At 66.7% G+C, this 53,883-nt stretch carries 55 protein-coding genes (2 of these 55 running past the window's edge); 21 read left to right on the top strand and 34 right to left on the bottom strand.

Features of this window, described 5'->3' with window-relative positions; translation table 11 throughout:
- From kynA to kynB, 3 genes are all read right to left on the bottom strand, one after another.
- Positions 1–935: the 5' portion of a tryptophan 2,3-dioxygenase gene (kynA, locus tag DVS29_RS06825; protein WP_240655493.1), read on the bottom strand. Its footprint begins 1 nt before the window's first position; 935 of the gene's 936 nt are visible here — the first part of the coding sequence; its start codon is at positions 933–935; its stop codon straddles the left edge of the window (only 2 of its three bases are visible, at positions 1–2).
- A 10-nt stretch (positions 936–945) separates the two neighbouring features.
- Entirely contained in the window at positions 946–2,196 is a 1,251-nt protein-coding gene (gene kynU / locus DVS29_RS06820) for a kynureninase (RefSeq protein WP_118179648.1), read from the bottom strand.
- 71 nt (positions 2,197–2,267) lie between these two features.
- Complete coding sequence (gene kynB, locus DVS29_RS06815) at positions 2,268–2,912, bottom strand: arylformamidase (protein ID WP_118179647.1); 645 nt, start codon at positions 2,910–2,912, stop codon at positions 2,268–2,270.
- A 167-nt stretch (positions 2,913–3,079) separates the two neighbouring features.
- On the opposite strand from kynB, the gene DVS29_RS06810 reads away from it, so the two are divergent.
- Positions 3,080–3,592: an Lrp/AsnC family transcriptional regulator gene (locus DVS29_RS06810; protein WP_118179646.1), complete on the top strand. Its 513-nt coding sequence runs from the start codon at positions 3,080–3,082 to the stop codon at positions 3,590–3,592.
- A 46-nt stretch (positions 3,593–3,638) separates the two neighbouring features.
- On the opposite strand, the gene DVS29_RS06805 is transcribed toward DVS29_RS06810, so the two are convergent.
- Positions 3,639–4,148 carry a flavin reductase family protein gene (locus DVS29_RS06805; RefSeq protein ID WP_118179645.1) on the bottom strand — a complete coding sequence of 170 codons (510 nt, stop codon included), beginning with the start codon at positions 4,146–4,148 and terminating at the stop codon, positions 3,639–3,641.
- A gap of 207 nt (positions 4,149–4,355) precedes the next feature.
- Here DVS29_RS06805 and msrA point away from each other — a divergent pair, with 207 nt between their 5' ends.
- Complete coding sequence (gene msrA / locus DVS29_RS06800) at positions 4,356–4,907, top strand: peptide-methionine (S)-S-oxide reductase MsrA (protein WP_118179644.1); 552 nt, start codon at positions 4,356–4,358, stop codon at positions 4,905–4,907.
- Positions 4,908–4,911: 4 nt separating this feature from the next.
- Here msrA and DVS29_RS06795 read toward each other — a convergent pair whose 3' ends face one another.
- The 3 genes from DVS29_RS06795 to pdxH form a co-directional block, all read right to left on the bottom strand.
- Complete coding sequence (locus DVS29_RS06795) at positions 4,912–6,147, bottom strand: DUF72 domain-containing protein (RefSeq protein WP_118179643.1); 1,236 nt, start codon at positions 6,145–6,147, stop codon at positions 4,912–4,914.
- Between the two features lie 79 nt (positions 6,148–6,226).
- The gene (locus tag DVS29_RS06790; RefSeq protein ID WP_118179642.1) at positions 6,227–7,438 is read right to left on the bottom strand and encodes an SAM-dependent methyltransferase; all 1,212 of its coding nucleotides are present in this window, start codon (positions 7,436–7,438) and stop codon (positions 6,227–6,229) included.
- Between the two features lie 167 nt (positions 7,439–7,605).
- Positions 7,606–8,247, bottom strand: a complete 642-nt coding sequence (gene pdxH, locus DVS29_RS06785; RefSeq protein WP_118179641.1) for a pyridoxamine 5'-phosphate oxidase — start codon at positions 8,245–8,247, stop codon at positions 7,606–7,608.
- Positions 8,248–8,374: 127 nt separating this feature from the next.
- On the opposite strand from pdxH, the gene tcdA reads away from it, so the two are divergent.
- On the top strand, positions 8,375–9,295 hold the full coding sequence (gene tcdA / locus DVS29_RS06780; RefSeq protein ID WP_240655492.1) for a tRNA cyclic N6-threonylcarbamoyladenosine(37) synthase TcdA: 921 nt from the start codon (positions 8,375–8,377) through the stop codon (positions 9,293–9,295).
- Between the two features lie 46 nt (positions 9,296–9,341).
- Here the strand turns inward: tcdA and trxA are convergent, their stop codons facing one another.
- Positions 9,342–10,190 (bottom strand): thioredoxin, encoded by an 849-nt coding sequence (trxA, locus tag DVS29_RS06775; RefSeq protein ID WP_118179639.1) that lies wholly within the window; start codon positions 10,188–10,190, stop codon positions 9,342–9,344.
- Between the two features lie 75 nt (positions 10,191–10,265).
- Positions 10,266–11,147 carry a pirin family protein gene (locus DVS29_RS06770; RefSeq protein WP_118179638.1) on the bottom strand — a complete coding sequence of 294 codons (882 nt, stop codon included), beginning with the start codon at positions 11,145–11,147 and terminating at the stop codon, positions 10,266–10,268.
- A 229-nt stretch (positions 11,148–11,376) separates the two neighbouring features.
- Between DVS29_RS06770 and DVS29_RS06765 the strand changes: the two genes are divergently transcribed.
- Positions 11,377–12,261 (top strand): EamA family transporter, encoded by an 885-nt coding sequence (locus DVS29_RS06765; RefSeq protein WP_118179637.1) that lies wholly within the window; start codon positions 11,377–11,379, stop codon positions 12,259–12,261.
- A gap of 45 nt (positions 12,262–12,306) precedes the next feature.
- Here the strand turns inward: DVS29_RS06765 and DVS29_RS06760 are convergent, their stop codons facing one another.
- Complete coding sequence (locus DVS29_RS06760) at positions 12,307–13,863, bottom strand: N-acetylmuramoyl-L-alanine amidase (RefSeq protein WP_118179636.1); 1,557 nt, start codon at positions 13,861–13,863, stop codon at positions 12,307–12,309.
- A complete protein-coding gene (tsaE, locus tag DVS29_RS06755; protein ID WP_118179635.1) occupies positions 13,845–14,396 on the bottom strand; it encodes a tRNA (adenosine(37)-N6)-threonylcarbamoyltransferase complex ATPase subunit type 1 TsaE in 552 nt (183 codons plus the stop codon). The genes DVS29_RS06760 and tsaE overlap by 19 nt, the downstream gene beginning before the upstream one ends.
- 17 nt (positions 14,397–14,413) lie before the next feature.
- Here tsaE and queG point away from each other — a divergent pair, with 17 nt between their 5' ends.
- The 3 genes from queG (at position 14,414) to xerD (ending at position 17,273) form a co-directional block, all read left to right on the top strand.
- Entirely contained in the window at positions 14,414–15,751 is a 1,338-nt protein-coding gene (queG, locus tag DVS29_RS06750) for a tRNA epoxyqueuosine(34) reductase QueG (protein ID WP_118179634.1), read from the top strand.
- 107 nt (positions 15,752–15,858) lie between these two features.
- On the top strand, positions 15,859–16,329 hold the full coding sequence (locus DVS29_RS06745; RefSeq protein ID WP_118179633.1) for a methylated-DNA--[protein]-cysteine S-methyltransferase: 471 nt from the start codon (positions 15,859–15,861) through the stop codon (positions 16,327–16,329).
- Positions 16,326–17,273 (top strand): site-specific tyrosine recombinase XerD, encoded by a 948-nt coding sequence (xerD, locus tag DVS29_RS06740; RefSeq protein ID WP_118179632.1) that lies wholly within the window; start codon positions 16,326–16,328, stop codon positions 17,271–17,273. Before DVS29_RS06745 ends, xerD begins: the two co-directional genes overlap by 4 nt.
- 33 nt (positions 17,274–17,306) lie before the next feature.
- On the opposite strand, the gene DVS29_RS06735 is transcribed toward xerD, so the two are convergent.
- Entirely contained in the window at positions 17,307–18,932 is a 1,626-nt protein-coding gene (locus DVS29_RS06735) for a class I adenylate-forming enzyme family protein (RefSeq protein WP_118179631.1), read from the bottom strand.
- 155 nt (positions 18,933–19,087) lie between these two features.
- Here DVS29_RS06735 and ybaK point away from each other — a divergent pair, with 155 nt between their 5' ends.
- Together ybaK and plsY are read left to right on the top strand one after the other, a co-directional pair.
- Positions 19,088–19,579, top strand: coding sequence for a Cys-tRNA(Pro) deacylase (gene ybaK / locus DVS29_RS06730; RefSeq protein WP_118179630.1), 492 nt, complete (start codon positions 19,088–19,090; stop codon positions 19,577–19,579).
- 209 nt (positions 19,580–19,788) lie between these two features.
- Entirely contained in the window at positions 19,789–20,436 is a 648-nt protein-coding gene (gene plsY, locus DVS29_RS06725) for a glycerol-3-phosphate 1-O-acyltransferase PlsY (protein ID WP_118179629.1), read from the top strand.
- Between the two features lie 96 nt (positions 20,437–20,532).
- Here plsY and DVS29_RS06720 read toward each other — a convergent pair whose 3' ends face one another.
- Positions 20,533–21,018, bottom strand: a complete 486-nt coding sequence (locus DVS29_RS06720) for a YajQ family cyclic di-GMP-binding protein (protein WP_118179628.1) — start codon at positions 21,016–21,018, stop codon at positions 20,533–20,535.
- Positions 21,019–21,173: 155 nt separating this feature from the next.
- Between DVS29_RS06720 and murB the strand changes: the two genes are divergently transcribed.
- A complete protein-coding gene (gene murB, locus DVS29_RS06715) occupies positions 21,174–22,250 on the top strand; it encodes a UDP-N-acetylmuramate dehydrogenase (protein WP_118179627.1) in 1,077 nt (358 codons plus the stop codon).
- A 24-nt stretch (positions 22,251–22,274) separates the two neighbouring features.
- On the opposite strand, the gene argF is transcribed toward murB, so the two are convergent.
- The gene (argF, locus tag DVS29_RS06710; RefSeq protein ID WP_118179626.1) at positions 22,275–23,204 is read right to left on the bottom strand and encodes an ornithine carbamoyltransferase; all 930 of its coding nucleotides are present in this window, start codon (positions 23,202–23,204) and stop codon (positions 22,275–22,277) included.
- 466 nt (positions 23,205–23,670) lie between these two features.
- On the opposite strand from argF, the gene DVS29_RS06705 reads away from it, so the two are divergent.
- Positions 23,671–24,012, top strand: a complete 342-nt coding sequence (locus tag DVS29_RS06705; RefSeq protein WP_118179625.1) for a DUF3579 domain-containing protein — start codon at positions 23,671–23,673, stop codon at positions 24,010–24,012.
- Positions 24,013–24,177: 165 nt separating this feature from the next.
- Here DVS29_RS06705 and rpsT read toward each other — a convergent pair whose 3' ends face one another.
- On the bottom strand, positions 24,178–24,456 hold the full coding sequence (gene rpsT, locus DVS29_RS06700) for a 30S ribosomal protein S20 (protein WP_118179624.1): 279 nt from the start codon (positions 24,454–24,456) through the stop codon (positions 24,178–24,180).
- 471 nt (positions 24,457–24,927) lie between these two features.
- Between rpsT and murJ the strand changes: the two genes are divergently transcribed.
- Together murJ and DVS29_RS06690 are read left to right on the top strand one after the other, a co-directional pair.
- Positions 24,928–26,478, top strand: coding sequence for a murein biosynthesis integral membrane protein MurJ (gene murJ, locus DVS29_RS06695; RefSeq protein ID WP_118179623.1), 1,551 nt, complete (start codon positions 24,928–24,930; stop codon positions 26,476–26,478).
- A 4-nt stretch (positions 26,479–26,482) separates the two neighbouring features.
- Complete coding sequence (locus DVS29_RS06690; protein WP_118179622.1) at positions 26,483–27,325, top strand: SirB1 family protein; 843 nt, start codon at positions 26,483–26,485, stop codon at positions 27,323–27,325.
- Positions 27,326–27,434: 109 nt separating this feature from the next.
- Here DVS29_RS06690 and DVS29_RS06685 read toward each other — a convergent pair whose 3' ends face one another.
- The 5 genes from DVS29_RS06685 to lpxK form a co-directional block, all read right to left on the bottom strand.
- Entirely contained in the window at positions 27,435–28,193 is a 759-nt protein-coding gene (locus DVS29_RS06685; protein ID WP_118179621.1) for a 3-hydroxyacyl-CoA dehydrogenase, read from the bottom strand.
- A gap of 221 nt (positions 28,194–28,414) precedes the next feature.
- Positions 28,415–29,077, bottom strand: coding sequence for an adenylate kinase (gene adk / locus DVS29_RS06680; RefSeq protein ID WP_118179620.1), 663 nt, complete (start codon positions 29,075–29,077; stop codon positions 28,415–28,417).
- A gap of 313 nt (positions 29,078–29,390) precedes the next feature.
- Positions 29,391–30,200, bottom strand: coding sequence for a 3-deoxy-manno-octulosonate cytidylyltransferase (kdsB, locus tag DVS29_RS06675; protein WP_118179619.1), 810 nt, complete (start codon positions 30,198–30,200; stop codon positions 29,391–29,393).
- Between the two features lie 110 nt (positions 30,201–30,310).
- On the bottom strand, positions 30,311–30,514 hold the full coding sequence (locus DVS29_RS06670; protein ID WP_118179618.1) for a Trm112 family protein: 204 nt from the start codon (positions 30,512–30,514) through the stop codon (positions 30,311–30,313).
- The gene (lpxK, locus tag DVS29_RS06665) at positions 30,495–31,511 is read right to left on the bottom strand and encodes a tetraacyldisaccharide 4'-kinase (protein ID WP_118179704.1); all 1,017 of its coding nucleotides are present in this window, start codon (positions 31,509–31,511) and stop codon (positions 30,495–30,497) included. The genes DVS29_RS06670 and lpxK overlap by 20 nt, the downstream gene beginning before the upstream one ends.
- Positions 31,512–32,006: 495 nt before the next feature.
- Here lpxK and xseA point away from each other — a divergent pair, with 495 nt between their 5' ends.
- Together xseA and sodB are read left to right on the top strand one after the other, a co-directional pair.
- The gene (gene xseA / locus DVS29_RS06660) at positions 32,007–33,386 is read left to right on the top strand and encodes an exodeoxyribonuclease VII large subunit (RefSeq protein WP_118179617.1); all 1,380 of its coding nucleotides are present in this window, start codon (positions 32,007–32,009) and stop codon (positions 33,384–33,386) included.
- 240 nt (positions 33,387–33,626) lie between these two features.
- Positions 33,627–34,205, top strand: a complete 579-nt coding sequence (gene sodB / locus DVS29_RS06655) for a superoxide dismutase [Fe] (protein WP_118179616.1) — start codon at positions 33,627–33,629, stop codon at positions 34,203–34,205.
- 146 nt (positions 34,206–34,351) lie between these two features.
- On the opposite strand, the gene DVS29_RS06650 is transcribed toward sodB, so the two are convergent.
- The 5 genes from DVS29_RS06650 to DVS29_RS06630 form a co-directional block, all read right to left on the bottom strand.
- Positions 34,352–34,663 (bottom strand): hypothetical protein, encoded by a 312-nt coding sequence (locus DVS29_RS06650; RefSeq protein ID WP_118179615.1) that lies wholly within the window; start codon positions 34,661–34,663, stop codon positions 34,352–34,354.
- Complete coding sequence (locus tag DVS29_RS06645) at positions 34,660–35,034, bottom strand: phage holin family protein (protein ID WP_118179614.1); 375 nt, start codon at positions 35,032–35,034, stop codon at positions 34,660–34,662. Before DVS29_RS06645 ends, DVS29_RS06650 begins: the two co-directional genes overlap by 4 nt.
- A gap of 60 nt (positions 35,035–35,094) precedes the next feature.
- Positions 35,095–35,352 (bottom strand): CsbD family protein, encoded by a 258-nt coding sequence (locus DVS29_RS06640; RefSeq protein WP_118179613.1) that lies wholly within the window; start codon positions 35,350–35,352, stop codon positions 35,095–35,097.
- Positions 35,353–35,596: 244 nt separating this feature from the next.
- Positions 35,597–36,520: a mechanosensitive ion channel family protein gene (locus tag DVS29_RS06635; RefSeq protein WP_240655491.1), complete on the bottom strand. Its 924-nt coding sequence runs from the start codon at positions 36,518–36,520 to the stop codon at positions 35,597–35,599.
- A gap of 189 nt (positions 36,521–36,709) precedes the next feature.
- Entirely contained in the window at positions 36,710–37,285 is a 576-nt protein-coding gene (locus tag DVS29_RS06630; RefSeq protein WP_118179612.1) for an isochorismatase family protein, read from the bottom strand.
- Positions 37,286–37,338: 53 nt separating this feature from the next.
- On the opposite strand from DVS29_RS06630, the gene DVS29_RS06625 reads away from it, so the two are divergent.
- Positions 37,339–37,947 (top strand): TetR/AcrR family transcriptional regulator, encoded by a 609-nt coding sequence (locus DVS29_RS06625; protein ID WP_240655490.1) that lies wholly within the window; start codon positions 37,339–37,341, stop codon positions 37,945–37,947.
- A gap of 23 nt (positions 37,948–37,970) precedes the next feature.
- Here DVS29_RS06625 and clpP read toward each other — a convergent pair whose 3' ends face one another.
- Positions 37,971–38,657, bottom strand: a complete 687-nt coding sequence (gene clpP, locus DVS29_RS06620; RefSeq protein ID WP_118179610.1) for an ATP-dependent Clp endopeptidase proteolytic subunit ClpP — start codon at positions 38,655–38,657, stop codon at positions 37,971–37,973.
- A gap of 202 nt (positions 38,658–38,859) precedes the next feature.
- Between clpP and DVS29_RS06615 the strand changes: the two genes are divergently transcribed.
- Complete coding sequence (locus tag DVS29_RS06615) at positions 38,860–39,843, top strand: sigma-70 family RNA polymerase sigma factor (RefSeq protein ID WP_118179609.1); 984 nt, start codon at positions 38,860–38,862, stop codon at positions 39,841–39,843.
- Here DVS29_RS06615 and DVS29_RS06610 read toward each other — a convergent pair.
- The 3 genes from DVS29_RS06610 to DVS29_RS06600 form a co-directional block, all read right to left on the bottom strand.
- The gene (locus DVS29_RS06610; RefSeq protein WP_118179608.1) at positions 39,802–41,076 is read right to left on the bottom strand and encodes an EAL domain-containing protein; all 1,275 of its coding nucleotides are present in this window, start codon (positions 41,074–41,076) and stop codon (positions 39,802–39,804) included. The genes DVS29_RS06615 and DVS29_RS06610 overlap by 42 nt on opposite strands.
- A gap of 238 nt (positions 41,077–41,314) precedes the next feature.
- Positions 41,315–42,700: a multidrug transporter subunit MdtD gene (gene mdtD / locus DVS29_RS06605; protein ID WP_420816075.1), complete on the bottom strand. Its 1,386-nt coding sequence runs from the start codon at positions 42,698–42,700 to the stop codon at positions 41,315–41,317.
- Positions 42,701–42,886: 186 nt separating this feature from the next.
- Positions 42,887–44,299, bottom strand: a complete 1,413-nt coding sequence (locus tag DVS29_RS06600) for an aminotransferase-like domain-containing protein (protein WP_118179606.1) — start codon at positions 44,297–44,299, stop codon at positions 42,887–42,889.
- Positions 44,300–44,489: 190 nt separating this feature from the next.
- On the opposite strand from DVS29_RS06600, the gene DVS29_RS06595 reads away from it, so the two are divergent.
- Positions 44,490–44,807 (top strand): DUF2917 domain-containing protein, encoded by a 318-nt coding sequence (locus tag DVS29_RS06595; protein ID WP_118179605.1) that lies wholly within the window; start codon positions 44,490–44,492, stop codon positions 44,805–44,807.
- Between the two features lie 52 nt (positions 44,808–44,859).
- Here DVS29_RS06595 and DVS29_RS06590 read toward each other — a convergent pair whose 3' ends face one another.
- Positions 44,860–46,095 (bottom strand): citrate synthase family protein, encoded by a 1,236-nt coding sequence (locus DVS29_RS06590; protein WP_118179604.1) that lies wholly within the window; start codon positions 46,093–46,095, stop codon positions 44,860–44,862.
- A 204-nt stretch (positions 46,096–46,299) separates the two neighbouring features.
- On the opposite strand from DVS29_RS06590, the gene DVS29_RS06585 reads away from it, so the two are divergent.
- On the top strand, positions 46,300–47,712 hold the full coding sequence (locus DVS29_RS06585; protein WP_118179603.1) for a CoA transferase: 1,413 nt from the start codon (positions 46,300–46,302) through the stop codon (positions 47,710–47,712).
- Here the strand turns inward: DVS29_RS06585 and DVS29_RS06580 are convergent, their stop codons facing one another.
- On the bottom strand, positions 47,713–48,459 hold the full coding sequence (locus DVS29_RS06580) for a GntR family transcriptional regulator (protein WP_118179602.1): 747 nt from the start codon (positions 48,457–48,459) through the stop codon (positions 47,713–47,715).
- 148 nt (positions 48,460–48,607) lie between these two features.
- On the opposite strand from DVS29_RS06580, the gene DVS29_RS06575 reads away from it, so the two are divergent.
- Positions 48,608–49,453 carry an aldo/keto reductase gene (locus DVS29_RS06575; protein WP_118179702.1) on the top strand — a complete coding sequence of 282 codons (846 nt, stop codon included), beginning with the start codon at positions 48,608–48,610 and terminating at the stop codon, positions 49,451–49,453.
- 36 nt (positions 49,454–49,489) lie between these two features.
- Here DVS29_RS06575 and DVS29_RS06570 read toward each other — a convergent pair whose 3' ends face one another.
- The gene (locus DVS29_RS06570) at positions 49,490–49,927 is read right to left on the bottom strand and encodes a hypothetical protein (RefSeq protein WP_118179601.1); all 438 of its coding nucleotides are present in this window, start codon (positions 49,925–49,927) and stop codon (positions 49,490–49,492) included.
- 339 nt (positions 49,928–50,266) lie between these two features.
- Here DVS29_RS06570 and DVS29_RS37225 point away from each other — a divergent pair, with 339 nt between their 5' ends.
- A complete protein-coding gene (locus tag DVS29_RS37225) occupies positions 50,267–50,641 on the top strand; it encodes a hypothetical protein (protein ID WP_164707856.1) in 375 nt (124 codons plus the stop codon).
- 1,019 nt (positions 50,642–51,660) lie between these two features.
- Here the strand turns inward: DVS29_RS37225 and DVS29_RS06560 are convergent.
- Positions 51,661–53,787, bottom strand: a complete 2,127-nt coding sequence (locus tag DVS29_RS06560; protein ID WP_118179599.1) for an ABC transporter ATP-binding protein — start codon at positions 53,785–53,787, stop codon at positions 51,661–51,663.
- A protein-coding gene (locus DVS29_RS06555; RefSeq protein WP_420816074.1) for an ABC transporter permease crosses the window boundary here: on the bottom strand, positions 53,784–53,883 show its final stretch. It continues 791 nt past the right edge of the window; the window shows 100 of its 891 coding nt (coding positions 792–891); its start codon lies off the right edge, out of view; the stop codon is at positions 53,784–53,786. Before DVS29_RS06555 ends, DVS29_RS06560 begins: the two co-directional genes overlap by 4 nt.

Raw genomic sequence — 53,883 nt, 5'->3', positions numbered from 1 at the left:
TACAGCACCGTCCTCACGTGCCACAACTCCGGAAACAGCACGACGTCGAGCATCTTGCGCAGATACGGCGCGCCGCTCGTGCCGCCGGTACCCTGCTTGAAACCGATGATGCGTTCGACCGTCGTCACGTGACGGAAGCGCCATTGCCGGAACGCATCTTCGAGATCGACGAGTTCTTCCGCCATCTCGTACAGCTCCCAATGCTGCGACGGATTGCGGTACACCTCGAGCCACGCGGCTTCCACGCTGGCGTCGTGCACGGTCGGCTGGGTCCAGTCGCGATCGAGCCGGTCCGTCGCGATCGGAAAACCGCGGCGTGCAAGCAGCCGGATCACTTCGTCGTAGAACGACGGTGCTTCGAGCGTCGCCTTCACTTCGGCGTACACGTCGGCGCGATGCGCGTGCGGCCTCAGCATCTGCTCGTTCTTGTTGCCGAGCAGGAACTCGATCTGCCGGTACTGGTACGACTGGAATCCCGACGAGCTGCCGAGATACGGCCGCATCGCGGTGTATTCGGACGGCGTCATCGTCGCGAGCACGCTCCACGCCTGCACGAGCTGTTCGAGAATCCGCGACACGCGCGCGAGCATCTTGAACGCGGGCGGCAGTTCGTCGCGATGCACCGCGCCGAGCGCGGCACGCAGCTCGTATAGCGCGAGCTTCATCCACAGCTCGCTCGTCTGATGCTGGATGATGAACAGCATCTCGTTGTGATCCGGCGACAGCGGATGCTGCGCGGACAGGATCGAGCCGAGCGACAGATAGTCGCCATAGCTCATCGATTGCGAGAAATCGAGCTGCGCGTCGTGCCAGCCGGCTTCGTTCTTATCGCCGCCTTGCTGTGCAGGATCGGCGTCCTGCGACTGCGTCGTTTGCGTGTTCGGCTGGCCTGAGCCGTGGCCGAACGGGCAGCCGGAAGCGTTGGGGTTCGTCATCGGCGTGTCCTCAGGTCACCGCGCCGCGCGTCGCGAATTCGGGCGCGCGCCATACCTCGCTCGCGAGCACGTCGCGCAGCGTTTCGACCGCGTCCCACACATCGACGTAGCGCGTGTAGAGCGGCGTGAAGCCGAAGCGCAGCACGTGCGGCTCGCGATAGTCGCCGATCACGCCGCGCGCGATCAGCGCCTGCATCACCTCGTAGCCGTGCGGATGCGCGAAGCTCACGTGCGAGCCGCGCTCCGCGTGCTCGCGCGGCGTCACGAGTTCGAGCGGAAATTCGGCGCAACGTTGTTCGACGAGCGCGATGAACAGATCGGTCAGCGCGAGCGACTTGCGCCGCACCTGCTGCATGTCGGTCTGCAGGAACACGTCGAGCCCGCATTCGACGAGCGCCATCGACACCATCGGCTGCGTGCCGCACAGAAAGCGCGCGATGCCAGCGTCCGGACGATACGACGGCTCCATCGCGAACGGCGCGCGGTGACCCCACCAGCCCGACAGCGGCTGCGAGAACGTGCCCTGATGATGCTTCGGCACCCACACGAACGCCGGCGAACCCGGCCCGCCGTTCAGATACTTGTACGTGCAGCCGACCGCGTAGTCGGCGTCGACGCCGTTCAGGTCGACCGGCACCGCGCCCGCCGAATGCGCGAGGTCCCACAGCGCGAGCGCGCCGGTCGCATGAATGTGCTGCGTCAGCGCCGCCATGTCGTGCATGTAGCCGGTGCGGTAGTTCACGTGCGTGATCATCGCGACCGCCACGTCCTGATCGATCGCGGCCGGCAGCTCCGACGGATCGTCGACGAGGCGCAGCTCGTAGCCGCGGTCGAGCTGCTCGATGAGCCCCTGCGCGATGTACAGGTCGCTCGGGAAATTCGAGCGCTCCGATACGATCACGCGGCGCCCGGGCGCGCGCTCCGCCTGCACGCGCAACGCCGCGGACAGCACCTTGAACAGGTTCACCGAGATCGTGTCGGTGATCACCACTTCGTCTTCGGCCGCACCGATCAGCGACGCGAGCTTGTTGCCGAGGCGCTTCGGCAGCGCGAACCAGCCGGCGGTATTCCAGCTGCGGATCAGGCCTTCGCCCCATTCGGCGCCGATCACCTGCTGCGCGCGGGCGGCGGCGGCCTTCGGCGGCACGCCGAGCGAATTGCCGTCCAGGTACAGCGTGTCGGGCGACAGCGCGAACTGCTCGCGCAGTGCTCGGAGCGGATCGTCACGGTCGAGCGCGAGAGCGTCGTCGCGGGTCTTCATCATGGTTTCGTCAAAAAATGCGTCAGTAGAGGGTTGGAAGCGGCAGCCAGGTGACAAATGCGCGCCGCGGGTCAAAGGTCGTCCGGTGAAGGCAGCGCGCGCAGCACGGCGCGCACCGGGCTCGCATCGAGCGTCGCGAACTTCAGCGGCAGCGCGATCAGCTCGTAGTCGCCGGGCGCGACGGCGTCGAGCACGAGGCCTTCGAGAATCGCCATCCGGTGCGTGCGGATCCGGTGGTGCGCGTCCATCGTCTTCGAGTCCTGCGGATCGAGCGATGGCGTGTCGATGCCGATCAGGCGCGCTCCGTGCTGGGCGAGCAGATCGATGGTTTCGGGCGCGACCGCGCAGAACGCGTTGTCCCAAGCGTCGAGCGGCGCGCGCAGGTAAGTGCGCAGCAGCACGCGCGGCGGCAATGCATCGAGCGCATGCGCGACCTGCCCGGGCGTCACGACGGGCGCGGCGCCGATGCAGTGGATCACGCGGCAGCGGCCCAGGTAGACGTCGAGCGGCACGGCGCCGATCGGCGCGCCGTCGGCGGCGTAATGCAGCGGGGCGTCAGCGTGCGCGCCGGTGTGCGGCGACAGCGTCACGCGTCCGACGTTGACGGGCGAGCCGGCCTCCATGCGCCAGACGCGGTCGATGCCGACCGGCGTGTCGCCGGGCCAGACGGGCGTGGCGGTCGAGATGGGCGGGCTGATATCCCAGAACGTGTCCATGGCGGCGCGGTCAATGCTTTGTCAGCGTGTGGAAAGGGCGTGGAAACAAGCGTGCTTCGTTGCTTCGAATGATAGGCCTGCCATCACGAAATGTGATTGCAAAAAAAGCTCTGTCTTTGCGTACTCCTGGAACATAATTTGAGATAACCGGGAATTGGAGACCGAAAATGAATGCGATCTCACTCGATGCCACCGATTGCCGTATTCTCGCGGTGCTCCAGCAGGAAGGCCGGATCAGCAATCTGGACCTGGCGGAGCGGATCTCGCTGTCGCCTTCCGCGTGTCTCAGGCGGTTGCGGCTGCTGGAGGAAGAGGGGGTGATCGAGCGCTACCGCGCGTGCCTGAACCGCGAGGTGCTCGGGTTCGAACTGGAGGCGTTCGTCCAGGTGTCGATGCGCAACGATCAGGAAAACTGGCACGAGCGTTTCGCGGAAGCGCTGCGCGACTGGCCGGAGGTGGTCGGCGCGTTCGTCGTGACGGGCGAGACGCACTACCTGCTGCGCGTGCTCGCGCACAACCTCAAGCACTACTCGGACTTCGTGCTGCAACGGCTCTACAAGGCGCCGGGCGTGCTGGACATCCGCTCGAACATCGTGCTGCAGACGTTGAAGGAAGATTCGGGCGTGCCGGTCGGGCTGGTGGTGAGCGGACGGAGCGGGGCGGGCAGCACGGTGGGGTGAGGGCGCGGGCGGCCGCGCCCCGCGTTACCCATCACGAGCAATCAGGTCAGATCGGATCGAGGCCGTGGAAGCCGCCGTTCTGGAACACGAGCGGCTGCATGCTGGCCGCATCTTCGTGAATGCCGCAGCGCTCCACTTCGCCGACGAAGATCACGTGATCGCCTTCGTCGTAGCGGCTGCGGTTGTGACATTCGAACCAGGCGATCGCGCCGTCGAGCACCGGCATGCCGGAATCGCCGGCCGCGTGCGACACGCCTTCGAACCGGTCGCCCTTCAGCGTCGCGAAGCGTTTGCACAGATCGAGCTGCGACGCGGCGAGCACATTCACCACATAATGGCTATTGCTGCGGAACACTGGCATCGACGCCGAACGCGTCGCGAGGCTCCACAGCACGAGCGGCGGATTCAGCGACACCGAATTGAACGAACTCGCGGTAATGCCGATCAACTGACCCGACGGCGCGCGCGTGGTGATCACCGTGACGCCGGTCGCGAACTGACCGAGCGCGCGCTTGAACGCGAGTTCCTCGAAGTTGGGTGGGCTAGCGCGCTTCATCAGGCAGCGGCTCCGGCGGCGGGAAGGCATGCCGCGTGCGGCGCCCGAAAGAAAAAAGACGAGTGGGAGGTCATGTAGAAATTGAGCGAATTGCCCCAATTTTAACGGAATCGGACAGCGGCCAGTAAGGCGAGCCCGACGGCGACCGGGCGACGGCCGCGCAGCGTATCTGCGCAGCCGCGCGGCAACCAACAAGGAGCGATCAGCATGAGTCAGGCAAGCGAAACCGCCATCCTCGGCGGCGGGTGTTTCTGGTGTCTCGAAGCGGTCTTTCTGGGCGTCGACGGCGTGACCGCGGTGGAGTCGGGCTACGCCGGCGGCGACGCGCGCTCGCCGACCTACGAGCAGGTGTGCGACGGCAACACAGGGCATGCGGAGGTCGTGAAGGTCGAGTTCGATCCGGCGAAAATCACGTACCGCGAAGTGCTCGACATCTTCTTCGCGATCCACGATCCGACCCAGCTGAACCGCCAGGGCAACGACGTCGGCACGCAGTACCGGTCGGTGATCTTCACGCATTCGGACGCACAGCGCGAAGCGGCGCTGCAGGCGATTCGCGACATCGCTGCCGAAGGCATCTACGACGGCCAGATCGTCACCCAGGTGCTGCCGCTCGACGGCAACTACTGGCCCGCCGAGGCGTATCACCAGAACTACTTCGAGCAGCATCCGAACCAGGGCTACTGCGCGTTCGTCGTCGCGCCGAAGGTCGCGAAGTTCCGGCAGAAGTTCGCGCATCGGTTGAGGGCGGGAGCTTGAGCTGTCAGGCGGGCGGTTGCGGCTCGGTGTTGCCGTCGTCGGCACGGGTGGGTGACGCTGTGTCTTCACCGGCCGCTTCGCGTTCCGCCTTCACGCGTTCCCACGCATCCACGATCGCCGTCGCGAGTCCGGCGCACGTCAGCGGCGCCGAGCCTTCCGCCTTGTTGTTGACCGCGATCAGCACCGGCTGACCCGCGATCGCATAGCGCACCGCCAGCTCGGCCAGCGCTTCGCGCGTGGCCAGGTCCTCGTCGACGATCTGGTTGAACGGCTCGTACTTCGCTTTCGCCTGCTCGTACTTGAAGCCGCTGTGCAGGCTCCAGCGCACGATCAGCGGTCCGGCGGGTTCCCCATCCATCAGCGCGAGCGCGGCCGCCTGGCGCAGCGTGTCGGGCATTCGCGCATGTACGCCGACGCAGTAACGCACGTTCGCCGCGCGCAGCATGCGCACGAAACGTGGCGTCAACAGACAGGCGTCGCGGATCTCGACGGCGTAACAGGTGCCTGCCGGCAGATCCGGCAATGCCGCGAAGAATTCGGCGAGCCGCGCGGCGAAGCCCGCGGGGTCCGCGAGGATCGTATCGGGCAGCGGCGAGAACTGGAATACCAGCGCGCCGGCCTTCGCGCCAAGACCGTCGATGCACGGGCGCACGAATTCTTCGGTTGCGATCTGCGCGTTCAGGAAGCACGGGTTGTCCGCGACGGGTTCGCCGCGCGCGGCCCGCACCGTCGCGTCAGTGACCGACGACGGTCCTTTCACGATGAAGCGGAAATGCGCCGGCACCTGCTGCGCGTAGCGCGCGTAGTCGGCCACCGGGAGCGGCGCGTAGAACGAGCGGTCGATGCTCACCGTGCGCAGCAGCGGGTGTGCGCCGTACGCGGTCAGGCCTTCGCGGGAGAGTTTGCTGTCGCTGTAGTCGTCGCCGTAGACGATGTCGCGCCAGCCTGGAAACGACCACGTCGACGTGCCGACGTGAATCTGCCGCGGCAGCGCGGCCGCGATACGCAGTGTTGCTTCAGAGGGCTGTGCCGGCAGCACGCCACGGCCGCGGCGCCGCGGTGCGGGTTGTGGCGTGGGTTGATTTGCGCCGGGCGCTGCTGACGTGGACGTAGAAGTGGGCTTGGCCCGCGGCTCGGCAACCGGCATACCGAACAGATCGAACTGTTCGGCCTCCGCTTCGCTCGAGCTGTCGAGCGTCTCGTCGGGGTGATCGTTCGGGTTTGCTTCGCCGCCTTCCATCGATTCCGTGCCGTGTCCTTCAATGCGCGCTGGCCCGCCGGCGGCACGCCGGAAGGGCCCGCCAGCTACGTCACCCGCATCACTTTTTATCGTACATATAGCGCCGCGACCAGGGCAGCGTCGTCGCGCTCTGGCCCGCCCTGCGGCAGACCACCTGGAAGATCGACACGTCGTCGTTCTCGAACGCGTACGCGCAGCCCGCCAGGTACACGCGCCAGATCCGGAACTTCTCGTCGTCGACGAGCTTCCGCGCTTCTTCGGCGTGCGCCTCGAAGCGGTCCGCCCAGATGTTGAGCGTGTGCGCATAGTGCCGACGCAGGCTTTCGACGTCAATCGGCTCGAGCCCGCCGCGCTGCATCGATTCGAGCGCGAGGCTGATGTGCGGCAGCTCGCCGTCCGGGAACACGTAGCGGTCGATGAACTCGCCGCCGCCGAGCGCCGTCTCGCCGCTGTCGAAGTCCGACGACGTGATGCCGTGATTCATCGCGATGCCGTGGTCTTCGAGCAGATCGTGCATCTTCTGGAAGTAGCCCGGCAGGTTCTTGCGGCCGACGTGCTCGAACATGCCGACGCTCGTGATGCGATCGAACCGACCGTCGAGGTCGCGGTAATCCTGCAGCCGGATCTCGATCTGGCCTTCCAGGCCCGCGTCCCGCACGCGCTGCGTCGCGAGATCGAACTGGTTCTGCGACAGCGTCACGCCGACGCACTGCGCGCCGAACTTCTGCGCCGCGCGCAGCACGAGCGCGCCCCAGCCGCAGCCGATGTCGAGCAGGCGGTGGCCGGGTTGAACCTGGATCTTCGTGAGGATGTGATCGATCTTCTTCAGCTGCGCGGTGTCGATGTCTTCGTCACCGTCCTCGAAGTACGCGCACGAGTAGACCATGTTCTCGTCGAGCCACAGCTTGTAGAACTCGTTCGAGACGTCGTAGTGATACTGGATGGCCTTTTTGTCCGACGTCTTCGAGTGATTGAAGTAGCGCCGCACCCGCGCCAGCTTGCCCGCGCTCGTCACCGTGTTGCGCGCGAGCGAGTAGCTGATGTTGATGATGTCGGTCAGCTTGCCTTCGATGTCGATCTTGCCCTTGACGTAGGCTTCGCCAAGGTTGTCGAGACTCGGCTCGAGCAGCAGCGGCAGCGCGGCCGCCGTATTGACCTTCAGCGTGACCTGCGGCGTCGCGAACGTGCCGAAGTCGTGCTGCTGTCCGTCCCATAACACGAGGCGGGCCGGCAGGTTCGCCCGCGATTTGACCTCGTCTACCCACTGCGCCAGCTTTTTCTCCCAGAACATGTGATTTCTCCGTGTCCGATGAAATACAAAGCAAAGCCAATGACTACGCACGCGCCACGATGCCGACCGATGTGTACCGGTGTCCTATGGTCCCGCGTTTGGGCTCGCATACGCAATGGGCCGGCACCGTAGTTCGTGCCGGCCTCGCGGGTTGCGAACCCGGTCTGTCAGGGTGCCAGCCGCGCGATCCGCCACGCGCCCGCGTCGTCGTCTTTCGCGTAGCGCAGCCGGTCGTGCAGCCGTGACGGCCGCCCTTGCCAGAACTCGATCGTGTCCGGCACCAGGCGGTAGCCGCCCCAGTGCGGCGGCCGCGGCGGGTGCTCGCCGTACTGAGCGGTGACTTCACGCTCGCGGGCTTCGAGCACTGCGCGATTCGGGATCACCTGGCTCTGGTCGGACGCCCAGGCGCCGATCCGCGAACCGAGCGGGCGCGACTGGAAATACGTGTCGCTCTCTTCCGCGCTGGTCTTCACGACCGTGCCCTCGATGCGCACCTGGCGTTCGAGTTCGATCCAGTGAAACAGCAGGCTGGCGTACGGATTGGCGGCAAGTTCGTGGCCCTTACGGCTTTCGTAGTTGGTGAAAAACACGAACCCGCGCTCGTCTACGCCCTTGATGAGCACAATCCGGGCCGCGGGCCGGCCGTTCGGGTCGACCGTCGCGAGCGTCATCGCGTTCGGTTCGGGGAGCTTCGCGTCGAGCGCCTCGGCGAACCATCGCTGGAATTGTCTGATCGGATCGCGTTCGGCGTCGGACTCGTCGAGTGAGTTCAACGCGTAGTTTCTCCGGAGTTCTGCGAGGGTGGCCATGTTCTTATGCGAACGCTTCAGTTGAACCGAGTATAGCGAAGGAATGATTTTTCTGCGTGCGGCAAGGCGGCACGAACCGGCCCGGGCGCGCCACGCGGCGGCGCGCGTTCGGGCAAAATATCGGTCCATGACCTCGCACCTTGCGCTTGCCCCTATGCAGCAGTCCGATCTTACTACCAGCACCGCCAGTCACGCCGACGCCGCCGCAACGCAGCACGGGCACGACGTACCCGACCGCGCGCGGCGCTTCGGCGGCATCGCGCGGCTGTACGGGCAGCCCGCGCTCGACGCGTTCGAACGCGCGCATGTGGTCGTCATCGGGATCGGCGGCGTGGGGTCGTGGGCGGCGGAAGCGCTCGCGCGCAGCGGGATCGGCGCGCTCACGCTGATCGACCTCGACAACGTGGCGGAGAGCAACACGAACCGCCAGGTGCACGCGCTCGACGGCAACTACGGCAAGCCGAAGGTCGACGCGATGGCCGAGCGGATCCGCCAGATCAATCCGGAGTGCGACGTTCGCTGCGTCGAAGATTTCATCGAGCCCGGCAATTTCGATGCGCTGCTCGGCGGCCCTTACAACTTCGTGGTCGACGCAATCGATAGCGTGCGGACCAAGACCGCGCTGATCGCCTGGTGCGTGGAGCGCGGCCGGCCGCTGATCACGGTGGGCGGCGCGGGCGGCCAGCTGGACCCCACGCGCATCCGCATCGACGACCTCGCGCTGACCATCCAGGACCCGCTGCTGTCGAAAGTGCGCCAGCAGTTGCGCAAGCAACACGGCTTTCCGCGCGGGCCGAAAGCGAAGTTCAAGGTGAGCGCGGTGTATTCGGACGAGCCGCTGATCTACCCGGAAGCGGCCGTGTGCGACATCGACGAGGTGGCCGGGCACGTCGAAACGTCGCCCGGACATGCGGGGCCGGTGGGGTTGAACTGCGCGGGCTTCGGTTCGAGCGTGTGCGTGACCGCGAGCTTCGGATTCGCGGCCACGGCCTTCGTGCTGCGGGCGATTGCGCGGGGCGCGGGGGCGGCGCCGCGGCGCCAGGCGTGAATGCGGCGTTAGCGGCGTGTGATCGGCGCACGCCGCGTCACGTACTTCAGTTCAGCGCCGCGCTGAGCTTGCGTCGCCACCTGGCGACCAGCTCCGGCTGATGCGCGGCCAGATCGAACACCGACAGCATCGTCTTGCGGCCGATATCCTCGCGGAACGTGCGGTCCTGCAGCACGATGGCCAGCAGATGCTCCAGCGCGCCGTCGTACTTGCGGCGGGCGATCAGCGCGCTCGCCAGATCGAAACGCGCTTCGAGGTCCTGCGGATCCGCGGCGACTTTCGATTCGAGCGCATCCGTGGGCGGCAGGTCCGCGGCGGCGTCGAGCGCATCGAGCCGTGTCTTGATCGCGTTGAAGCGGGCGTCGATACCTTGCGTGGTTTTCGGCGATAGCAGGTCGACCTCGTTGCGCGCTTCGTCGATCCGGTTGTCCACCAGCAGCAGCTCGATCAGGTCGAGGCGCGCGTCGTCGTAGCCGGGGTCGTAGGCCAGCGCTTCTCTCAGGTGGTTGTACGCTTCCTCGCGGCGGCCTTCGGCGATCGCGGCCTGCGCGGCAATACGCGCGGAATCCGCGCCGTCCGGCACGAGCCGGTCGAGGAACGCGCGCAACTGGCCTTCCGGCAGCACGCCGATGAACTGGTCCACCGGCCGGCCGTCCGCGAACGCGACCACGTGCGGGATGCTGCGCACCTGGAAGTGCGCGGCCAGCTCCTGGTTTTCGTCCACATTGACCTTCACGAGCTTCCACTTGCCCGCGTAATCGGCCTCCAGCTTTTCGAGCAGCGGGCCGAGCGTCTTGCAGGGGCCGCACCACGGCGCCCAGAAGTCGACCAGCACCGGCGCGAGCGTCGAAGCGACGATCACGTCCTGTTCGAAAGTGGCGAGAGTCGTATCCATTGCAGTCCTCGTGAGAAATCCGTGTCAGATAGATGGGGGCGAGCGGCGCGGGTTCAACGCACCGGGAGCGCGCGTTCAGCGAGGCTTGTGCTCGGGCAGCGGAATCCATTCCGTTTCGCCTGGCACCTTACCCATTTCCTGGTTCGCCCAGGCGGTTTTGGCGGTCTCGATGCGTTCGCGCGAACTCGACACGAAATTCCATTCGATGAAGCGCTCGCCATCCAGCCGTTCGCCGCCGACCAGCATCACCGTCGCGCCCTGCGTGCTTTCGAGCGTGACCGTCTCGCTCTCGGCGAGCACCGCCATCTGCCCGGCTTCGAGCGGCTGGCCGTCGATCGCGAGATCGCCGTCCACCAGATACACGCCGCGTTCCTCGTGCTCGGGTTCGAGCGCGAACGCGCTGCCCGGCGAGAAATGCGCCGCGACGTACAGCGTGCCCGAGAACGTCGTGACCGGCGATTCGACGCCGAACGCGGTGCCCGCGATCACCCGCAGCGTGACGCCGTTGCGTTCCACCTCGGGCAGCGTCGCGGCCGCGTGATGTTCGAACGCCGGTTCCACTTCCTCGTGATCGAGCGGCAGCGCGACCCAGGTCTGGATGCCGTGCATCGTGATGCCCGCCGCGCGCTCCGCGTCCGGCGTGCGTTCCGAGTGCACGATGCCGCGGCCCGCGGTCATCCAGTTCACGTCGCCGGGAACGATCTTCTGCTCGGAGCCGAGGCTGTCGCGATGCATCATCGCGCCGTCGAACAGATAGGTGACGGTGGCGAGCCCGATATGCGGATGCGGACGCACATCGAGCCCGGTGCCCGGCGCGAAGGTAGCCGGCCCCATGTGGTCGAAGAAGATGAACGGCCCGACGAGCCGTGCGGCCAGCGCCGGCAATACGCGCCGCACGGTCAGATTGCCGATGTCGCGCAGATGGGGCTTCAAGGTCGTCTTGATCGGGGATGTCATGGGTGGCCTGGCGGTCCGTGCGGGTCAAGCGGTCATTCTACTGGCTGCACAGGAGGGGCGCAGAACATGCGGCGGGGCACGACGACGCGCGCCGATTGTCCGGCCTTGCGGTTTTCCGGGTTGCGGCGCCGTGTCTACGAGCTGCGCGCGGCCAGCGCGATGAAGTCTCCGCTACACTCCTGCGGACACATCGAACCGTGGATGTGGATGCGTATCGAGGAGATCGGGGATGTCGCCGAAGGACCTGTTGCTCGCGCTCGTCGTCGTGGTGGCGTGGGGCGTGAATTTCGTCGTGATCAAGGTGGGTCTGCACGGCGTGCCGCCGATGCTGCTCGGCGCGCTGCGGTTCCTGCTCGCCGCGTTCCCGGCGGTGTTCTTCGTCCGGCGTCCGAAACTGCCGCTGCGTCTGCTGTTCGCGTACGGCGCGACCATTTCGTTCGGCCAGTTCGCGTTCCTGTTCTCGGCGATGTACGTCGGCATGCCGGCGGGCCTGGCTTCGCTGGTGCTGCAGGCGCAGGCGTTCTTCACGCTGATCTTCGCGGCGATGTTCCTGCACGAGCGGTTTCGCGCGCAGAACGTCGTGGGCCTGCTGATCGCGGCGGCCGGGCTCGCGGTGATCGGCCTGCAGGGCGGCCATTCGATGACGCTCGCGGGCTTCCTGCTGACGCTGTGTGCGGCCGTTTCGTGGGCGCTCGGCAATATCGTCACGAAGAAGGTCGGCAAGGTCGACCTGGTGGCGCTCGTCGTGTGGGGCAGCCTGATTCCGCCGGTGCCGTTCCTGCTGCTGTCGTACTGGTTTGAAGGACCGCAGCGTATCGTGACCGCGCTGTCGGGCATCGGCGCGATGTCGGTATTCGCGGTGGTCTATCTGGCGTTCGTCGCGACGCTGCTCGGCTACATCTTGTGGAGCCGGCTGCTGTCGCGCTATCCGGCCAGCCAGGTGGCGCCGTTTTCGCTGCTGGTGCCGATCGTCGGGCTTGCGTCGGCATCGCTGCTGCTCGGCGAGCAGCTGTCGGCCGCCCAGGTGGGCGGCGCGGTGCTGGTGATGGCGGGGCTCGTCGTGAACGTGTTCGGCGGCTGGGTGCGCGAGCGGTTCGGCGCCCAGCGCGCTTAACACACGTAGTGCGCCTCGCGCGCGTGGCACGCGTAGCGCGTTACCTCACACTGTGCGGTTTTTCGCGAGCGGCGGGTTCGCAGCGAAATACCGCTTGATGCCCTTCAGGATCGCGTCGGCCATCTGGTCGCGATACGTATCGTCGTTCAGGCGCTTTTCTTCGTCGGGGTTGCTGATGAACGCGGTCTCGACGAGGATCGACGGAATGTCCGGCGCCTTCAGCACCGCGAAGCCGGCCTGTTCGACCGAGCCCTTGTGCAGGTGATTGATACCGCCGATCTCCTTCAGCACGAAGTTGCCGTAGCGCATCGAGTCGCGGATCTGCGCGGTCGTGGACATGTCCCACAGCGCGCGGTTCACCGATGCATCGGCGGACTTGATGTTGATCCCGCCGATCTCGTCCGACGAGTTCTCCTTGTTCGCCATCCATGCCGCGGCCGCGCTCGACGCGCCGTGCTCGGACAGCGCGAACACCGACGAACCGTGCGCAAGCGGCGTGGTGAACGCGTCCGCGTGCACCGACACGAACAGGTCCGCGCCGACGCGGCGCGCCTTCTGCACGCGCACGTTGAGCGGCACGAAGAAGTCGTCGTCGCGCGTCATCATCGCGCGCATGTTCGGCTGCGCGTCGATCTTCGAGCGCAGACGCTTTGCGATATCCAGCGCGACGTGCTTCTCGTACGTGCCCGCGCTGCCGATCGCGCCCGGATCTTCACCGCCGTGGCCTGGGTCGACCGCGACCGTGAGCAGGCGCACCGTACCGTTGCCCTTGCCGCGCGGCGTGGTGAACTTGTACGCGTCGGGCGATTGATCGTCGTCGTGGTCCTCGTTGTGCGCGAGTTCGGTGGGCGGAGCGGACGGTTTCGTGCCCGGCGCGTGCGTTGGTGCGCCCGCGATCGGCGGCAGCGCGTGCTGTGCGGCGGTGGGCGGATGCGGCACGGTGTCGGTGGGCGACGACGTGTCGTTCTGCGCGTAGTGCTGGAAAAACGCTTCGCTGTTGTCGCCGGTGGCGGGCGGCGTGGTGGGGCCCGCCAGCGTGGCCGGCGGCGAGTTGCTTTCGTTGAGCTTCTGTTCCTTGCGCTCGGTCTGCGCGAGCAGGTCCATCAGCGGATCGGGCGCGACGGCCGGATACAGGTCGAACACGAGCCGGTAGCGATAGGAGCCGACCGGTTCGAGCGTGAACACCTGCGGCTTCACTGAGCCCTTCAGGTCGAACACCATCCGCACCACGTGCGGCTGATACTGGCCGACGCGTACCGCGCGGATCTGCGGATCGTTCGGCGTGATCTTCGACACGAGGTCTTTCAGTTCGTCGTCGAGATCGAGGCCGTTCAGGTCGACCACCAGCCGGTCCGGTCCCTGCAGCATCTGCTGCGTGGTCTGCAGCGGCTGATCGGATTCGATCGTGACGCGCGTGTAGTCGCGCGCGGGCCACACGCGCACGCCGAGCACCGACGACGCCCACGCGAGCCGCGGGGCCACTAGGCCGAGTATCAGCGTCGACGCGCCGGCCCGCAGGATCTGCCGGCGGCGCCAGTTGTGCGTCGCCGTGGCCGCCGATTCGATCGAGCGGAACGGTTTGATCAACATCTTTCGAGACATGCCTTTCCTGATTCGCTGAACGCCCGGGCCGCGAGCTGACGGCCGTCGCCGTCGACCTCGAGCGCAAACACCAGATCCGGCACACCGAGCAGACCGCCAGCCTGTTGCGGCCATTCGACGAGGCATACCGCGCCGCTGTCGAAGTACTCGCGAAAGCCGGCGTCCGCCCATTCGGCGGGATCGCTGAAACGGTAAAGATCGAAGTGATAGAGCTGGAGTTCCCCGCCGGGCCGCTCGATGGCGTACGGCTCGACGAGTGTGTAGGTGGGACTGCGCACGCGTCCGGTATGGCCGAGACCGCGCAGCGTGGCACGCACGAGCGTGGTTTTGCCCGCGCCGAGATCGCCGGTCAACTGCACCTGCAGGCCGGCAAAATGAGCCTGCGTGCCTCGCACCGCATCGCGCACGGCTTCGATCGCGGCGGCGAAGCGCGCGCCGAACGCCGCGGTCTCGCCCTCGTCCGCGAGCGCGAAGCGGCGCTCCAGCAGAACGGGTGCGGAGAAATCGAGCGGCAGTTCGGACGTGGCGGGCATTCTCGTAAAATGGCGTGATGAACCGATGTCAGCAGCAGCCCGTATCCGGCACGTCCGAGCCGGTGGAATCCGTCGAAACGCACGATTCCGCCGGTTCGGCTCATGGCGCGCGTGATTCGCGTACGGACCGCGATGTCGATCGTCTCGACGATGCGGCGCTGGAGGCACTCGCGCGCGACATCCGGAGGTGGGGTCGCGAGCTGGGTTTCGGTGCAGTCGGTATCAGCGACACCGAGCTCTCGCATGCCGAGGCAGGACTCGCCGCGTGGCTCGAAGCGGGCTGCCATGGCGAGATGGATTATATGGCCAAACATGGGATGAAACGCGCAAGACCGGCCGAGCTTGTGGCCGGAACGCGACGCGTGATCACTGCGCGCATGGCCTATTTACCCGTTGCGGCGTCCTCTTCCGAGCTCGTTTCGACAAGTGCCGGAAAGGCTCGCGAAAGCAGCGCGGAAGCGGGTTCGGCACCCGCGCATGCATCGACGCATACGTCGACGTGGCGCGCGAACGAGTGGTCCCGCCTCGCCGATCCGACGGCCGCGGTCGTGTCGATCTACGCGCGCGGACGGGACTATCACAAGGTGATGCGTCAGCGTCTACAGCAGCTCGCGGACCGCATCGAGGCGCGTATCGGCGCATACGGCTACCGTGTTTTCACCGATTCGGCGCCGGTGCTCGAGGTCGAACTCGCGCAGAAAGCAGGGATCGGCTGGCGCGGCAAGCACACGTTGCTGCTGCAACGTGACGCGGGTTCGCTGTTTTTTCTCGGCGAAATCTACGTCGATCTGCCGTTGCCCACGGATGCGGAAAGCTCGCCCGACACCGCGCCCGAAACGCCCGGTGCGCATTGCGGCAACTGCTCGCGCTGCCTTGGCGCATGCCCGACGGGCGCGATCACCGAGCCGTATCGCGTCGACGCGCGGCGCTGCATTTCGTACCTGACGATCGAGCTGAAAGGCAGTATTCCCCAGGATTTACGGCCGCTGATCGGTAATCGTGTGTATGGCTGCGACGACTGCCAGCTCGTGTGTCCGTGGAACAAGTTCGCGCAGGCTGCACCCGTCGACGATTTCGATGTGCGTCATGGACTCGATCGCGCGACGCTCGTCGACCTGTTCGGCTGGACCGCCGACGAGTTCGATACGCGCATGCAGGGCAGCGCGATCCGCCGGATCGGCTACGAGTGCTGGCTGCGCAATCTCGCGGTGGGGATGGGCAACGCGCTGCGCGCCGATGCGGACACGCTGCCGGTCGGCGCGCGCGATGCGATCGTCGCGGCGCTGCGCGCGCGTGCGGACGATCCGTCGCCGCTCGTGCGCGAACATGTGCAGTGGGCGCTCGAAGCCGCCTAGCGTTGCAAACGCGGTGACAAACGCATTACCCGACGCGGTGGCATACTCGCTTGCAGAATCGTCAGGTTGGAGCGACGCCTGAAATGCGTCGGCAGAAGGAGGCAATCATGTTCAACGCCGTGATCGATGCGCCGTTCGGTAAGGTCGGCATTCGCACGGATGGGGTCGCGCTGCGCGAGGTCATCTACCTGCCGCAGATCACGCGCGCGGTCGCGCCGGATTCGCCGTTTGCCGCGCGGGTCGTCGAGCAGATCGTGCGCTATTTCGACGAGCCGGCCGCAAGCTTCGACCTGCCGCTCGCGGAGGTAGGCACGCCATTTCAGCGCCGCGTGTGGCGCGGCATCAGCGAAATTCCGCCGGGCATCGTGTGGACCTACGGCCAGCTGGCCGCGCATATTGGCAGCGTACCGCGCGCAGTGGGGCAGGCGTGCGGCTCGAACCGCTTTCCGCTCGTGATTCCATGCCATCGCGTGGTGGCGACGAACGGCATCGGCGGCTTCGCGCACACCGGCGGCGACGGCTTCTTTCGCGACGTCAAACGCTGGCTGCTCGCGCACGAGGGCGCCACCTACGCATGAGCACCGTACTCGACACGGACGAACGACAGCAGGCACTGGCCGCGTCTCCGCTGTATCTCGCGAGCGGCGCATCGATCGATGCGTTCTGCGACGCGCTGTGGCTCGAACATGGGCTGTCGCGCAACACGCTCGACGCATACCGGCGCGACCTGCGCCTCTTCGCCGAATGGCTCGCGAGCGAGCGCAACGGCTCGCTCGATACCGCGAGCGAAGCCGACCTGAACGCCTACGCGGCCGTGCGCGCGAAAGATCGCGCGACCTCGGCGAACCGGCGGCTCTCGGTATTCCGGCGCTACTACGCGTGGGCCGTGCGCGAGCATCGCACGAGCACCGACCCGACCGTGCGCATCCGCTCGGCGAAGCAGCCGCCGCGCTTTCCAAAGACGCTGACCGAAGCCCAGGTCGAGGCGCTGCTCGGCGCGCCGGATGTCGACACGCCGCTTGGTCTGCGCGACCGCACGATGCTCGAACTGATGTACGCGAGCGGGCTGCGCGTCACCGAACTCGTCACGTTGAAGACGGTCGAGGTAGGCCTGAACGAAGGTGTGGTGCGCGTGCTCGGCAAGGGTTCGAAAGAGCGGCTGATTCCGTTCGGCGAGGAAGCGCACAGCTGGATCGAGCGCTATCTGCGCAACGCGCGGCCCGCGCTGATCGGCGCACGCGCCAGCGACGCGCTGTTCGTGACGAATCGCGCCGAAGGCATGACGCGCCAGCAGTTCTGGAACATCATCAAGCGTCACGCGCTGGCGGCCGAAATTCGCGCGCCGCTCTCGCCGCATACGCTGCGGCATGCGTTCGCGACGCACCTGCTGAACCACGGCGCCGATCTGCGCGTCGTGCAGCTGCTGCTCGGCCATACCGACATCTCGACGACGCAGATCTACACGCACGTGGCGCGCGAACGTCTGAAGTCGCTGCACGCTGTGCATCATCCGCGCGGTTAGGTTTTGAGTGGCCTTGGGTCCACGCAGGTTCGCTCAGATCATCGCGCGCAGCTGGTGCTTGAGGATCTTGCCGGTGGACGCGGCCGGCAGCGCCGCAAGCGCGCGAATCTGAGCCGGCTGTTTGTACGGCGCGAGCCGCTCGCGGCACCACGCGTGCAGCGCGTCGATGCTGGCCTCACTTGCTTTCGTCGAGTCGCGCGCAGCACCCGCAAGCTCGACGAATGCGATCACTTCCTCGTTGCCTTCCACTTCGCGACCGATCACCGCCGATTGAACGACGTCCGGGTGCGCGTTCAGCACCTGCTCGACTTCGGCCGGATACACGTTGAAGCCCGAGCGGATGATCAGCTCCTTGCTGCGCCCGACGATATGCAGTGCGCCGTCCGCGTCGCGGCGCCCGAGATCGCCGGTCTTGAGCCAGCCGTCCGCGGTGACGGTGGCGTGGGTCTGCGCCGGGTTCCGGTAGTAGCCGAGCATCACGTTCGGCCCGCGCACCCATAGCTCGCCGACCTCGCCGTCGGGCACGTCGGCTGCGTCGATGCCATCGCCATAGCCCGGCGCCACGAAGCGCACCTCGATGCCCGGAATCGCCTGGCCGACCGAACAGTCGGCGCGAGGCGCGTCGAGCATCGTCTGCGCGATCGTCGGACTGCTTTCGGTCATGCCGTAGCCGTTGTGCAGCACGACGCCATAGGCCTGTTCGACGCGCGCTTTCAGCGCGGCATCGAGCGGCGAGCCGCCCGAATAGGCAAAGCGCAGATGCGGCGCGGACCACGCGAGCGCCTTCGTGTGCAGGTGGTCGAGCAGCTTCGCGTGCATCGCGGGCACGCCCTGGAAGATCGACACGCGTTCGTCGGCGAGCGCGCGCCGCACCGCCTCGGGCGCGAAGCGCGGCGCGAGCCGCAAGGTTGCGCCGGCATACAGGCTGCCAAGACAGACCGACGCGAGGCCATACACGTGCGAGATCGGCAGCACCGCATAGACGACGTCGTTGCTGCTCACTTGTCGCAGCGTGCTCGACACGGCCGCGATAAACAGCAGGTTGCGGTGCGACAGCATCACGCCTTTCGGCGCGCCCGTCGTGCCCGTCGTGTAGATCAGCGCCGCGCATTGCCGGGCGCCGTCCGCTTCGACGGGTTCGACCGCGACCGTTTCGTCGGGCAGCGATGACCATGCGCCGATGTCGATGTCCTCCGCGAGGTTGGGCGCGGGATGTGCGCCCAGTCGTGCCGCATGCTGCGCGGCATCCGGCGACGCTTCGGTCGTAAACGCAACCACGCGCGGCTGCGCGTGCGCGCGGATCGCGTCGAGTTCGGCGGCGGACAGGCGCGCGTTCGACACGAGCGCCCACGCATCGAGCTTTGCCGCGGCGAACAGCAGCACGATCTGCGCGACGCTGTTCTCCGCGACGATCATCACGCGGTCGCCGCCGCGCACGCCCCAGTCGCGCAGACGCGTTGCGGCGGCATCGACCGCCTGCGCGAGTTGCGCGTTGCTGAGGCTGCGCGCGTCTTCGATCAGCGCGACGTGCTGCGGGTCGTGCGCGGCGAGCCGCGCGGGGATGTCGGCGATGCGTGACGGCAAAGCCGCGAGCAACGCGTCGACATCGAGCGCGGCCAATCGACGATCGGCCTCGACAGATGGATTCGATCCGCTCATGAGGTACTGCCTCCTTTGCATCTGGACGCTGGTGGCGCGCTACGACCGCGGCACCGGCACGTGACGTTGCGAACGATCGTGCCATAGCCAGACAGTACGCACAATCGACCGTTCGGCCGATACCCGGCACATTGACCCGCCATTACAATGCGCCGATGAGCAAATCCAGACACGTATCCGAAACCCCGGCGACGCAACTCCTGCGGCGCCATCAGGTGCCGTTCGGCGAGCATCCGTACGATTACGTCGAGCATGGCGGCACTGAGGAATCGGCGCGGCAGCTGGGGGTCGACGAGCATCTCGTCGTCAAGACGCTGGTGATGGAAGACGAGCACGCGAAGCCGTTGATCGTGCTGATGCATGGCGACCGTACCGTCTCCACGAAGAACCTCGCGCGGCAGATCGGCGCGAAGCGCGTCGAACCGTGCAAGCCGGAAGTCGCGAACCGGCATTCCGGGTATCTCGTCGGCGGCACGTCGCCGTTCGGCACGAAGAAGGCGATGCCGGTGTACGTCGAAGCCAGCATCCTCGAACTCGAGACAATCTGGCTGAACGGCGGCCGGCGCGGCTTTCTCGTGAGCCTCGCGCCGCGTGTGCTGACCGAACTGCTCGACGCGAAGCCGGTGCAGTGCGCGAGTGTGGATTGATGTGAGTTTGATGCCAGTTTGATCCGAGCTGCGCCGCGTGCGCTCGCGCGGTGCGTACAAACCTCAGTACGGCCGCGGGCTGTCGGTTCGGTAGAATGTGCGCCGTTCCGCCCGGCGCAGCATGATGCGCGGCGGGTCGCGTCCACTGGCATTGGCCCCGCGGACGTGACGAATATCACTGTCGAAACCCGTACAAGAGTGTGCCCTGCATGGAAAACCTGATCGTCGCGGTCGTTGCCTATCTGATCGGCTCGGTGTCGTTTGCAGTGATCGTGAGCGCCGCGATGGGCCTCGCCGACCCGCGTTCGTATGGCTCGAAAAATCCCGGCGCGACCAACGTGCTGCGCAGCGGCAACAAGGTCGCCGCGATCCTGACGCTGCTCGGCGATGCGTTCAAGGGCTGGCTCGCCGTGTGGCTCACCAGCCATTTCGGTCCGCACTACGGCCTGGGTGACGGCGCGATCGCGCTGGCCGCGATCGCCGTGTTCCTTGGCCACCTGTACCCAATCTTCTTCCGTTTCAAGGGCGGCAAGGGCGTGGCGACAGCGGCCGGCGTGCTGCTCGCGATCAACCCGGTGCTGGGCATCGCGACGGCGCTGACGTGGCTCATCATCGCGTTCTTCTTCCGCTACTCGTCGCTGGCGGCGCTGGTCGCGGCCGTATTCGCGCCGCTGTTCGACGGGTTCCTGTTCGGCGCGAACATCGTCGCGCTGGCCGTGGTTGCGATGAGCGTGCTGCTGATCTGGCGGCACCGCGCAAACATTTCGAAGCTGCTCGCGGGGCAGGAGAGCCGGATCGGCGACAAGAAGAAGGGCGTGGCAGGCACGCCGGCGGCGGGCGGGAAGGCGCAGAAGTAGGCGTGGCGCGCTTATCGGAATGCGCGCGGGAAGCGCGCATGTAAGCGGCGACGCGCGGCATGCAGCCATGCGCGCCGCGCGTGCCAGCTGCCAGAGTCAGTCGCGGAAATTGTTGAAGTCGAGCGGCGTGTCCGTCACGTCCTTGCGCAGCATCGCGATCACGCCTTGCAGATCGTCGCGCTTGGCGCCGGTCACGCGCACCGCGTCGCCCTGAATGCTCGCCTGCACCTTGATCTTGCTGTCCTTCACGAGCTTGACGATCTTCTTCGCCAGGTCGCCGGAAACGCCCTTCTTCACCGTGACCGGCTGCTTCAGCTTGTCGCCGCCGATCTTCTCGATCTTGCCGTAGTCGAGAAAGCGCACGTCCACATTGCGCTTCGCGAGCTTCGACAGCAGCACGTCCTTGACCTGGCCGAGCTTGAAGTCGTCGTCGGCGAACATGGTCAGTTCGCGTTCCTTCTGCTCGACCCGCGCATCGGAGCCCTTGAAGTCGAAGCGCGTCGAGATTTCCTTGTTCGACTGCTCGATCGCGTTCTTGACTTCGATCATGTTGGCTTCGCAGACGACGTCAAACGATGGCATTGCATTCTCCCAATCTGTGCGGCGGTGACGGTGCGGCCGAGATGGCGCGCATTTCGCACTCGCTATAATCACGAACCGGCTGTCATTTTACCGACGCCCCCGCGTTTTGCCCAAGCGCGCCGCCGTCCCGAACCCCGATGTCCCTGATGTCCTCCATGTCTTCTGCGCCCGCTGTGCCTGTTTCGTCCGATCCTGCGCCCATCCGGCTGCTCGAGCGCTATCCGCTGCGCGAACACAACACCTTCGGTTTCGACGTGCACGCGCGGCTCGCCTGCCGGATCGAAAGCGAAGGGCAGCTGCTTGCGGCCATCCGCGATCCGCGGGTGGCGGGGCTCGCGCCGTTCGTGCTGGGCGGCGGCAGCAACGTCGTGCTCACACGCGACGTCGATGCGCTCGTGCTGCTGATCGCGCTGCGCGGCCGGCGCGTCGTGCGCGAGGACGACGACGCGGTCTATGTGGAAGCGGCGGCCGGGGAGAACTGGCATGAGTTCGTCGCGTGGACGCTCGCGCAAGGGCTGCCGGGGCTCGAAAATCTCGCGCTGATTCCGGGCACCGTCGGTGCGGCGCCGATCCAGAACATCGGCGCGTACGGCCTCGAGATGTGCGAGCGCTTCGCGTCGCTGCGCGCGATCGAGCTGGCCACGGGCGAGGCGGTCGAGCTCGACGCCGCCGCCTGCCGCTTCGGCTATCGCGACAGCTTCTTCAAACGGGAAGGGCGCGAGCGCTTCGTGATCACGTCGGTGACGTTCAGGTTGCCGAAAGCCTGGACGCCGCGCGCCAACTATGCGGACATCGCGCGCGAGCTGGCCGCGCGCGGCATCGACAGTGCGTCCGGCGCGGCCGTGCCGGCGCAGGCGATCTTCGATGCGGTCGTGGCGGTGCGGCGCGCGAAGCTGCCGGATCCGCTCGAACTTGGCAACGCGGGCAGCTTCTTCAAGAATCCGGTGATCGACGCAGCGCAGTTCGCGGCGCTGAAAGCCCGCGAGCCGGAGGTCGTGTCGTACCCGCAGGCCGACGGCAGCGCAAAGCTGGCGGCAGGCTGGTTGATCGATCGTTGCGGCTGGAAGGGGCGCGCGCTGGGGGCGGCGGCCGTGCACGAGCGGCAGGCGCTGGTACTTGTGAACCGGGGTGGCGCGAGCGGCGCCGACGTGCTGGAGCTGGCGGATGCGATTCGCGCCGACGTGCTGGCGCGATTCGGCGTGGAACTGGAAGCGGAGCCGGTTTGCCGTTGAGGCGCGCGGCTCCCGCTCAGTCGCTTAGTGATTGAGCCTGCCGAGCAGCAGGAACTCCATCAGTGCCTTCTGCACGTGCAGGCGGTTTTCGGCTTCATCCCACACCACGCTCTGCGGACCGTCGATCACTTCGGCGCTCACTTCCTCGCCGCGGTGCGCGGGCAGGCAGTGCATGAAGAGCGCGTCGGCGTTGGCGCGCGACATCATGTCGGCATCGACGCACCAGTCGGCGAACGCGGCCTTGCGGGCTTCGTTTTCGGCCTCGAAGCCCATGCTCGTCCAGACGTCCGTCGTGACCAGATCCGCGCCCTTGCAGGCTTCGTCCGGATCGTCGAATTCCTCGATGAACGCGCGGCTTTCCGGCGCCACCATCGCGTCGTCGAGCTTGTAGCCCGGCGGCGTGGAGATGCGCAGTTTGAAGTCGAGGATCTGCGCGGCCTCGATCCACGTGTACAGCATGTTGTTCGCGTCGCCGACCCACGCGACTGTCTTGCCGCGGATCGGCCCGCGATGCTCGTAGTACGTGAAGATGTCGGCCAGCACCTGGCACGGGTGATACTCGTTCGTCAGACCGTTGATGACCGGCACGCGCGAGTTCTCCGCGAAGCGCTGCAGGATGTCCTGGCCGAACGTGCGGATCATGATGATGTCGGTCATGCGCGAGATGACCTGCGCCGCGTCTTCGATCGGCTCGCCGCGGCCGAGCTGCGTGTCGCGCGTGTTCATGAACACCGCATGCCCGCCGAGCTGGAAGATACCCGCTTCGAACGACAGGCGCGTACGCGTCGAGTTTTTCTCGAAGATCATCGCGAGCGTGCGATCGTGCAGCGGATGGTACGTCTCGTAGTTCTTGAACTTGCGCTTCAGGATGCGCGCGCGTTCGAGCACGTAGTCGTAGTCGTCCAGCGAGAAGTCCTTGAACTGCAGGTAGTGGCGGATGTTTTTGGCGGTCATAAAACAAAATACGGCGGTCTTACCCGGCCAGGAGGGCCGGCAGCGCCGCCGTCGTTTGTGGTAACTCATCGCAGCATAAAGGATTTCGGCACGTTTGACGAGCGAGCCCGGCGGGCTGGCAGTCCGCTTGCGCCGCTGCTGTCGCGCCACGCGAAGGCACGGCTGGCGGGGCCTCGGGCGGCGGCGGGCGAGGGCGGCGCGGGCTTTGTGTGCAGTGCGGAAAAAGCCCGGTTGCGCTATAATCTTGGAGTTTTCTCAAGCCCGACTGAAGCGCATCAGAACTTGCCTTCCGGTCGCGGCCGGGCGAGGTCCGAGGTCCATGCGGCGGCGTCCATTCGGCGACCGCGCGCCGAAGCGTCATCCGGCAGGTGCATGATGCGCAGACGGACCGCGCGTCGCTCTGGTTCACGCAGGTCTTGCGCACCCGCGCCGGGTTCTTGCCGCGCAGTCACACAGGTATTCCTACATGGCCGAAACTCCTCCAACCGAATACTTCATCCAGGGCATCACGTCAGCCGGCAAGACCTTCCGGCCGAGCGACTGGTCGGAACGGCTGGCAGGCGTCATGTCGAATTTCGGTCCGAAGGCCAAAGGGCCGAACGCGCGGCTGCAGTACTCGATCTACGTGCGTCCCACGCTGATCGGCAACATGCGCTGCGTGATTCTCGATTCCCGGCTGCGCGATATCGAGCCGATGGCTTTCGACTTCGTGATGAACTTCGCGAAGGACAACGACCTCGTAGTGAGCGAAGCGTGCGAACTGGTGATTCACCACCCGCACCTGGCGCAGCAGGAAAAGACCCGCTGATCAGTCCGCCACAGCCATCCGAGCAGCCAATACCCGCCGCGAGCGGGTTTTTTTACGTCCGCGCTCCCCCACAACCCGCCGCGGAAAACAAAAAAGCCCGCCGAAGCGGGCTTTAATGATTGCAGCGGAAACAGGAGGTAGCCCGCCGTGGCGGGCCGACCGGATTTACTGCGCTGCCGGTGCTGCGAGGCCCTTGATGGCCGCAGCGAGGCGGCTCTTATGGCGAGCAGCCTTGTTCTTGTGAACGATTTTCTTGTCGGCGATGATGTCGAGCGTCTTCGCCGATGCCTTGAAGATTTCAGCGGCTTGAGCGTGGTCGCCGGCTTCGATTGCCTTGCGAACTGCCTTGACAGCCGTGCGGTACTTCGAGCGCAGCGCCGAGTTATGCGAGTTCGCCTTGGCGGCCTGACGTGCGCGCTTGCGTGCTTGTGCGGTGTTAGCCATGAAGGTTCCTTATCCTGTTCCTGTTTCCAGAGCCCGACGATAGAAGGGCGGGCGCTGCTTTTTGATCCAGCCGCCGGGAGCGATTGCCCGATGGCGCAAACAATCTGGACTGCCTGAAACTGCCGATGCCGCCTGGTTTTGCTGCTCATTTTGCCAATGAACGGGCATTGAACCAGCGGCGCTCAAGGCTATCCGGAGCTTGAGTGAGCTTCGAAACCGGCGATTATAGCAACAAAATCAGGCACGTGGCAATTGCTATGCGGTTGTGCGCCGCGGGCCGGGCCGGCAAAGCTGTCGGGAAGCGGGCCAGGAAGCGGGCCCGGCCGCGGGCTGAACGGCGGGTCGGGCAGCGGTTCGGAGCCGGCTGAGCGCCGGCGGGAAATTTCGAACGCCGGCGACGGAATCCTGTCCGACACGGGCTTCACCAGTCTGCATTCGCCGGACCTTCGGCACCCGTATAATAAGCGCCCCATGAATCTATTCCGAGCCCTGCTGACGGTCAGCGGCTTCACGCTGCTGTCGCGCGTGACCGGACTGGCCCGCGAGACGCTGATCGCCCGTGCGTTCGGCGCCAGCCAATACACCGACGCGTTCTACGTCGCGTTCCGCATTCCCAACCTGCTGCGCCGCATTTCGGCCGAAGGCGCGTTTTCGCAGGCGTTCGTGCCGATCCTCGCCGAATTCAAGAACCAGCAGGGCCACGACGCCACGAAGGCGCTCGTCGACGCCACCTCCACGGTGCTCGCGTGGGCGCTCGCCGTGCTGTCGCTGCTGGGCATCGCGGGCGCGTCGTGGGTGGTGTGGGTGATCGCCGGCGGGCTGCGTTCCGACGGCCAGGCGTTCCCGCTCGCCGTGCACATGACGCGCATCATGTTCCCGTACATCGTGTTCATCTCGCTGACGTCGCTGGCGTCGGGCGTGCTCAACACGTACAAGAACTTCTCGATGCCCGCGTTCGCGCCGGTGCTGCTGAACGTCGCGTTCATCATCGCGGCGGTGTTCGTCGCGCCGCACGTGAAGCAGCCGGTGCTCGCGCTCGCGTGGGCGGTGATCGCGGGCGGCGTGCTGCAGTTCGCGGTGCAGCTGCCCGCGCTGAAGAAGATCGACATGATTCCGCGCTTCGGTCTCGACCCCGCGCGGGCGCTCGCGCATCGCGGCGTGAAGCGCGTGCTCGCGAAGATGGTGCCGTCGATGTTCGCCGTGTCGGTCGCGCAGATCAGCCTCATCATCAACACCAACATCGCGTCGCACATCGGGCCGGGCGCGGTGTCTTGGATCAACTACGCCGATCGCCTGATGGAATTCCCCACCGCGCTGCTCGGTGTCGCGCTCGGCACGATCCTGCTGCCGAGCCTGTCGCGCGCGCACGTCGACGCGGACCCGCACGAGTATTCGAGCCTGCTCGACTGGGGGCTGCGCGTCACGTTCCTGCTCGCGGCGCCGAGCGCGATCGCGCTGTTCTTCTTCGCCGAGCCGCTCACCGCGACGCTGTTCCACTACGGCCGTTTCACCGGCGAAGCCGTCGTGATGGTGAGCCGCGCGCTCTCCGCGTACGGCGTCGGGCTGATCGGCCTGATCCTGATCAAGATCCTCGCGCCGGGTTTCTACGCGAAGCAGGACATCAAGACGCCGGTGAAGATCGCGGTCGGCGTGCTGATCGTCACGCAGATCTGCAACTATATTTTCGTGCCGATCTTCGCGCATGCGGGCCTCACGCTCAGCATCGGGCTTGGATCGTGCGTCAATGCAAGCTTGCTGTTCGTGATGCTGCGCAAGCGCGGCATCTACATGCCCTCGGCCGGATGGACGAAATTCGTGATCCAGCTCGGCGGCGCGTGCCTCGTGCTCGCAGGTGTGATGCACTGGTTCGCGACGAGCTTTGACTGGATCGGGCTGCACAGCCAGCCGCTCGCGCGCATCGCGCTGCTCGCGGCCTGTCTGGTGCTGTTTGCTGCGCTATATTTCGGTATGCTGTGGCTGATGGGGTTCAAGTACACCTACTTCAAGAGACGGGTGAAGTGACGCGATGACGCGGGTTCTCGACTATTTCAGCGCGCTCGTTGCCGAAGACGACGGCCTGCCGTTGACCGAAACGGCGCTGTCGCTCGCGCAGGACGCCTATCCCGACGTCGATCTGCAGGCAACGCTGGCGGAGATCGACGAACTCGTCGTGCGTCTGAAGCGCCGCATGCCCGAAGAGGTCGACCTGATGCAGAAGGTCGGCATCATGAACCGGTTCTTTTTTCGCGAACTCGGTTTTGCGGGCAACGTGAACGACTACTACGACCCGGACAACAGCCACCTGAACATCGTGCTGAAGCGCCGCCGCGGCATTCCGATTTCGCTCGCGGTGCTGTATCTGGAAATGGCCGAGCAGGTCGGCATTCCGGCGCGCGGCGTGTCGTTTCCGGGGCACTTCCTGCTGCGCGTCACCACGCCCGAAGGCGAGGTGATGCTCGATCCGACCAACGGCAAGTCGCTCTCCGAACCCGAGATGGTCGAGATGCTGGAGCCGTTCGTCACGAGCGCCGGCGACTCGATCAGCCGCGCGCTGCGCATGCTGCTGCAGCCCGCCACCCAGCGCGAGGTCATCGCGCGGATGCTCGGCAACCTGAAGAGCATCTATCTGCAGACCGAACGCTGGCAGCGGCTGCTCGCCGTGCAGGAGCGGCTCGTGATCCTGCTGCCCCAAAGCATCGAGGAAGTACGCGACCGCGGCTTTGCCTATGCGCGGCTCGATTATCTGCGTCCCGCGCTCGAAGACCTCGAGCGGTACCTCGGCGATCGCCCGGATGCGGACGATGCCACCGTCGTCGAATCGCAGCTGCACGAACTGCGGCAACGCACGCAGCACGACGATCGCGACTGAGCGCTCGCTGCAAAGATCAATCGCAAAACACAACGCCCGCAACGCACGATGAGTGCATTGCGGGCGTTGTCTTTCCAGCTGACGTCAGCCGGTGGTCAGCTCGGCACGCTTACTTCGGCTGCATCCGGATCGCGCCATCCAGACGGATCACTTCGCCGTTGAGCATCGGATTCTCGATGATCTGCCGCGCCAGCATCGCGTATTCGGCGGGCTTGCCGAGGCGCGGCGGGAACGGAACCATCGCGCCGAGCGCGTCCTGCACCTCCTGCGGCATGCCGAGCAGCATCGGCGTTTCGAAGATGCCCGGTGCGATCGTCATCACGCGGATCGCGTTGCGCGCGAGGTCGCGCGCGACCGGCAGCGTCATGCCCGCGACGCCCGCCTTCGATGCCGCGTAGGCCGCCTGGCCGATCTGCCCGTCGAACGCGGCGACCGATGCCGTGTTGATCACCACGCCACGTTCGCCGAGCGCGTTCGGCTCGTTCTTCGACATCGCCGCCGCCGCGAGCCGCAGCGTGTTGAACGTGCCGATCAGGTTGATCGCGACGACCTTCGAGAAGGCGTCGAGCGGATGCGGACCGTCCTTGCCGACCGTCTTCACCGCGGGCGCGACGCCCGCACAGTTGATGAGGCCGCGCAGCGTGCCGAGCTTCACCGCGGCATCGACCGCGGCGACGGCGTCGTCTTCGCGCGTGACGTCGCACTTGACGAACACGCCGCCGAGTTCCTTCGCGAGCGCGTTGCCGGCCGCTTCGTTGAGGTCGGCCAGCGCGACCTTGCCGCCGTGTTCGACGATCATGCGCGCGGTCGCGGCGCCGAGGCCGGACGCGCCGCCCGTGATCAGAAAGGCGTTGTCGCGAATCTCCATGTTTTCTCCTTGGCAGAACAGATGTCGATCGTCGATTGTAACGGCTCGATAATCCCCTCGCGCTAAATCGAACGGTCGTGCCGAAGACGGGCGCGGCTAGCGAGGAGGACCGCCAGGTAGTCCCAACCGAATCGCGGCGAAAAAAACAAACCCCGCCGACGCTTGCGCGCGGGCGGGGTGCTGTCCTTCCAGGTGCCGGTGCTGGCGAAAAAGCGGGCCGCTTACTTCAGCGCATCGAACACGCGGGACCGGATTTCGTCGACGGTGCCGAGGCCGGAGATTGCGCGGTACTGCGGCGCTTCCAGGCCATTTTCGCTGCCGCGCTTCGCCCAGCCGTTGTAGTAGTCGATCAGCGGCTTGGTTTGCGCGACGTACACATCGAGACGCTTGCGCACCGTCTCTTCCTTGTCGTCGTCGCGCTGGATCAGCGGTTCGCCCGTCACGTCGTCCACACCCTCGACCTTTGGCGGATTGAACTTCACGTGGTATGTGCGGCCCGATGCAGCGTGTACGCGGCGACCGCTCATCCGCACGATGATCTCGTCGAACGGCACGTCGATCTCGAGCACGTAGTCGATCGCGACGCCGGCTTCCTTCATCGCTTCCGCCTGCGGAAGCGTGCGCGGGAAACCGTCGAACAGATAGCCGTTCGCGCAGTCCGGCTGCTGCAGGCGCTCCTTCACCAGGTTGATGATCAGATCGTCCGTGACCAGTTCGCCCGCGTCCATGTAACGCTTCGCTTCAATGCCGAGCGGCGTGCCGGCCTTGACGGCCGCGCGCAGCATGTCGCCGGTGGAAATCTGCGGGATGCCGAACTTTTCCTTGATGAAGTTTGCCTGAGTGCCCTTGCCCGCCCCGGGGGCGCCCAACAGGATCAAACGCATGTGATATCTCCAGATCTATGTGAATGCTGTTGCGTCGCTGCGCCTTCGGGCGCTTGCGCACGCTTCGTTCTGCCGGGCGTGGTGGACACAGCGAGCCTCGCGCTGCACATCGTGGCGACGGCGCAGCAAGACAGGCGGTATGACGGACGGACGAGGCAAAACGGGAAACTGTGCCGGCGAGCCCATTCGACTGGCCGTTCGGCCGGCCGCGCATCGCGTTTCGCGACGGTTCGCGGCCAGGCGACGGCGTGGCTCATCGGACCTGTTGCGCGTAACAAAAGCGCAATGGACCGCCCGATTATGCCATGGGTTTTTACGCCGACGACCCGAAAAGCTTGCGTACCCGCGCCAGATCGGCTGGCGTGTCGACGCCGGGCAGCGGCGCATCGCGCGTGATCAGCACGGCGATCCGCTCGCCATGCCACATCGCGCGCAACTGTTCGAGCGCTTCGCTCTGCTCGATCGGCGATTGCGCAAGCGTCGGATAGGTGCGCAGAAAACGCGCGCGATACGCGTACAGACCGATGTGCCGGTAGACCGCGGTCGGCGCCGCCGGCGCGGGCATCGCCGCGACGTCGGGCCAGTGCGGCTGGTACGCATCGCGCGCCCATGGAATCGGCGCGCGCGAGAAGTACAGCGCGACGCCGCGCGCATCGGGCACGACCTTCACGACGTTCGGGTTGAAGATCTCGGCGGGATCGGTGATTGGATGCGCGGCGGTGGCGATCGCGCAGCCCTCGCGCGCCGCGAGATGCGACGCAACGTCGCGCACGAGCGACGGGTCGATCAGCGGCTCGTCGCCCTGCACGTTGACGACGATCGTGTCGTCGCTCCAGCCGTAGCGCATCGCCACTTCGGCGAGCCGGTCGGTGCCGGACGGATGGTCCTCGCGCGTCAGCACCGCTTCGAAGCCGTGCGCGATGGCGGCGTCGAGCACCGCCTGCGCGTCCGACGCGATCAGCACCTGCTGCGCGCCCGATTCGCGCGCGCGTTCGGCGACGCGCACGACCATCGGCTTGCCGCCGATGTCGGCGAGCGGCTTGTTCGGCAGACGGGTCGACGCGAGCCGCGCGGGCACGACGGCGACGAAAGGAGGAGCAGGGTGACGGGCGATGTCGCTCATGGAACGGCGTGCGAGGAAAAGGTGTTGCGCGCCGGCTCAAGCGGCGCACGGACGGGATGCTTCGGTTCGAGCAGAACGTCGTGCCAGGCACGCCGCCACGCCCCGTGCGATCAACTGCCCGACGGATTGATCGGCTCGACCGGCGTACCTTCCACCGTCTGGCGCGCTTCGTCCACGAGCATCACCGGGATGCCGTCGCGGATCGGATAGGCGAGCTTGTCCGCGTTGCAGATCAGCTCCTGCGCGGCGCGGTCATAGCTGAGCGGGCCCTTGCAGATCGGGCAGACAAGAATTTCAAGCAGGCGAGCGTCCACGAACTTTCTCCACGACCAGGTCTACGAGGCGATGATCGAGCGCGGCTTCGACCGGTACGGCCCAGATCCGCGCGTCGTGCCAGGCCCCTAATTTTACCGCATCCTTTTCGGTGATCAGGATCGCGTCCGCATCGGCATCGGCGAACGGATTCGAGCTATATGCATAGTGATCGGGCAGCGCGCGCGTGACCGGAGCGAGGCCGGCCGCGCGCAGCGTCGCGAAGAAGCGCTCCGGCGCGCCGATGCCGGCGGCCGCCATCACGCGTTCGCCCGCGAACTGCGCGAGCGGGCGGCGCAGCGTCGGATTGTCCAGATGCCATGCATCGCCGGGCTTGAGCGCGAGCGCGAAGGTGTTCGGCCACGGCGGCAGCATGCGCGAGTACGGATCGTTGATCAGCGTCGCGTCGCGATGGCGCGACATCGGTTCGCGCAGCGGCCCAGCGGGCAGCAGGAAACCGTTGCCGCCCAGCCGGTGATCGAACACGACCACTTCGGCATCGCGCTGCATCCGGTAGTGCTGCAGGCCGTCGTCGCTGACGATCACGTCGACGTCGCGGTGCGCGCTGCACAGCGCGCGCGCTGCGGCGACGCGGTCGGGACAGACCCACACCGGCGCGCTGGTGCGGCGCGCGATCAGCAGCGGCTCGTCGCCCGCCTGCGCCGCCGACGAAGCCGGCGTGACCGCAACCGGACGCGTCACTTTGGCGCCGTAGCCGCGCGACACCACACCGGGCGCGAAGCCGGCGGTGCGCAGCGCTTCGACCAGCGCGATCACCGTCGGTGTCTTGCCGGTGCCGCCCACCGTCACGTTGCCGACCACGACGACCGGCACCGGGACCCGCTCGCTCGCAAGCCAGCCGCGCGCGAACGCGGTGCGGCGCGCGGCGGCCACGGCGCCGAACACTATCGCGAACGGACTGAGCGCCCACGCGAACGGTCCGCGTTGCTGCCACTCGCGGGCAAGACGGCTTTCGATCTGGCTGCTGATGTTGCTCATGTCGAAGGAAAAAGGCACGACGGAAAAGACGCTGCTTTGATGCTGTTCTTGCGCGCCGTTTTTGCGCGAGGTTCTCACGCGCTGCTTTCACGGTCGGCGGCGATGCTTCGCACGAGGCAAAGACGGCGCGTTGCCGAACCCGCCACTCTAACGCGCGACGCGAGCGCGCCGCAAGTCGCGACCCCGGCGAGAAGCGCTTCCAGCCGGCTTCCCCAGCCTGCGCGCGCCTGTGGATAACTTTGTGGAGAAAGCCCGTTTGAATTCGCCGGAATGGCCGTCGCTGCGGGCCTGCATCGGAGGACGCGCAGGTTTGCAAACTATAAAAATCATATAAAACAATGAGTTAGGAAAAATTTGACGATGGCATGACGAATGTGGGCCAGACCGCATTGAGGGCGCCGCTGGTGTGGACACATCCCACACTGTGCGCGGGCACTGGACGCCGGATGGCTGAACGGTCTATCGTCTGTCCGGCCAGTCCAATCCCTCTGCCGAATGACTCCAGATAATCCTTTTGCCACGTCCGCCGGCGCGGGCGGCGACGTCGTCGTGCCGGTGTCGGCGCTCAATCGCGCGATCGGCTCGATGCTCGAGCGCTCGTTCCCGCTCGTGTGGGTGTCGGGCGAAGTGTCGAACTTCACGCGCGCCGCGAGCGGCCACTGGTACTTCTCGATCAAGGACGCGCAGGCGCAGATGCGCTGCGTGATGTTCCGCGGACGCGCGCAGTACGCCGAGTTCCAGCCGCGCGAAGGCGATCGCATCGAAGTCCGCGCGACCGTCACGATGTACGAGCCGCGCGGCGAGCTGCAACTGAATGTGGAAGCGGTGCGCCGCACCGGCCAGGGGCGCCTCTACGAAGCGTTTCTGAAGCTGAAGGCGCAGCTCGAGGCCGAAGGCCTGTTCGACGCCGAACGCAAACGACCGTTGCCCGCGCATCCGCGCGGTATCGGCATCGTCACGTCGCTGCAGGCGGCCGCGTTGCGCGACGTGCTCACCACGGTGTCGCGCCGCGCGCCGCATATTCCGGTCGTGATCTACCCGGCGCCGGTGCAGGGCGCGGGCGTGAGCGCGAAGCTCGCGGCGATGGTGGAGGCCGCGAACGCGCGGCGCGAAGTCGACGTGCTGATCGTGTGCCGCGGCGGCGGCTCGATCGAGGACCTGTGGGCGTTCAACGAGGAGGTGCTCGCGCGCGCGATCGCCGCGAGCGAGCTGCCGGTGGTGAGCGGCGTGGGTCACGAAACCGATTTCACGATCGCCGACTTCGCCGCCGACGTGCGCGCGCCGACGCCGACCGGCGCCGCCGAACTCGTCAGCCCGCAACGCGTGCTGCTGCTGCGCGATCTCGATCATCGTCATGCGACGCTTGCGCGCGGTTTCGGCCGCATGATGGAACGCCGCGCGCAGCAGCTCGACTGGCTCGCGCGGCGCCTCGTTTCGCCCGCCGAACGGCTCGCGCGACAGCGCGTCCATCTTCAGCAACTGAGCGTGCGGCTTTCGTCCGCGGGGGCGCGGCCGGTGCGCGACGCCCGGGCGCGTTTTTCGCTCATCCAGATGCGCTGGCAACGCTGGCGTCCCGATCCCGCTCGTCATCGAAACGAGCTCGACGGTCTGGCGAAGCGTCTCGCGGGCGCGTGGCAGCGGCAGCACGAACGCCACGCCACACGTATCGATGCGCTCGCCGCGCGGCTCGAAGTGCTGAGCCCGCAGCGCACGCTGGAACGCGGCTATGCGGCGCTGCTCGACGCCCAGCATGGCCACGCGGTACGTTCGCCCGCGACGCTGAAACCGGGCCGCAAGCTGACGGTTCATCTCGCGGAAGGATCGGCGGACATTGCGTTGTCGGATGTACAACCCAGGCTGACCGACGGCTTCTGAACGCTCGCGGATACGCGACGGAAAGACTTCGAGAGGCCGTACATTTGACCTGCGGAAGACCCGCGGGCGCGCACGATTTACGGCATGTCACGAACGCTTCATGCAGGGCTGTCCGTCATGCTGACGCGATGTCCGACATAATGACCACTGGTTTGCAGGGTTAATCGGGGTCGCCTACAATCGAGTGCTCTCAAGCGTTATCCGCAGACTCCCCATAAACACGATAGAAGGAACAGCACCATGGAACATACGCTCCCGCCGCTGCCGTTTGCAAAGAATGCGCTCGCTCCGCACATGTCCGAAGAGACGCTGGAGTTTCACTACGGCAAGCACCACCAGACTTATGTGACCAACCTGAACAAGCTGATTCCGGGCACCGAGTTCGAGAAGCTCTCGCTGGAAGAGATCGTCCGCAAGTCGTCGGGCGGTGTCTTCAACAACGCTGCGCAGATCTGGAATCACACGTTCTTCTGGAACAGCCTGTCGCCGCAAGGTGGCGGCGCACCGAGCGGCGCGCTCGGCGACGCGATCAACGCGAAGTGGGGTTCCTTCGATAAATTCAAGGAAGCCTTCACGGCCGCCGCGGTCGGCACGTTCGGTTCGGGCTGGGCATGGCTCGTGAAGAAGGCCGACGGTTCGCTCGATATCGTCTCCACCAGCAACGCCGCCACGCCGCTCACCACCGACGCGAAGCCGCTGCTCACGATCGACGTGTGGGAACACGCGTACTACATCGACTACCGCAACGCGCGTCCGAAGTTTGTCGAAGCGTACTGGAACATCGTGAACTGGGACTTCGCTTCGAAGAATTTCGGCTAAGCATTGCGCTGCTTCGGCATAGCGATACAGAAAAGCCCTCGTTTCGAGGGCTTTTTTTCGTCCGCCGCATTGGTGTGACGGGTTCATGCGTCGCGTTCATGTGTCGGGTTTGCGTGCCGGGTTTGCGTGCCGGGTTTGCGTGACACTCACCGCCCCACCACACCCCGCACATTGCGCGCGACCCACGACGTGAATCCCGTCCGCAGCACGACGGGCACGATGCGCTTCGGTCCGACGAGCAGCATGCCGAGCACCACCGAGCCGAGCAGCGTGACGTTCGGCGCCGCGCTCAACGCATGCGTGAGGTTCGACAGTGACAGCTTGTTGTCGCGCGGCACAGACGAATGGTCACCCATCCGCAGGCCGACGTTCGCCGCGAGCAGTTCGATGCGGGCGAACTCCATACGTGCGAGCACGGCGACCTCGTGCTCGTGGCGCAAGCGGGCGCGATGGTTCATTTGAGCGCCTCCTTGATGGTTTCGAGGTCGTCGCGAATTTCATCCTTCAGTATCCCGAACGACTGAGCAGGCCGCTGCGCGCGCACGATCAGCAGCGCCGCAACGGAGAGAATCAGCCACACGCACGCGATGCCCCACACGACCGCGAGAAAGTAACGCGTATTCCACGCGGACGCGATCAACGCAATACAGAAGAACGACAGCGTGAAGAGCCCGGTGACCGCGAGCGCGACGAGCGCGAAGATCTCGCGCATGATGCGCGCTCGCGTTTCGGCCAGCTCGATCGCGAAGAGCTCGGCATAGTCCGACAGCCGGGCGACCAGGAACCGTGACACATTGCGCCAACGGTCGAGCTTCGAGTGAATCGACATGGCCATCCTCCAGCGAAGGGCGGTCGAAGGATCGTGTCAGGCAGCGCTACGCGTGGTCATTCAGTCGCGGTTCGATGCCCACAGCGCACCGAGCACGAAGCCCACGCCGGTCGCGACACCCAGCACCGCGAGCGGATTCTCCTCGATCGCGTCGCGCACCACGACGGCCGCGTCGGCGGCGAGCTGCTGCGATTTGCCGCACAGCGCCTTCGCCTTGCCGGACAGCTGCATGCCGGGATCGCCGAGCATTTCGCCGGCCGCCTGCTCCGCTTCGCCCGCCACTTCGCGCATCACACCCTGTGCTTTCGTCGTTTCCATGATCGTGTTCCTCGTTGGGCCGATCGTCTGCGGAATGCGCGGGACCGCGCGCCCAATGCAGACGACATGGCGTTATTGACGACAACTCGCGATGACAACCTCGCGGGCACGATGAACCTGCCGCGCGCACGGGGAAGCTGGAGCAACAGCCATACCACACCGTAGGACGGTGCGGCGGCAGTTGCAATGGGGAAGGGCGTGGAACGGAGGAAAAAGCGCGGAAAGGACTGCGCGCAGCGGATGCTTACGACTGGTGCGTCAACGCTGCGTGAGCATCTTCGCGGTTGGAATCAGAGGCGGACGCGGCGGCTTTCGCGTTGCCAGCTGCTGCCGCGAGTCCCGCGTTCGCGAGCGCGGTATGCGCGTGTTCGCGCAGGTCGGCGGCGGCATGCGGCGCATCCGGTTCCCGCACCCACGCGCTGATGCGCAGCCGCACACCACCCGTCGATGGATAGCTGTCCACGACGACCATCGGTGCAAGTGTGGAAGCGGTCAGCACGCGCGGTTCGTCGGCGACCATTTTCTTCAGCTCGGCGATTGCGGTATCCACATCTTCACGGCGCGCAAGGTCGACCGTCACGTCGGCGCGATGTGTGCCGCCGCTGCTGTAGTTGACGACCGGATTGCTCCAGATCTGGCTGTTCGGCACGAACACGACATTGCCGTCGCTGCGTTCGATTCGCGTGGTGAAGAGGCTCACTTCACGCACGATGCCCGCCGCCGCGCCGCTGCCTTCGATCACGTCGCCCGCGCGAAACGGCCGCAGCATCAGCAGCATGATGCCGGCCGCGATGTTCTGCAGCGTGCCCTGCAGCGCGAGTCCGATCGCGAGGCCGGCGGCGCCGAGTGCGGCGAGCACGCTCGCGGTTGCGATACCCACTTCGCTCAGCGCCGCGATGAACGCGATCACGCGCACGGCCCACGCGGCGATGCCGGCCAGCATCGGCGCAACGGTTGGGTCCGCATGCGAGCGGATCAACACGCTCGCGAGCAGATGCGCGATGCGGTTCGACACCCACCAGCCGATCACGAGGATCAGCGCCGCAATCACGAGATGCAGAATGTCCTGCGTCATCGTCGCGATCAGCGACGGCTGCAGATGAAACAGACGATTGAAGAAATCTTCCATGATCGGTGCGAGCGAATGGCGATGGATCGCGAGACGCATCGCGGCACGACGCCTGCCCGGTCATGCCGATCGCGCCGGAACCTGCGGCGTTTCCCCCGCGCAACGCATGCTGGTGCCCGGAAAAGGGGGACACGATGCCATCTCGCACGTATCGTCTGATCAAGCAGACGCCATGCCCGTAAGCTTTCGATGCGCCGACAACCTGGAAGCTTGACGCAATGCTTTACATCAGCGCAGCGCTGCGACGAAGTCTTCCGTCAAGCGCACGTGGCCCATGCGCGGGAAGATCGCCTGGATCGCGAAGCGGTGCGCGTCGGCATCCATCGACGTCATCGCGTCTTCGAGAAAGATCTGCGCGAAGCCCTGGTCGTACGCGGCGCGCGCCGTCGATTCCACGCCGAAGTTGGTGGCGACGCCGCTCATCACGATCGTGCGGATGCCGCGGCGGCGCAGCTGCTGCTCGAGATTCGTGCTGTAGAACGCGCCCCACTGGCGCTTCGTGATGACCACGTCGCGCGGCTGGATGTTCAGCTGCGGCACCAGTTGCGATGCCTCGGGCGGCGGCAGTGGCGCGTCCGGCGAACGCGTCGGCGCATCCGCGGGCAGATGCAGCATGTCGTCCAGCTGCACGTGCACGAACACGACGGTGCCGCCTTTCGCGCGCAGCGCATCGGCCGCGCGGATGGTGTTGCCGATCACCTGGTCGGCCGGATGCGGCGCAAGCGGCCGGCCGACGATGCCATGCTGAAGATCGATGGAAATGAGCGCCGTGGTGGCGGGATCGAAAGAGAGCGCTTGCGTCATGTGTCACCTATATGTGAGGATGTGCTCATATTCATGATACACGAAAGATGAGCATGGCCTCAGATATTGACGAAACCGGGCGGCGGGTGCCGCGCCAGGAACGCGCCGCGCGCCGGGTCGACGCGCTGCTCGATGCGGCCGGCGAAGTGATCGCCGAACGCGGCTTCGAGGCCGCGACGATGACCGAGATCGCGGCGCGCGCGGGCGCGTCGATCGGCGCGGTGTACCAGTACTTCCCGAACAAGGACGCGCTGGTGCTCGCGCTGCGCACGCGCTACGGCGCCGAGATGGATGCGAAGTGGAGCGCGCTCTTTGCCGAGGCGGTGGAGGTGCCCGTGCCGGTGCTGGTGGACCGGCTCTTCGACCTGATGGTCGAATTCATGGCGTCGCATCCTGCCTATATTCCACTCCTGTCGGTGTCGCTGAATTTCCGGCGCGACGCGGCGGCGCGCAACCGGCTGCGCGAGCGATTCGCCGACCTGTTCCGGCTGCGCAAGCCGGCGCTGGACGCGGCGGAAGCGTACCGGCTCGCGGAAGTCACGCTGCAGATCGTGAAGAGCCTGAACCTGCTGTACGCGCCGGCAAAACCGAAAGAGCGCAAGCTGCTGGTGGCCGAATACAAGATCGCGGTGACGGCGTTTCTGCTCGCGCGCATCGGCTGAAGCGAATCGAAGCGTCGCTGGCGTCAGGCCTTCCCGTCCGGCTCCCGCGCTTCGATCTCGCTCGCAAGATGCCGCGCCGTCAGCACATCGTCGACGAGCCCGTAGGCTTTCGCCGCTTCCGCGGACATGAAGTTGTCGCGGTCGCTGTCTTTCGCGATCTGCTCGATCTGCTGGCCCGTGCGTTCCGCGAGAATCGCGTTCAGCCGCGATCGCTGATAGAGCACTTCCTTTGCCTGGATCTCGATGTCGGCCGCGGTGCCCTGGCTGCCGCCCGACGGCTGATGCACCATGATCCGCGCGTTCGGCAGCGCGTAGCGTTTGCCGCGGGCGCCGGCCGCCAGCAGGAACGAGCCCATGCTGGCGGCGAAACCGGTGCAGAGCGTCGACACGTCCGGCTTGATGAACTGCATCGTGTCGAAGATCGCGAAACCGTCGTACACGGAGCCGCCAGGCGAGTTGATGTAAAAAGAAATATCCTTATCCGGGTTCTCGGACTCGAGGAACAGCAGCTGCGCGACGATCAGGCTCGCGGACTGCTCGGTCACCGGCCCCACGAGAAACACGATCCGCTCGCGCAGGAGCCGCGAATAGATGTCGTAGGCGCGCTCGCCGCGGCCGGATTGCTCGATGACGGTCGGCACCAGGTTGAGCCCGGTGAAGCCAGGCGAACTGGCGTGCGGTTCGGGAAACCGGCTGGTGTGGTGGCTCATGCGTTCCTCGTTCGATGCGACCCGCGGCGCCGTTCGCCGCGGTTGTCACCCGTTTGACGCGTGCATGGCCTGGCGCGTGACAACGCGGCGGCAGCGGAATTTTTTCGTGACGGTGTCACAACGAGGCGGCCCGAAACGTCAGCCACATGGAGCAGTCCCGTTCATTGACTTCGATTCATCGACTCTGCAGGGAGCATCGCGAATGACCACGAACCCGGACGACAAGATGTTCCGCTTCGAAGCGCAGCGCGCGCGGCTCGTCGCGCTCGCGTACCGGATGCTCGGCAGCCGGGCGGAGGCCGAAGACATCGTGCAGGACGCCTGGCTCAAGTGGCATGCGGCCGACGCAGCCACGCTGCAATCGCCCGACGCGTGGCTCACCACGATCACCGCGCGGCTCGCGATCGACCGTCTGCGCCACCTGCAGCGCGAGCGCGCGGCGCACGAAGCGGGCTGGTTGCCCGAGCCATGGCTCGACGAGCTCGCGCCGTCGGCGGAAGAGCAGGCGGCGCACGCGTCGGAGATCTCGTACGGCGTGATGCTGCTGCTCGAACGGCTGAAGCCGGAAGAGCGCGCGGCCTTCGTGCTGCACGAAGCGTTCGATTGCGACTACGCGGAGATCGCGCGCATTCTCGAGCGGCCGGCGGCGACCTGCCGGCAGATCGTGCATCGCGCGAAGGAGCGCCTGCAACGCGACGGCGCGCCGTCGAAACCGGCCGATCCGGCCGCGCATGCGCGCATCGTCGCGCGGCTGCGTGCCGTGATCGACGCGCAGGATCGCATCGGGTTGATGCAGCTGTTCGAAGGCGAGCGTACGGAAGACGAAGAAGTGATGGCGGTGGCGCGTGCGTTCGCGGTGGGCAGCCGCATGCAGCAGGAAGCGCAGCACGAAGAAGCGCAGCACGAAGCGGTATCGGTGAACGGCGCGGTTGCGCTGGCGCGAATCGAAGGCGGAGAAGTCACGGCGCTCTTCGCGATCGCGACGAACCTGGCCGGCGACGCGATCAGCCACGTGACGCTGATCGACGATCCGCGCTGCCTGTGGGCGGTGAACGAAGTGGTCGGCGCGCGTGCGGTGCGCAGACTGCTGCAACGCATCTTCGCAAGCGCCGCTGCAGGCGCGGGCGCGACCGCATCGACGACGTCAACGGTGTGCGGCCACTTCCCAGTTGATGTCCACGCATAGCACCTGCGTGCCGCGCGGGGTTTCCGTCGCGATCGAAGCCGTCACGCACAGGTGCGCCTCGTTGATCGACAGATACGGCGGCGTCACGTGCACATGGCCCGGCGCGCGCAATGCCTCGATGAAATACGGCCGGCGTTCCCAACTTGCGCCTTCCGAATGCAGCAGCGGCCGGAATTTCTTCGCGCGCTGCGATGCGCGGCTCGACGACGGCAGCAGATTGTCCCCCGTCTGACGGCCTGAGCCATCGAGCACGAACGCCCGTGCCGCTTCCGGCAGCGCGAGCAGCGCGCGGGTGGCGTCGGCCGGCTCTTCGCCGGCGGAGAGACGGCCGCTCGCCTGTTCGAGCGCGTCGATATACGGTGCGAGCCGGTCCTGCTGCGCGCGTTCGCGCGCGGCTTTCTGTTCGCGCAGCGCGGCGGACAGCGCATCCATCGCGCTTGCCGCCACTTGCGGCTTCACCGGCTCGACGCTCGGCCCCGCGAAATACGTTCCCTGCACGAAATCGACGTTGCATTCGAGCGCGATCAGCGCTTCGCGCTCGGTGGAGAGTCCGCCCATCAGCACCAGTTGCCCGGATTCATGCAGCAGCGACACGAGCCGCGGCAGCACGCGCTCGATATGCGAGTGCTCGCTCGCCTGCGCGAGGATGCAGCGGTCGAGCGTGACGATATCGGGCCGCAGGTTCCACACGCGATCGATGTTCGAATGCTTCACGCCGAAGCCGTCGAGCGCGATCAGGAAGCCCGACTTGCGCATCGCGTCGATGATCTCGGCGAAGCGCGTAGTCTCGCCGCCCGCCTGCTCGGACACTTCGAGCACCACGCGTTGCGGCGGCAGACCGAGTGCCTTGAGGCCGGCGAGCAGCGCGTCGCCGTAGCTGGTGTCCATCAGCGCAGCCGGATGCAGGCTCAGGAAGAGCCACTCGTCCTGGCTGTCGAACGCATTGAAGTTGCCGAGGTGCAGCGATTCCGCGAGCCGGCCGAGTTCGAGCAGATCGCCGCGGCGCGCGGCCTGGGTGAACACTTCGCCGGACGGTACCTGACGGCCGTTCTCGTCGTGCGCGCGCAGCGACGCGTGATAGCCGATCGCGCGCCGGTGCGTGACCGAGAACACCGGCTGGAACACGCTGAAGACGGTGTAGCCGCCATACAGCACCGTGCGCCGGGAGCCTTCGTCGCCGGCGACGGGGCGCGGCGGCTGAAAGCCTGGGGGATCGAGTTCGATCATGCTCATCGTGTGGTTCGATGGGAAAAGCGGTCGGCGCGCGTTACGCGCCAGATCTCGCTTCAAGTTTACCGGATATGTCTGGTCGAGCAAAAAGCATGCGCAACGGGCGTTCGATCGACGCACAGCCCCGAGCCGATGCGCGCCGATTCAAGGGACTGTCACATTGGCGCAGCAATTTATCGCGCGCACAGCGTTGGTGCGTGCCGCGCCCCGCTAACGCGCAAGCGTGGCGCACAGATTCGTGTCAGGTCCGTTCCTGCGGATCGGTTTTCTTCGCGGTGCGACGGATGTCCGCGGACAGCTGCCCGAAGATCCACGACGTGGCCGCGGTAATGATGCCGACGCACAGGAACGTCGCGTGGAATGCGGGCAGCGCGTTCGCTTCGGTCACGCGCGGAATGAGGCCGGTGAAGGTGGTCAGCATCGCGCCGGCGACGGTGACGCCAAGGCTCATCGACAGCATCTGCACCAGCGAGAACAGGCTGTTGCCGCTGCTGGCGCCGCCAGTGCCGAGGTCCTTCAGCGTCAGCGTGTTCATCGCGGTGAACTGCATCGAGTTCACGCCGCCGAAGATCGCGATCTGCACGATGCGCAGCCACAGCGGCTCGCCCGCGGACATCAGCCCGAAGCTCGCCATCATCAGTCCGACCAGCACCGTGTTCGTGACCAGCACGCGCCGGTAGCCGTAGCGCGTGATCAGCACGGTGACGACGCGCTTCGACATCATCCCGCTCATCGCCGCGGGCAGCATCATCAGGCCCGCGTGAAACGCCGTGTAGCCGAGCCCGACCTGCAGCAGCAGCGGCAGCAGATACGGCATCGCGCCGCTGCCGATGCGCGCGAACAGATTGCCGAGCAGGCCGACGCTGAACGTGTGGATCTTGAAGAGATCGAGCGGGAAGATCGGATGCGACACGCGCACCGCGTGCAGCCCGTACGCGACGAAGCAGCCGAGGCTCAGGATCAGCAGTACGAGCACGGTGGCGTGCTGGATGCCGAGTTCGCTCTGGCCGTCGAGCGCGAACGAGATCGCGAGCATGCCGATCACGAGCAGCAGATAGCCCGCCACGTCGAAGCGGCCCGTTTCCGGATTGCGCGCGTCCGACATGAAGATGAACGTCGCGATGCAGCCCACCACGCCGACCGGCACGTTGATCAGGAAGATCCAGTGCCACGATGCGATCTTCACGAGCCAGCCGCCGAGCGTCGGCCCGATCAGCGGCCCGATCAGCCCCGGAATCGCGACGAAAGACAGCGCGGGCAGATAGCGTTCCGCCGGAAACGTGCGCAGCACCGCGAGCCGGCCGACTGGCAGCAGCATCGCGCCGCCCACGCCCTGCAGCACGCGCGAGCCGACGAGCTGCGCGAGCGTGTGCGCGTCCGCGCACAGCAGCGAGCCGATCGTGAAGATCAGGATCGCCGAGAAGAACACGCGCCGCGTGCCGAGCTTGTCCGCGAGCCAGCCGGACACGGGAATCATCACGGCCATCGTCAGCGAGTACGCGATCACGACCGACTGCATCCGCAGCGGCGCTTCGCCGAGACTCGTCGCCATCGCGGGCAGCGCCGTGTTGACGATCGTCGAGTCGAGCGTCTGCATGAAGAAGCCGGTGGCGACCAGCCACAGCATCACGGTGAGCGAGCGCTCGGAGGGCCTGGGGGCGGTGATCGTCGTGGCGTCGGACATGGGGCGGGCAGGGTGGGGCGCGGCGGCCCTCATTGTAAGGAAGTCGGCTTACGCGCGCAGTGCCGTTGACTGGCGGCACTGCCAGAGCGGGCGTCAAAGGCACGCGCGGGCACGCGCGCGACGAACGCATCAATCCTCGAGCTTCCCCGCCGCCTCGAACAGCCGCTGCGCGCGCGGATCCGCAGCGAACGCGGCATTGATCCGCACCCACGGCGTGTTGTCGCCAGTCGGCTTGAAGTGACGGCCGGGCGCGAGCCGCACGCCGAACGGCAGTCCGCATTCGACGAGCCGTTCCGAATTCTCGACCCGCGGCACGCGCGCCCACACGAACTTGCCGCCCACCGGCCGCTCGAACAGCTCCCAGCCGTTCGCCTCGAGCGCCTGCACCGCGGAGCCGAGCGCGTCGCGCATGCGGCGGCGCAGCCGGTCGAGATATTTGCGGTACATGCCGCGCTCGAGCATCGCCACCGCGACGGCTTCCGCGAAACGCGAGCCGCCGAGACTCGTCAGCACCTTGATGTCGGCGAGGTCCTTGACGATCTCCCGGTTTGCGACCACGTAGCCGATCCGCAGCGACGACGACAGCGTCTTCGACAGCCCGCCGATGTAGATCACGCTCTCCAGCTGATCGAGCGTGGCGAGGCGATCGGTGATATCGGCCTGGAAGTCCGCGTAGATGTCGTCTTCGACGATCGTGAAGCGATGCTCGCGCGCGAGCTGCAGCAGCCGGAACGCGACCGGCGGCGCGACGATCGTGCCGGTCGGATTGTGGAAGACGGTGTTGATGAACATCAGCCGTGGACGGTGCTGCTGCAGTTGCGCCTGCAACACGTCGATGTCGGGGCCGTGCCGCGTGCGCGGAATGCCGACCACCTTCACGCCGTGCAGCTTCGCGAGGCCGACCAGATTGAAGTAGCCTGGGTCTTCAACGAAGATCGTGTCGCCGTGCTTCAGCAGATAGCGCATCACGAGGTCGAGCGCCTGGCTCGCGCCCATCGTGATCAGCACCTGCGATGCCTCCGCATGAATGCCGAGCTGCGCGATGCGGCTCGCGAGATGCTCGCGCAGCGTGGGGTGACCGAGCGGCGTCGCGTAGTCGATCATGCTGACCGTATCCACGCGCGACACGTGGCGGATCGCCTGGCCGAGGCTGTCCATGTCGCGCCACGCCTCCGGCATGAAGCCGCTCGACAGCTTCAGCAGCGTGCCCGGATGGTCGAACTCCTCGAAGATGTGCACCGACTCTTCCTCGGCGCGGCGCGGGTCTGATGCGCCCGTGGCGCCGTCCGCCGGCCGCGCGTGATCGGCCACGTAGAAGCCCGAGCCGTGCCGCGAGTCCAGATAACCGAGCGACACGAGCCGGTCGTACGCCTCGATCACCGGGAAGCGGCTGATGCCGTAGTCCGTCGCAAACTGACGGATGGACGGCAGCTTCGCGCCGGGGTGCGTGGTGCGCGAGCTGATCCACGTCTGCACGCCGCGCACGATCTGCTCGGTCAGCGGCACGCCGCTTTCGCGGTCGATTTCCAGTTCGAGTTTCATGCAAGCCTCGCTTGGGTTCGGCTCGGCGGGGTTCGCCGGGCCGGAGCCGGACGGCGAGTCCGGTCGATGCACAACTGTCCGGTATTTTGACTGCACAGTTCTCAAAAAAGTGTTCGCAACTGTACATGGGGTTTGCCCGGCTTGCCCGCAATAATGAAACAACCGACGACGCCTTTCAAGGAGCACTGCAATGCGCGAAATCCGAATCTTCGAGCTGGAACAGGACGAGCCCGTGGCCGCATGGCGGACCGAACGCGCGATCGTGCTGAAGGTACTGTCGGGCGAGATCTGGCTCACGCTGCACGGCGACGCCGAGGACTACTGGCTGCGCGCGGGCGAGTCATACGAGCTGCCGCGCGGCGCGCTCGCGCGCTTGAGCGCCGGACGCGAGCGGGCGCGGGTCGCGCTGGCGGATGCGCACGGCCGGACTTCGCCGCCAGCCGTATTGCGGCCGCTGATGCGCTGGCTCGGACGCACGCGTCTGCCGCGGTGGCTCGCGGCGGCTTGAGCGGATCGGCGGCGCTTCCTGTTTTCCTGCTGGATGAAGCCCGGTCGTCGCGTTAGCTGCCGACCGGGTTGTCGCCCACATACCGAGCACGCGGCCGGATCAACCGGCCATCTGCCGCCTGCTCCATCGCATGCGCGATCCAGCCGACGGCGCGGCCCGCGGCGAACAGCGTGAACGCCGCGCCGGCCGCCAGACCCAGCACGCGTTCGACGGCCGCGAGCCCGAAGTCGACGTTGGGCTCCACGCCCGTCGTATCGCGCACCGCATCCGCAAGCGCCAGTACGCTGTCAAGCGGCGAGCGCGCCGGCGCGCAGTCCTGCAGCCGTTCGAGCAGCAGCCGCGCGCGCGGATCCCCTTGCGGGTACAGCGGATGGCCGAAGCCGGACAGCCGCGAGCCGAACGCGGCGGGCGCATCTCCCTCCTGCTGACCGAGCCGCGTCGCGAGAAAGCGGTGCAGGTCGCCCGCGCGCGACGCTTCGTCGAACAACGCGGCGACCCGTACGGTTTCTCCGCCGTGACGCGGGCCCGACAGTGCCGCGAGCCCGCCCGAAACCGCACCGAACAGATGCGTTCCCGTCGACGTGATGCAACGCACTGTGAAGGTCGACGCGTTCAGCTCGTGATCCGCGCACGCGACGAGCGCCGCGCGCAGCACGTCGGCCTGCTGCCGGCTGCGCACGCCCCATGCGCGAGCCAATAATCTGTGCAACGGTTCGCCCGATGGCGCGACACCCGCCAGCGCGGCTGCAAGCAGGCGCATCAACGCGGTCGCGGTATCGAGTTTCGCGTCGCGGCCGAATGCCCACACCCGCGGCATCTGGCCGGCTGCGGCCGGCAGCAGCACGAGCGCGCGATCGAGCGGCGCGCTGTCGCCCCAGAGCCGCAGCCATGCGGCCCACTGCGCGGCGGACACCGGCGCGGCCGGCGCACGCGCGATGCGCTGCGGCGTGCATTGCCAGAGCAGCGCGGCGGTTTCCTCGAGCGTGGCGCGGCGGGCGAGTTCGATCGCATCGTGGCCGCGGTAGTGAAGATGCCCGTCGGCGATCAGCGTGATCGACGATTCGAGCACCGGCACGCCCCAGTCCAGCACCTTCTGCGCGACCTTGCCCGCACGCTTGCCGTCTTCCTTGCGGCGCGCGAGCCGCCGCACTTCGCCCGCGTCGTACAGGCGCTTGCGGCTGTGCGGGTCGGGCGTGGACTTCAGCACGCCGCGGCTCACGTACGCGTACAGCGTCGCGACGCTGATGCCGAGCGCTTCGGCGGCTTCGTCCGCGGTGAGTTGGGTCATGTGAGTGAAGCGCGAGCGTAGTGGTGGGTGCGTCGACCGAAGACAAAGGCAAAGGCAGGCGATATGCGATGGCCGCATATAAGCAGGCCCAGGAATCGAACAAATCGATCTATGTTGATTCTATTAATCAAGATTGCTTGCGCCATGCCCCGATTCTAGACTGGTTCGCGCCAACTTCAACCACGAACCACTGGTGAGCCCGCCATGACACCTCAGCTCGCACTCGAACATCTATGGAGCGTCGCCGGCTGCGACGACGCCGCGCTCGGTGACATCGCGCTCACCGGCAACGATCCCGCGCTGCCGTCCGTCTATCGTGTCGGCACGATCGCTGCCGCGACGATCGGCGCGCAGGCGCTCGCGGCCGCCGGTCTGCATCGGTTGCGCACCGGGCGTGCGCAACGCGTGGAGGTCGACGTGCGCCGCGCGCTCGCCGCGTTTCGCAGCGAGCGGTATCTGCGCATCGACGGCGGACCGCCGCCCGCGCTGCGCGATCCGGTGATGGGCTTCTACGAAGCGCGCAATGGACGCTGGATCCAGCTGCACACGAATTTCCCGCATCATCTGCGAGGCGTGCTCGACGTGCTCGGATGCGAACGCGATCCGCAGTCCGTCGCCGCGGCGATCCGCAACTGGGACGGCGCCGAGCTCGACCAGACGCTTGCCGACGCGGGTCTGTGCGCCGCGCTGATCCGTTCGCCGCGCGAGTGGGGGGCGCACGAGCAGGCGCATGCTGTGGCGAGCCTGCCGCTGTTCGAGATCATGCGGATCGGCGATGCGCCGGCTGCGCTGCCAGGTGAGCTGCCAGGCGCGCGCGCATCCGCGAATGACAGACCGCTGGCCGGCGTGCGCGTGCTCGACCTTTCCCGCATCATCGCGGGCCCCGTGGCGGGCCGCGCGCTCGCGCAACATGGTGCCGACGTGCTGATGATCAACGGCCCGCATCTGCCGAACATCGCGCCGCTCGTGATCGACAACGGACGCGGCAAGCGCTCGGCCACACTCGAGCTGCGCGAAGCGGCCGGACGCGCGCAGCTGGAAGCACTGACGCGCGACGCCGACGTGTTCCTGCAGGCCTACCGCCCCGGCGCGATCGCGGATCATGGTTTTTCGCCGGAAGCGGTGGCCCGCATGCGGCCGGGCATCGTCTACGTGTCGATTTCCGCGTACGGTCATCAGGGGCCGTGGGCGCGGCGGCGTGGCTTCGACAGTCTCGTGCAGTCGGCGAGCGGCATCGCGTGGACCGAGCGTCAGGCGGCCGGCGCCGATGCGCCGAAGCATCTGCCGTGTCAGGCGCTCGACTACGCGACCGGCTATCTCGCCGCGTTCGGTGCGATGGTCGCGCTGCGGCGCCGCGCGGAAGAGGGCGGCAGCTGGCACGTGCGGCTGTCGCTCGCGCAGACGGGCCGCTGGCTGCAGTCGCTCGGGCAGATCGAGGACGGCTGGCGTACGCCCGACGTCCGCTACGACGACGTGCAGGATTGCATGGAGACCGTCGCGTCGCCGTTCGGCCAGGTGCGCGGCACGTTGCCTGCCGAGCGCATGTCCTTGACGCAGCCGTTCTACGCGCGGCCGTCGGTGCCGATCGGCACGCATGCGGCCGCGTGGGACGCGTGATTACTTGCGCAGCTCCGCGACGAAGTCGTAGTAGTCGTTGCGGCAGTAGGTATCGGTGAGTTCGATCGCGCGATGGTCTGCCGTGTAGCCGACCCGCGTGATCAGCAGCAGCGCCTCGTTCGGCGCGATGCTCATCTGCGCGGCGATCTCGTCGCTCGCGTTCACTGCGCGAAAATGCTGCAGCGCGCGCACGATCGTCAGGCCGCGCTGTTCGAGGAACGAGTACAGCGAATCGCCGATCGCCTGCGGATCGGGAATCAGCGCCGCGGGGAAGGTGGAGTTCTCGACCGCCATCACGATGCCGTCCGCGAGCCGCAGCCGGCGCAGCCGCGTCACCGCGGCGGCCGGCGACAGCCCGAGCTGGATCACCTCTTCGCGGTTCGCGGGCAGGATCTCGCGCGAAAGCCATTGCGAACTCGGCGTGAAGCCGCGCCGGCGCAGCATCTCGCTGAAGCTCGTCAGCTTCGACAGCGGGTCTTCATAGCGCGGCGTGATGAAACTGCCCGCGCCCTGCGTGCGCCGGATCAACCCCTGCTCGACCAGCAGCGCGATCGCCTTGCGCGACGTGATGCGCGACACGCCCAGCGCATCCGACAGCACGCGCTCCGACGGCAGCGCCTCACCCGCGTTCCAGCGGTTCTCGTGGATCGCCTTCGCGAGCTTGCGCGCGAGCTGCAGATAGAGCGGTGTGTCGTTTTCCGGGTCCGGGCGCAGATCGCGCCAACGGTCTTCCGTGGCAAGGTTCATAGTGCAGGCGCAAGAGGGGCGAGCGGCAATTTTATGACATCGGCGACGCTGCGCGTTATAGCAATCTTTCGCGTATCGGCCGATGCCGCGTCGCGCATGCGGCTACACTCGTCGGATCGCGCAATTGAAGATGATGAACGGAGAGAGCATGAGCCACGAGATCGCCAGCGTCACGCTGCCCGACGGGGAGCGCATTCCGAAGCTCGGGCAGGGCACCTGGGAAATGGGTGAGCAGCCGTCGCGCCGCGGCGCAGAGATCGCGGCGCTGCGCGCGGGCATCGAACTCGGCATGACGCTGATCGACACCGCGGAAATGTATGGCGAAGGCCGTACCGAGACGCTCCTGGCCGAAGCGCTCGACGGACTGCGCGACGATGTGTTCCTGGTCAGCAAGGTCTATCCGCACAACGCGAGCAAACGCGGCGTGCAGAACGCGTGCGAAGATAGCCTCAAGCGCCTTTGCACCGACCGGCTCGATCTCTACCTGCTGCACTGGCGCGGCAACGTGCCGCTCGAAGACACCATCGCGGGGATGGAGGCGCTGCGCGACGCGGGCAAGATCCGCCACTGGGGCGTGAGCAATTTCGACACCGACGACATGGAAGAGCTCGTTTCGCTCGATGGCGGCGACGCCTGCGCGACAAACCAGATTCTGTACAACGTCGCGCGGCGCGGCCCCGAATTCGACCTGCTGCCGTGGCTCGCCGAACGCAGGATGCCGGCGATGGCGTATAGCCCCGTCGATCACGCGCGCCTGCCGAAGCGTTCACCGCTCGATTCGATCGCGGACGCGCGCGGCATGTCGGTGTTCGAGATCGCGCTCGCGTGGGTGCTCGCGCAGCCGAACGTGTTCGCGATCCCGAAGGCGGCGCGCATCGAGCACGTGCGCGCGAACTACGCGGCGTCGCAGATCGAGCTGACCCGCGAGGAGCACGCGGCGATCGATGCGTATTTCAGGCCACCGCGTGCGAAGCGCGCTCTGGAGATGCTGTAGCTTCAGCGCCCGCGTTAGTCACGCGGGCCGTCAACCTCAGCTGCACGCATGATGCGCGTGCACGGAGCCGAGCACCGCGACTTCGGCCGGCGTGCGCTTCAACGCGTCGTCGCTGACCTGACGCGCATCGCCGACGAAATCGTCGACGATCGACGACACCGACGTGCCGCGCAGGCACAGCGACACGTTGCGCGTCTCGCCTTCCGGCATCGACACGCGCTGGCCGAGGAACAGCACACCGTACTGGTAGCCGTGGATGATGCCGCGGACCGCGCCGGTGCATTCGCCCTGCGCAACGTTGTCGTTCTTGTGCTGACAGAGCTGGACGAGCGACCACGCGGAGAAGGTCGGGTCGACGGGCGGCACGTCCGGTTGAGCGGGTGCCTGCGCACGGGCGAGCGTTGCGAAGAGCGCCGCGGCCATCAGCAGGCCCGTTGCGGCGCGCGCTGCGCCGCGAAGGTCGTTGCGTTGCATGGAGTCGCCTCGTATCGATGATGGAACTCGATAGAGACACGCCGCGCGCGTTTGGTTCCTGACGAAGCGCGGTGCGATGCCGCGGCATCGACGACGGCACCAGCAACATCATCACGCGCGCGCGTCGTCAGAAAGGGAAAACCGACGGTCATGCGTTGCCGCATGCCGTCGGGAAAGCGCTGTTGCGCTGCTGCCAGCCCGCGGAAGCGGCGCCCGACCGGGGGATCGGACGCCGCGACCGCGACTGGCGGAGAGTCTTCGCGCGCACACACTGGTCCGGTCGCGGCAGGACGGATCGGGGGTTCCGTCCTCATGGGTCTAGTGCCCGCTACCGCCACCGTGGCCACCGCTTCCGGAGCCGCCGCCATAGCCGCCGCCGAAGCCGCCACCTTTACCGAATCCACCGCCGAAACCCCCTCCGAAGCCACCACCGAACCCGCCACCAAACCCACCGCCGAAGCCGCCACCGCTCGGACCGCCGCTCGAGCCGCCGCAGCCACATCCACCACCGCCACCACCGCCACCACCGCCACCACCGCCACCACCGCCACCACCGCCACCACCGCCACCACCGCCACCGCCACCGCCACCGCCACCACCGCCACCACCGCCACCACCGCCACCACCGCCACCACCGCCACCACCGCCACCGCCACCGCCACCGCCACCACCGCCGCTATTGCTTGTGCCTTTGCCGCCCGCGGCACTGCCTGAACCCACGCCACCCACGCCACCCGCACCACTGTTACCCGCTCCCGAGCCCTGACTCGAACCCCCGCCGCGCGGACCGGGCAGACAGTTGCCTGCATCGCCCGTGCAGGTCTTCGTCTGAAACACCGCCGCTGTATCTGCTGCGAGGCTCGACGCGTCGCTCGATGCCACCACGGTCGACGATGCCGCGATCGCCGCAGCAGCCGTGGTCTTGCCATTCACATTCGCGTTTGCCGCTGTCCCCACCGTCTTCATGTCGACGCTGCTCGCCGGTAAAGGTGCATCGGCGGAGGCGATCACCCAGCGCGGGATCACGTCGTCCGTCGATGCGGCGCGCGCAAAGTTCGCTACGAGGAGCAGGCTCCCCAAGCCGGCAACCACTGTTGCCACACCCCGTACGCTCTCGTAGCAGTACTGATTGAATGTCTTGTTCTTCATTGCTTCTCTCCCGAAGCAGCGGCGGCTTCCTCGTGGCCGCTCTTCGTCTACGTTGGCCCTCCTGGCGGGCCCGTCATCGCGGGCCTCGTGCTACCCCCATCCGAGCATGTGATTGACTGCGTCTTGCCGGCTCGCCAGCGGCAGTGCCGATGCGGCCGGGGCATGCATCCGGTCCCGGCCGGAACGGCGCGTCGAGCGATGCGGGCCCGACCGCGCTGTCGGGGGCGCAAGCTCGCGAGCCGGGTCGGTCAGCCGTTGCGCGCGACGGCCTCGTCGACCTCGGCAGCGCGTTGCAGCGTCTGACCGGCCGATGTCCGTCGCGGGGTGCGCGTTGCCGGCACTGCAACGCGCGACATCGCGTTCGGACATCGCCGGAACCGGATGCGTGTGCGTCACTTTTAGCGATAACCATGCCATTGCCCGCAAACCCGCTTCCCGTCTCGCTCCGCAGAGAGGCCTCGAAAAAACGCGATTTTCCGGACGGCAAAAACGTTTCTTGCGTGAAACGCGAGAGGCATTCCGACGATGCAAACGCGATCGCGCGGCGAATTAAATCGCGCGCACCTGTAGAGGCAAGAGAGTCTTCAGCCGCGCGTGGGCGGCGCTTCGCGCTGCTGCGCGCGCAGGTCTTCGACGGAGATGTGGCAGCGGATGCGATGGCCGGCGCCCGCGTCGTTGAACGGCGGTTCCTGCTGTTCGCAGATGTCGCCAAGTTTGCGCGGGCAGCGCGTGTGGAAGATGCAGCCTGAAGGCGGAGACGCCGGGCTCGGCAGTTCGCCGCTCAGGCGAATGCGCGGCTTTGTTTGAGCCGTACCGTTGCCGTCCGCATGCGCCTCGGCGTGATCGAGCGTCGGCACGGAAGAGAGCAGCGCTTCCGTGTACGGATGATGCGGTCCGTCGAACACCGCGCCCGCAGGTCCGATTTCGAGCAGACGTCCCACATACAGCACCGCGATGCGATCCGACAGATAGCGCACCACGTGCAGGTCGTGCGAGATGAACACGTAGCTCACGCCGTGATCGCGCTGCAGGTCCGCGAGCAGGTTCAGAATCGCGGCCTGCACGGATACGTCGAGCGCGGAGGTCGGTTCGTCGCACACCACCACGCGCGGGTCGCCCGCGAATGCCCGCGCGATCGCGACACGCTGCTTGAGGCCGCCCGACAGTTGCCGCGTGCGTGCATCGAGATAACGGTCGGGCAGACGCACGGCGGCGACCAGCGACGCGAGGCGCGCGTGCTGCTCCGGCCCGCGCAGCGACGCGAGCCGCGTGAGCGCGCGGCCGATCAGCTGCTTGACCGAGTGCGCGCGGTTCAACGCCGAGTCGGGATTCTGGAACACGATCTGCAGCGACTTCACCTGCTCGTCGTTGCGGCGCGTAACGCGCGATGGCAAGGGCGTGCCGTCGAGTTCGAGCGTGCTGCCCGCGTCGGGCGCGATCAGGCCGAGCAGCAGCTTCGCGAGCGTCGTCTTGCCGCTGCCGGATTCGCCGACGAGCCCCAGCGTTTCACCGGCCGCGAGTTCGAGCGACACGTCGTCGACTGCGCGCAGCGGCGTGCCGGCCGCGTGGAAGGTCTTCGAGAGGTTGACGGCCCGCAGCACCCTGGCCGCGCTGGTTGCATCCGCAGCTTGCTGCGCGACTGCCATCGGCAGGTTCGCGGTCACGCGCGGCAGTTCCATCGCGCGCTCGTGATAATGGCAACGCGCCATCTGGTCGCCGTGCGGTGCGTTCACGCGATAGGGCGGCGGCGCGTCGCGGCGGCAGCGGTCGTCGGCCAGACGGCAGCGCTCCGCGTAGATGCAGCCCTGCGTGACGGAGCCCGGCGGCGGCAGATTGCCCGCAATCGTATCGAGCCGCTCGGTGTCCTTGCTGCGGCCCGCGCGCGGCAGGCAGCGCAGCAGCCCGACCGTGTACGGATGGCGCGGCCGCGCGAACACATCGGCCGTCGCGCCTTCCTCGACGAGCTTGCCCGCATACAGCACGCCGACCCGTTCGCACATCTGGCCGATCACCGCGAGGTTGTGGCTGATGAACAGCACCGCGGTGCCGAAGTCCTCGCGAAGCTGCGCAACCAGCTCCAGCACCTCGGCTTCGACGGTGGCGTCGAGGCCGGTGGTCGGTTCGTCGAGAATCAGCAGCGCGGGGTTCGACGCCAGCGCCATCGCGATCACGACGCGCTGCTGCATGCCGCCCGACAGCTGATGCGGATACTGGTCGAGAATCCGCTCGGGCGCGGCGATGCGCACGCGGTGCAGGATATCGAGCGTGCTTTTGCGCGCTGCGTCGCGATCCGCGCCGGCCGCTTCGAATGCTTCGGAAACCTGACGTTCGATCGTCAGCGAAGGATTCAGCGCGCGCGACGGGTCCTGATACACCATCGAGATTGCGTTCGCGCGCATCGCGCGCAATGCGTTCGCGTCGAGTGCGTACACGTCTTCGCCCGCGATCGCGATGCGGCCTGCCTTCACGCGGCCGTTGCGCGGCAGGTAGCGCAGGATCGCCATCGCGACCGTCGACTTGCCGCAACCCGATTCGCCGACCAGACCATACGCCTCGCCGCGCCGGATCCGCAGCGACACGTCCTGCAGCACCTCGCGTTCGCGGCCGCGCGTTCGATACGTGACCGTCAGCCCGACGATCGTCAGCGCGTCGGTGCGATCGCTCTTCGACACGTCGAAGGTCGGAAACGAATGGGCGGGCGGGCCGTTCATCGGTCGAGCACTCCCTGCACGCCGTCGGCGATCAGATTCACGCCCACCACCAGCGATGCGATCGCGACGGCATCGAACACGACGGTCCACCACGCG

The organism is Paraburkholderia phosphatilytica (assembly GCF_003443895.1).
Taxonomy (GTDB): Bacteria; Pseudomonadota; Gammaproteobacteria; order Burkholderiales; family Burkholderiaceae; genus Paraburkholderia; species Paraburkholderia phosphatilytica.
This window is presented reverse-complemented; position numbering and strand designations above follow the sequence as displayed.

Excerpts from the sequence above, each read along its gene's own strand:
- lpxK (WP_118179704.1), bottom strand. The coding sequence starts at position 31,511 with ATGAGCAACATCAGCAGCCAGATCGAAAGCCGTCTTGCCCGCGAGTGG.
- tsaE (WP_118179635.1), bottom strand. The coding sequence starts at position 14,396 with ATGCCCGCCACGTCCGAACTGCCGCTCGATTTCTCCGCACCCGTTCTG.
- DVS29_RS06580 (WP_118179602.1), bottom strand. The coding sequence starts at position 48,459 with ATGAACCTTGCCACGGAAGACCGTTGGCGCGATCTGCGCCCGGACCCG.
- DVS29_RS06645 (WP_118179614.1), bottom strand. The coding sequence starts at position 35,034 with ATGTCGATTCACTCGAAGCTCGACCGTTGGCGCAATGTGTCACGGTTC.
- DVS29_RS06575 (WP_118179702.1), top strand. The coding sequence starts at position 48,608 with ATGAGCCACGAGATCGCCAGCGTCACGCTGCCCGACGGGGAGCGCATT.
- xerD (WP_118179632.1), top strand. The coding sequence starts at position 16,326 with ATGAGCACCGTACTCGACACGGACGAACGACAGCAGGCACTGGCCGCG.
- murJ (WP_118179623.1), top strand. The coding sequence starts at position 24,928 with ATGAATCTATTCCGAGCCCTGCTGACGGTCAGCGGCTTCACGCTGCTG.
- DVS29_RS06595 (WP_118179605.1), top strand. The coding sequence starts at position 44,490 with ATGCGCGAAATCCGAATCTTCGAGCTGGAACAGGACGAGCCCGTGGCC.
- pdxH (WP_118179641.1), bottom strand. The coding sequence starts at position 8,247 with ATGGCCACCCTCGCAGAACTCCGGAGAAACTACGCGTTGAACTCACTC.
- kynB (WP_118179647.1), bottom strand. The coding sequence starts at position 2,912 with ATGGACACGTTCTGGGATATCAGCCCGCCCATCTCGACCGCCACGCCC.
- DVS29_RS06765 (WP_118179637.1), top strand. The coding sequence starts at position 11,377 with ATGTCGCCGAAGGACCTGTTGCTCGCGCTCGTCGTCGTGGTGGCGTGG.
- clpP (WP_118179610.1), bottom strand. The coding sequence starts at position 38,657 with ATGAGCCACCACACCAGCCGGTTTCCCGAACCGCACGCCAGTTCGCCT.
- DVS29_RS06650 (WP_118179615.1), bottom strand. The coding sequence starts at position 34,663 with ATGAACCATCGCGCCCGCTTGCGCCACGAGCACGAGGTCGCCGTGCTC.
- tcdA (WP_240655492.1), top strand. The coding sequence starts at position 8,375 with ATGACCTCGCACCTTGCGCTTGCCCCTATGCAGCAGTCCGATCTTACT.
- DVS29_RS06610 (WP_118179608.1), bottom strand. The coding sequence starts at position 41,076 with ATGAGCATGATCGAACTCGATCCCCCAGGCTTTCAGCCGCCGCGCCCC.
- xseA (WP_118179617.1), top strand. The coding sequence starts at position 32,007 with ATGACTCCAGATAATCCTTTTGCCACGTCCGCCGGCGCGGGCGGCGAC.
- trxA (WP_118179639.1), bottom strand. The coding sequence starts at position 10,190 with ATGGATACGACTCTCGCCACTTTCGAACAGGACGTGATCGTCGCTTCG.
- msrA (WP_118179644.1), top strand. The coding sequence starts at position 4,356 with ATGAGTCAGGCAAGCGAAACCGCCATCCTCGGCGGCGGGTGTTTCTGG.
- argF (WP_118179626.1), bottom strand. The coding sequence starts at position 23,204 with ATGACCGCCAAAAACATCCGCCACTACCTGCAGTTCAAGGACTTCTCG.
- kdsB (WP_118179619.1), bottom strand. The coding sequence starts at position 30,200 with ATGAGCGACATCGCCCGTCACCCTGCTCCTCCTTTCGTCGCCGTCGTG.
- DVS29_RS06590 (WP_118179604.1), bottom strand. The coding sequence starts at position 46,095 with ATGACCCAACTCACCGCGGACGAAGCCGCCGAAGCGCTCGGCATCAGC.
- DVS29_RS06560 (WP_118179599.1), bottom strand. The coding sequence starts at position 53,787 with ATGAACGGCCCGCCCGCCCATTCGTTTCCGACCTTCGACGTGTCGAAG.
- DVS29_RS06805 (WP_118179645.1), bottom strand. The coding sequence starts at position 4,148 with ATGAAGCGCGCTAGCCCACCCAACTTCGAGGAACTCGCGTTCAAGCGC.
- DVS29_RS06735 (WP_118179631.1), bottom strand. The coding sequence starts at position 18,932 with ATGAGCGGATCGAATCCATCTGTCGAGGCCGATCGTCGATTGGCCGCG.
- DVS29_RS06745 (WP_118179633.1), top strand. The coding sequence starts at position 15,859 with ATGTTCAACGCCGTGATCGATGCGCCGTTCGGTAAGGTCGGCATTCGC.
- DVS29_RS06600 (WP_118179606.1), bottom strand. The coding sequence starts at position 44,299 with ATGAAACTCGAACTGGAAATCGACCGCGAAAGCGGCGTGCCGCTGACC.
- DVS29_RS06795 (WP_118179643.1), bottom strand. The coding sequence starts at position 6,147 with ATGGAAGGCGGCGAAGCAAACCCGAACGATCACCCCGACGAGACGCTC.
- DVS29_RS06790 (WP_118179642.1), bottom strand. The coding sequence starts at position 7,438 with ATGTTCTGGGAGAAAAAGCTGGCGCAGTGGGTAGACGAGGTCAAATCG.
- DVS29_RS06570 (WP_118179601.1), bottom strand. The coding sequence starts at position 49,927 with ATGCAACGCAACGACCTTCGCGGCGCAGCGCGCGCCGCAACGGGCCTG.
- sodB (WP_118179616.1), top strand. The coding sequence starts at position 33,627 with ATGGAACATACGCTCCCGCCGCTGCCGTTTGCAAAGAATGCGCTCGCT.
- kynU (WP_118179648.1), bottom strand. The coding sequence starts at position 2,196 with ATGAAGACCCGCGACGACGCTCTCGCGCTCGACCGTGACGATCCGCTC.
- DVS29_RS06685 (WP_118179621.1), bottom strand. The coding sequence starts at position 28,193 with ATGGAGATTCGCGACAACGCCTTTCTGATCACGGGCGGCGCGTCCGGC.
- DVS29_RS06705 (WP_118179625.1), top strand. The coding sequence starts at position 23,671 with ATGGCCGAAACTCCTCCAACCGAATACTTCATCCAGGGCATCACGTCA.
- queG (WP_118179634.1), top strand. The coding sequence starts at position 14,414 with ATGAACCGATGTCAGCAGCAGCCCGTATCCGGCACGTCCGAGCCGGTG.
- DVS29_RS06640 (WP_118179613.1), bottom strand. The coding sequence starts at position 35,352 with ATGGAAACGACGAAAGCACAGGGTGTGATGCGCGAAGTGGCGGGCGAA.
- ybaK (WP_118179630.1), top strand. The coding sequence starts at position 19,088 with ATGAGCAAATCCAGACACGTATCCGAAACCCCGGCGACGCAACTCCTG.
- DVS29_RS06690 (WP_118179622.1), top strand. The coding sequence starts at position 26,483 with ATGACGCGGGTTCTCGACTATTTCAGCGCGCTCGTTGCCGAAGACGAC.
- DVS29_RS06760 (WP_118179636.1), bottom strand. The coding sequence starts at position 13,863 with ATGTCTCGAAAGATGTTGATCAAACCGTTCCGCTCGATCGAATCGGCG.
- DVS29_RS06630 (WP_118179612.1), bottom strand. The coding sequence starts at position 37,285 with ATGACGCAAGCGCTCTCTTTCGATCCCGCCACCACGGCGCTCATTTCC.
- mdtD (WP_420816075.1), bottom strand. The coding sequence starts at position 42,700 with ATGCTGTGGCTGGTCGCCACCGGCTTCTTCATGCAGACGCTCGACTCG.
- DVS29_RS06720 (WP_118179628.1), bottom strand. The coding sequence starts at position 21,018 with ATGCCATCGTTTGACGTCGTCTGCGAAGCCAACATGATCGAAGTCAAG.
- DVS29_RS06585 (WP_118179603.1), top strand. The coding sequence starts at position 46,300 with ATGACACCTCAGCTCGCACTCGAACATCTATGGAGCGTCGCCGGCTGC.
- DVS29_RS06810 (WP_118179646.1), top strand. The coding sequence starts at position 3,080 with ATGAATGCGATCTCACTCGATGCCACCGATTGCCGTATTCTCGCGGTG.
- murB (WP_118179627.1), top strand. The coding sequence starts at position 21,174 with ATGTCTTCTGCGCCCGCTGTGCCTGTTTCGTCCGATCCTGCGCCCATC.
- DVS29_RS06770 (WP_118179638.1), bottom strand. The coding sequence starts at position 11,147 with ATGACATCCCCGATCAAGACGACCTTGAAGCCCCATCTGCGCGACATC.
- DVS29_RS06615 (WP_118179609.1), top strand. The coding sequence starts at position 38,860 with ATGACCACGAACCCGGACGACAAGATGTTCCGCTTCGAAGCGCAGCGC.
- plsY (WP_118179629.1), top strand. The coding sequence starts at position 19,789 with ATGGAAAACCTGATCGTCGCGGTCGTTGCCTATCTGATCGGCTCGGTG.
- DVS29_RS06625 (WP_240655490.1), top strand. The coding sequence starts at position 37,339 with ATGGCCTCAGATATTGACGAAACCGGGCGGCGGGTGCCGCGCCAGGAA.
- adk (WP_118179620.1), bottom strand. The coding sequence starts at position 29,077 with ATGCGTTTGATCCTGTTGGGCGCCCCCGGGGCGGGCAAGGGCACTCAG.
- rpsT (WP_118179624.1), bottom strand. The coding sequence starts at position 24,456 with ATGGCTAACACCGCACAAGCACGCAAGCGCGCACGTCAGGCCGCCAAG.
- DVS29_RS06635 (WP_240655491.1), bottom strand. The coding sequence starts at position 36,520 with ATGCGTCTCGCGATCCATCGCCATTCGCTCGCACCGATCATGGAAGAT.